The 56,493-nt window shown below is 62.4% G+C and carries 55 protein-coding genes, 4 tRNA genes and 1 pseudogene (1 of these 60 only partly in view); 20 read left to right on the forward strand and 40 right to left on the reverse strand.

Annotated elements, in window-relative coordinates; genetic code table 11:
* The 4 genes from tuf (CK226_RS07145) to rpsL all read right to left on the reverse strand — a co-directional run.
* Positions 1-1,169 (reverse strand): elongation factor Tu (gene tuf / locus CK226_RS07145; RefSeq protein WP_095791823.1); only part of this gene is annotated, 1,169 nt, incomplete at its 3' end.
* A 67-nt stretch (positions 1,170-1,236) separates the two neighbouring features.
* Complete coding sequence (gene fusA / locus CK226_RS07150; protein WP_095770222.1) at positions 1,237-3,327, reverse strand: elongation factor G; 2,091 nt, start codon at positions 3,325-3,327, stop codon at positions 1,237-1,239.
* Between the two features lie 29 nt (positions 3,328-3,356).
* Positions 3,357-3,827, reverse strand: a complete 471-nt coding sequence (rpsG, locus tag CK226_RS07155) for a 30S ribosomal protein S7 (protein ID WP_006202127.1) — start codon at positions 3,825-3,827, stop codon at positions 3,357-3,359.
* 60 nt (positions 3,828-3,887) lie between these two features.
* Entirely contained in the window at positions 3,888-4,259 is a 372-nt protein-coding gene (rpsL, locus tag CK226_RS07160) for a 30S ribosomal protein S12 (RefSeq protein ID WP_006333356.1), read from the reverse strand.
* 475 nt (positions 4,260-4,734) lie between these two features.
* Between rpsL and CK226_RS07165 the strand changes: the two genes are divergently transcribed.
* From CK226_RS07165 to CK226_RS07175, 3 genes are all read left to right on the forward strand, one after another.
* Positions 4,735-5,016, forward strand: coding sequence for a transcriptional regulator (locus tag CK226_RS07165; protein WP_095770223.1), 282 nt, complete (start codon positions 4,735-4,737; stop codon positions 5,014-5,016).
* 13 nt (positions 5,017-5,029) lie between these two features.
* Positions 5,030-6,145 (forward strand): PLP-dependent cysteine synthase family protein, encoded by a 1,116-nt coding sequence (locus CK226_RS07170; RefSeq protein WP_095791463.1) that lies wholly within the window; start codon positions 5,030-5,032, stop codon positions 6,143-6,145.
* 75 nt (positions 6,146-6,220) lie between these two features.
* Positions 6,221-7,147 (forward strand): Gfo/Idh/MocA family oxidoreductase, encoded by a 927-nt coding sequence (locus CK226_RS07175; RefSeq protein WP_095791464.1) that lies wholly within the window; start codon positions 6,221-6,223, stop codon positions 7,145-7,147.
* Between the two features lie 42 nt (positions 7,148-7,189).
* Here the strand turns inward: CK226_RS07175 and CK226_RS07180 are convergent, their stop codons facing one another.
* From CK226_RS07180 to tuf (CK226_RS07250), 15 genes and pseudogenes are all read right to left on the reverse strand, one after another.
* Complete coding sequence (locus tag CK226_RS07180; RefSeq protein WP_210202227.1) at positions 7,190-7,555, reverse strand: hypothetical protein; 366 nt, start codon at positions 7,553-7,555, stop codon at positions 7,190-7,192.
* A gap of 91 nt (positions 7,556-7,646) precedes the next feature.
* The gene (locus CK226_RS07185; protein WP_095791465.1) at positions 7,647-8,312 is read right to left on the reverse strand and encodes an O-methyltransferase; all 666 of its coding nucleotides are present in this window, start codon (positions 8,310-8,312) and stop codon (positions 7,647-7,649) included.
* An 85-nt stretch (positions 8,313-8,397) separates the two neighbouring features.
* Positions 8,398-12,594 (reverse strand): DNA-directed RNA polymerase subunit beta', encoded by a 4,197-nt coding sequence (gene rpoC, locus CK226_RS07190; RefSeq protein WP_095770854.1) that lies wholly within the window; start codon positions 12,592-12,594, stop codon positions 8,398-8,400.
* Between the two features lie 131 nt (positions 12,595-12,725).
* Complete coding sequence (rpoB, locus tag CK226_RS07195; RefSeq protein WP_095791466.1) at positions 12,726-16,862, reverse strand: DNA-directed RNA polymerase subunit beta; 4,137 nt, start codon at positions 16,860-16,862, stop codon at positions 12,726-12,728.
* Positions 16,863-17,113: 251 nt separating this feature from the next.
* Complete coding sequence (rplL, locus tag CK226_RS07200; protein ID WP_010909265.1) at positions 17,114-17,491, reverse strand: 50S ribosomal protein L7/L12; 378 nt, start codon at positions 17,489-17,491, stop codon at positions 17,114-17,116.
* A 54-nt stretch (positions 17,492-17,545) separates the two neighbouring features.
* Positions 17,546-18,064, reverse strand: a complete 519-nt coding sequence (rplJ, locus tag CK226_RS07205; RefSeq protein WP_019857958.1) for a 50S ribosomal protein L10 — start codon at positions 18,062-18,064, stop codon at positions 17,546-17,548.
* Between the two features lie 392 nt (positions 18,065-18,456).
* Positions 18,457-19,155, reverse strand: coding sequence for a 50S ribosomal protein L1 (gene rplA, locus CK226_RS07210; protein ID WP_010909263.1), 699 nt, complete (start codon positions 19,153-19,155; stop codon positions 18,457-18,459).
* 4 nt (positions 19,156-19,159) lie between these two features.
* Entirely contained in the window at positions 19,160-19,588 is a 429-nt protein-coding gene (rplK, locus tag CK226_RS07215; RefSeq protein ID WP_010909262.1) for a 50S ribosomal protein L11, read from the reverse strand.
* Between the two features lie 172 nt (positions 19,589-19,760).
* Positions 19,761-20,288: a transcription termination/antitermination protein NusG gene (gene nusG, locus CK226_RS07220; RefSeq protein WP_010909261.1), complete on the reverse strand. Its 528-nt coding sequence runs from the start codon at positions 20,286-20,288 to the stop codon at positions 19,761-19,763.
* A gap of 29 nt (positions 20,289-20,317) precedes the next feature.
* Entirely contained in the window at positions 20,318-20,521 is a 204-nt protein-coding gene (gene secE, locus CK226_RS07225) for a preprotein translocase subunit SecE (protein WP_010909260.1), read from the reverse strand.
* A 361-nt stretch (positions 20,522-20,882) separates the two neighbouring features.
* Positions 20,883-20,958: transfer RNA gene (locus tag CK226_RS07230), tRNA-Trp, on the reverse strand.
* 82 nt (positions 20,959-21,040) lie between these two features.
* Positions 21,041-21,112, reverse strand: a pseudogene (locus CK226_RS35465) (hypothetical protein); the annotation flags it as partial.
* Between the two features lie 192 nt (positions 21,113-21,304).
* A complete protein-coding gene (locus CK226_RS07240) occupies positions 21,305-21,787 on the reverse strand; it encodes a group II truncated hemoglobin (protein ID WP_095788279.1) in 483 nt (160 codons plus the stop codon).
* Positions 21,788-21,887: 100 nt separating this feature from the next.
* On the reverse strand, positions 21,888-23,483 hold the full coding sequence (locus tag CK226_RS07245; protein ID WP_245437686.1) for a hypothetical protein: 1,596 nt from the start codon (positions 23,481-23,483) through the stop codon (positions 21,888-21,890).
* A 216-nt stretch (positions 23,484-23,699) separates the two neighbouring features.
* A complete protein-coding gene (tuf, locus tag CK226_RS07250) occupies positions 23,700-24,875 on the reverse strand; it encodes an elongation factor Tu (protein WP_010909256.1) in 1,176 nt (391 codons plus the stop codon).
* A gap of 294 nt (positions 24,876-25,169) precedes the next feature.
* Here tuf (CK226_RS07250) and CK226_RS07260 point away from each other — a divergent pair, with 294 nt between their 5' ends.
* Entirely contained in the window at positions 25,170-26,057 is an 888-nt protein-coding gene (locus tag CK226_RS07260) for a DMT family transporter (protein ID WP_095791469.1), read from the forward strand.
* A gap of 192 nt (positions 26,058-26,249) precedes the next feature.
* Here the strand turns inward: CK226_RS07260 and CK226_RS07265 are convergent, their stop codons facing one another.
* Positions 26,250-26,507 carry a GlsB/YeaQ/YmgE family stress response membrane protein gene (locus CK226_RS07265; protein WP_064982869.1) on the reverse strand — a complete coding sequence of 86 codons (258 nt, stop codon included), beginning with the start codon at positions 26,505-26,507 and terminating at the stop codon, positions 26,250-26,252.
* Positions 26,508-26,635: 128 nt separating this feature from the next.
* Between CK226_RS07265 and CK226_RS07270 the strand changes: the two genes are divergently transcribed.
* On the forward strand, positions 26,636-27,085 hold the full coding sequence (locus tag CK226_RS07270; protein ID WP_095770233.1) for a YidB family protein: 450 nt from the start codon (positions 26,636-26,638) through the stop codon (positions 27,083-27,085).
* A gap of 80 nt (positions 27,086-27,165) precedes the next feature.
* On the opposite strand, the gene CK226_RS07275 is transcribed toward CK226_RS07270, so the two are convergent.
* Positions 27,166-27,239: transfer RNA gene (locus CK226_RS07275), tRNA-Gly, on the reverse strand.
* A gap of 90 nt (positions 27,240-27,329) precedes the next feature.
* A tRNA-Tyr gene (locus CK226_RS07280) sits at positions 27,330-27,414 on the reverse strand.
* A 201-nt stretch (positions 27,415-27,615) separates the two neighbouring features.
* On the opposite strand from CK226_RS07280, the gene CK226_RS07285 reads away from it, so the two are divergent.
* Together CK226_RS07285 and CK226_RS07290 are read left to right on the forward strand one after the other, a co-directional pair.
* The gene (locus CK226_RS07285; RefSeq protein ID WP_095788246.1) at positions 27,616-28,464 is read left to right on the forward strand and encodes an RNA methyltransferase; all 849 of its coding nucleotides are present in this window, start codon (positions 27,616-27,618) and stop codon (positions 28,462-28,464) included.
* 13 nt (positions 28,465-28,477) lie between these two features.
* Complete coding sequence (locus tag CK226_RS07290; protein WP_095791470.1) at positions 28,478-28,891, forward strand: hypothetical protein; 414 nt, start codon at positions 28,478-28,480, stop codon at positions 28,889-28,891.
* 167 nt (positions 28,892-29,058) lie between these two features.
* On the opposite strand, the gene CK226_RS07295 is transcribed toward CK226_RS07290, so the two are convergent.
* The 3 genes from CK226_RS07295 to gcl all read right to left on the reverse strand — a co-directional run bounded on the left by CK226_RS07295 (position 29,059) and on the right by gcl (position 32,676).
* Positions 29,059-29,976, reverse strand: coding sequence for a 2-hydroxy-3-oxopropionate reductase (locus CK226_RS07295; RefSeq protein ID WP_095770235.1), 918 nt, complete (start codon positions 29,974-29,976; stop codon positions 29,059-29,061).
* A 104-nt stretch (positions 29,977-30,080) separates the two neighbouring features.
* Entirely contained in the window at positions 30,081-30,878 is a 798-nt protein-coding gene (otnI, locus tag CK226_RS07300; RefSeq protein WP_095791471.1) for a 2-oxo-tetronate isomerase, read from the reverse strand.
* Between the two features lie 16 nt (positions 30,879-30,894).
* Positions 30,895-32,676 (reverse strand): glyoxylate carboligase, encoded by a 1,782-nt coding sequence (gene gcl / locus CK226_RS07305; protein ID WP_095791472.1) that lies wholly within the window; start codon positions 32,674-32,676, stop codon positions 30,895-30,897.
* A gap of 212 nt (positions 32,677-32,888) precedes the next feature.
* Here gcl and bhcR point away from each other — a divergent pair, with 212 nt between their 5' ends.
* Together bhcR and CK226_RS07315 are read left to right on the forward strand one after the other, a co-directional pair.
* Positions 32,889-33,710, forward strand: a complete 822-nt coding sequence (gene bhcR, locus CK226_RS07310) for an HTH-type transcriptional regulator BhcR (protein ID WP_095770238.1) — start codon at positions 32,889-32,891, stop codon at positions 33,708-33,710.
* 135 nt (positions 33,711-33,845) lie between these two features.
* Positions 33,846-34,262: a hypothetical protein gene (locus CK226_RS07315; RefSeq protein WP_095770239.1), complete on the forward strand. Its 417-nt coding sequence runs from the start codon at positions 33,846-33,848 to the stop codon at positions 34,260-34,262.
* 79 nt (positions 34,263-34,341) lie between these two features.
* Here the strand turns inward: CK226_RS07315 and CK226_RS07320 are convergent, their stop codons facing one another.
* Positions 34,342-34,647: a BA14K family protein gene (locus CK226_RS07320; protein WP_095770856.1), complete on the reverse strand. Its 306-nt coding sequence runs from the start codon at positions 34,645-34,647 to the stop codon at positions 34,342-34,344.
* An 18-nt stretch (positions 34,648-34,665) separates the two neighbouring features.
* Between CK226_RS07320 and CK226_RS34780 the strand changes: the two genes are divergently transcribed.
* Positions 34,666-35,025, forward strand: a complete 360-nt coding sequence (locus tag CK226_RS34780) for a hypothetical protein (protein WP_179300994.1) — start codon at positions 34,666-34,668, stop codon at positions 35,023-35,025.
* A 297-nt stretch (positions 35,026-35,322) separates the two neighbouring features.
* Here CK226_RS34780 and CK226_RS07335 read toward each other — a convergent pair whose 3' ends face one another.
* Positions 35,323-35,490, reverse strand: coding sequence for a hypothetical protein (locus CK226_RS07335; RefSeq protein ID WP_095770241.1), 168 nt, complete (start codon positions 35,488-35,490; stop codon positions 35,323-35,325).
* A gap of 162 nt (positions 35,491-35,652) precedes the next feature.
* Here CK226_RS07335 and CK226_RS07340 point away from each other — a divergent pair.
* A tRNA-Thr gene (locus CK226_RS07340) sits at positions 35,653-35,728 on the forward strand.
* Positions 35,729-35,901: 173 nt separating this feature from the next.
* Here the strand turns inward: CK226_RS07340 and CK226_RS07345 are convergent.
* Complete coding sequence (locus CK226_RS07345) at positions 35,902-36,828, reverse strand: LysR family transcriptional regulator (RefSeq protein ID WP_095791474.1); 927 nt, start codon at positions 36,826-36,828, stop codon at positions 35,902-35,904.
* 113 nt (positions 36,829-36,941) lie between these two features.
* Here CK226_RS07345 and CK226_RS07350 point away from each other — a divergent pair, with 113 nt between their 5' ends.
* A complete protein-coding gene (locus CK226_RS07350; RefSeq protein WP_095791475.1) occupies positions 36,942-37,637 on the forward strand; it encodes an NADPH-dependent F420 reductase in 696 nt (231 codons plus the stop codon).
* A gap of 65 nt (positions 37,638-37,702) precedes the next feature.
* Here CK226_RS07350 and CK226_RS07355 read toward each other — a convergent pair whose 3' ends face one another.
* From CK226_RS07355 to CK226_RS07370, 4 genes are all read right to left on the reverse strand, one after another.
* The gene (locus CK226_RS07355) at positions 37,703-38,086 is read right to left on the reverse strand and encodes a hypothetical protein (RefSeq protein ID WP_095791476.1); all 384 of its coding nucleotides are present in this window, start codon (positions 38,084-38,086) and stop codon (positions 37,703-37,705) included.
* Between the two features lie 122 nt (positions 38,087-38,208).
* Positions 38,209-38,838 carry an SDR family oxidoreductase gene (locus CK226_RS07360; RefSeq protein ID WP_095791477.1) on the reverse strand — a complete coding sequence of 210 codons (630 nt, stop codon included), beginning with the start codon at positions 38,836-38,838 and terminating at the stop codon, positions 38,209-38,211.
* Between the two features lies 1 nt (position 38,839).
* On the reverse strand, positions 38,840-39,790 hold the full coding sequence (locus CK226_RS07365; protein ID WP_095791478.1) for an alpha/beta hydrolase: 951 nt from the start codon (positions 39,788-39,790) through the stop codon (positions 38,840-38,842).
* A gap of 34 nt (positions 39,791-39,824) precedes the next feature.
* Positions 39,825-40,703: an NmrA/HSCARG family protein gene (locus tag CK226_RS07370; RefSeq protein WP_095791479.1), complete on the reverse strand. Its 879-nt coding sequence runs from the start codon at positions 40,701-40,703 to the stop codon at positions 39,825-39,827.
* Positions 40,704-40,806: 103 nt separating this feature from the next.
* Between CK226_RS07370 and CK226_RS07375 the strand changes: the two genes are divergently transcribed.
* Entirely contained in the window at positions 40,807-41,703 is an 897-nt protein-coding gene (locus CK226_RS07375) for a LysR family transcriptional regulator (protein WP_095791480.1), read from the forward strand.
* Positions 41,704-41,964: 261 nt separating this feature from the next.
* Here CK226_RS07375 and CK226_RS07380 read toward each other — a convergent pair whose 3' ends face one another.
* Positions 41,965-42,528 (reverse strand): DUF2569 family protein, encoded by a 564-nt coding sequence (locus tag CK226_RS07380; RefSeq protein WP_095791481.1) that lies wholly within the window; start codon positions 42,526-42,528, stop codon positions 41,965-41,967.
* A gap of 112 nt (positions 42,529-42,640) precedes the next feature.
* Entirely contained in the window at positions 42,641-43,255 is a 615-nt protein-coding gene (locus tag CK226_RS07385; RefSeq protein WP_095770250.1) for a TetR/AcrR family transcriptional regulator, read from the reverse strand.
* Positions 43,256-43,346: 91 nt separating this feature from the next.
* On the opposite strand from CK226_RS07385, the gene CK226_RS07390 reads away from it, so the two are divergent.
* From CK226_RS07390 to CK226_RS07410, 5 genes are all read left to right on the forward strand, one after another.
* Positions 43,347-44,438, forward strand: coding sequence for a spermidine/putrescine ABC transporter substrate-binding protein (locus CK226_RS07390; RefSeq protein ID WP_095791482.1), 1,092 nt, complete (start codon positions 43,347-43,349; stop codon positions 44,436-44,438).
* Between the two features lie 121 nt (positions 44,439-44,559).
* Complete coding sequence (locus CK226_RS07395; RefSeq protein ID WP_210202234.1) at positions 44,560-45,360, forward strand: ABC transporter permease; 801 nt, start codon at positions 44,560-44,562, stop codon at positions 45,358-45,360.
* 1 nt (position 45,361) lies between these two features.
* Positions 45,362-46,144, forward strand: coding sequence for an ABC transporter permease (locus CK226_RS07400; RefSeq protein WP_095791483.1), 783 nt, complete (start codon positions 45,362-45,364; stop codon positions 46,142-46,144).
* A complete protein-coding gene (locus CK226_RS07405) occupies positions 46,141-47,205 on the forward strand; it encodes an ABC transporter ATP-binding protein (protein WP_095791484.1) in 1,065 nt (354 codons plus the stop codon). The genes CK226_RS07400 and CK226_RS07405 overlap by 4 nt, the downstream gene beginning before the upstream one ends.
* A gap of 1 nt (position 47,206) precedes the next feature.
* Positions 47,207-47,962, forward strand: a complete 756-nt coding sequence (locus tag CK226_RS07410; protein ID WP_095791485.1) for an MBL fold metallo-hydrolase — start codon at positions 47,207-47,209, stop codon at positions 47,960-47,962.
* 6 nt (positions 47,963-47,968) lie between these two features.
* Here CK226_RS07410 and CK226_RS07415 read toward each other — a convergent pair whose 3' ends face one another.
* The 5 genes from CK226_RS07415 to CK226_RS07435 all read right to left on the reverse strand — a co-directional run bounded on the left by CK226_RS07415 (position 47,969) and on the right by CK226_RS07435 (position 53,016).
* Positions 47,969-48,694, reverse strand: a complete 726-nt coding sequence (locus CK226_RS07415) for a TetR/AcrR family transcriptional regulator (protein WP_245437688.1) — start codon at positions 48,692-48,694, stop codon at positions 47,969-47,971.
* A gap of 64 nt (positions 48,695-48,758) precedes the next feature.
* Complete coding sequence (locus CK226_RS07420; protein WP_095791486.1) at positions 48,759-50,186, reverse strand: amidase; 1,428 nt, start codon at positions 50,184-50,186, stop codon at positions 48,759-48,761.
* A gap of 96 nt (positions 50,187-50,282) precedes the next feature.
* A complete protein-coding gene (locus tag CK226_RS07425) occupies positions 50,283-51,317 on the reverse strand; it encodes an extracellular solute-binding protein (RefSeq protein WP_095791487.1) in 1,035 nt (344 codons plus the stop codon).
* A gap of 331 nt (positions 51,318-51,648) precedes the next feature.
* Complete coding sequence (locus CK226_RS07430) at positions 51,649-52,620, reverse strand: NAD-dependent epimerase/dehydratase family protein (RefSeq protein WP_095791488.1); 972 nt, start codon at positions 52,618-52,620, stop codon at positions 51,649-51,651.
* A 231-nt stretch (positions 52,621-52,851) separates the two neighbouring features.
* Positions 52,852-53,016, reverse strand: coding sequence for a hypothetical protein (locus tag CK226_RS07435; RefSeq protein ID WP_245317932.1), 165 nt, complete (start codon positions 53,014-53,016; stop codon positions 52,852-52,854).
* Positions 53,017-53,368: 352 nt separating this feature from the next.
* Here CK226_RS07435 and CK226_RS07440 point away from each other — a divergent pair, with 352 nt between their 5' ends.
* Both CK226_RS07440 and CK226_RS07445 read left to right on the forward strand, forming a co-directional pair.
* Positions 53,369-54,142: an NAD kinase gene (locus CK226_RS07440; RefSeq protein WP_095770259.1), complete on the forward strand. Its 774-nt coding sequence runs from the start codon at positions 53,369-53,371 to the stop codon at positions 54,140-54,142.
* A 192-nt stretch (positions 54,143-54,334) separates the two neighbouring features.
* Positions 54,335-55,927 (forward strand): DEAD/DEAH box helicase, encoded by a 1,593-nt coding sequence (locus CK226_RS07445; RefSeq protein WP_179296303.1) that lies wholly within the window; start codon positions 54,335-54,337, stop codon positions 55,925-55,927.
* 42 nt (positions 55,928-55,969) lie between these two features.
* Here the strand turns inward: CK226_RS07445 and CK226_RS07450 are convergent, their stop codons facing one another.
* Positions 55,970-56,493: the 3' portion of a WbqC family protein gene (locus CK226_RS07450; RefSeq protein ID WP_095791489.1), read on the reverse strand. Its footprint extends 148 nt past the window's final position; 524 of the gene's 672 nt are visible here — the last part of the coding sequence; its start codon lies beyond the right edge, outside the window; it ends in the stop codon at positions 55,970-55,972.

The following is a 56,493-nucleotide window of genomic DNA, read 5'->3' on the forward strand; positions in this document are numbered from 1 at the left end:
TTGATGGTGACGACGATGCCGGCACCGACGGTGCGGCCGCCTTCACGGATGGCGAAGCGCAGCTTCTCTTCCATGGCGATCGGCACGATCAGCTCGACATCGACCGTGATGTTGTCGCCAGGCATCACCATCTCGGTGCCGGCCGGCAGCGACACGATGCCGGTCACGTCCGTCGTGCGGAAGTAGAACTGCGGACGGTAGTTGGTGAAGAACGGCGTGTGACGGCCACCTTCGTTCTTGGTCAGGCTGTAGGCTTCGGCCACGAACTTCTCTTCCGGCTTCACCGTGCCGGGTTTGGCCAGAACCTGGCCGCGCTCGACGCCTTCACGATCAACGCCGCGCAGCAGCGCGCCGATGTTGTCGCCAGCCTGGCCCTGATCGAGCAGCTTGCGGAACATTTCCACGCCCGTGCAGGTCGTCTTGGTCGTCGGACGGATGCCGATGATCTCCAGCTCCTCGCCGACCTTGACCACGCCGCGCTCGACGCGGCCGGTCACGACCGTGCCACGGCCCGAGATCGAGAACACGTCTTCGATCGGCATCAGGAACGGCTTGTCGAGTGGACGAACCGGGGTCGGGATGTAGGCGTCGACCTGAGCCATCAGCTCGCGGATCGCGTCCTCGCCGATCGTCTTGTTCGAATCCTCCAGCGCGGCCAGCGCCGAACCCTTGACGATCGGAATGTCGTCGCCGGGGAATTCGTTCTTCGACAGAAGCTCGCGAACCTCGAGCTCGACCAGTTCCAAAAGCTCGGCGTCGTCGACCTGGTCGACCTTGTTCAGGAACACCACGATCGACGGCACGCCGACCTGACGGGCAAGCAGGATGTGCTCGCGGGTCTGCGGCATCGGGCCGTCGGCGGCCGACACGACCAGGATCGCGCCGTCCATCTGCGCGGCACCGGTGATCATGTTCTTCACATAGTCGGCGTGGCCGGGGCAGTCGACGTGGGCGTAGTGACGGTTGGCCGTCTCGTATTCAACGTGAGCCGTCGAGATGGTGATGCCGCGCGCCTTCTCTTCCGGCGCCGCATCGATCTGGTCGTAGCGCTTGTACTCGCCAAAATACTTCGTGATCGCCGCCGTCAGCGACGTCTTGCCATGGTCAACGTGACCAATCGTGCCGATGTTCACATGAGGCTTAGTGCGCTCGAATTTACCTTTTGCCATGTGATGTCTCCATTTCCTGCTCGCCCATGCGGGCTTTGAATTGCGTTACCGCGACGGCTCTTTCGAGTTACGCGTATTTTTTCTGGACTTCCTGGGCCACCGCGGTCGGGACCGGTTCGTAGTGGTCGAACTGCATCGTGTAGGCCGCGCGGCCCTGGCTCATCGAGCGCAGGTTGTCGACATACTTGAACATGTTGGCGAGCGGCACCATCGCGTTGATGACGACGGCCACGCCGCGCGCTTCCTGGCCCTGGATCTGGCCACGACGGCCGTTCAGGTCGCCGATGACGCTGCCGACATAGTCTTCCGGCGTCACGACTTCGACCTTCATGATCGGCTCGAGCAGCTGCACGCCAAGCTTGGGCGCGGCTTCACGGAAGCAGGCGCGGGACGCGATTTCAAAGGCCAGGACCGAGGAGTCGACGTCGTGGTAGGCGCCGTCGATCAGCGTCGCCCGGACGCCGATCATCGGGAAGCCCGCGAACGGACCAGCGCCCATGACGCTCTGGATGCCCTTTTCGACACCCGGAATGTATTCCTTCGGCACCGCGCCGCCGACGATCTTGGACTCGAAGACGAACTCTTCGCTCTCCGTGTTCGGCTCGAAGATAACCTTGACGCGGGCGAACTGGCCGGTACCGCCGGTCTGCTTCTTGTGGGTGTAGTCCTGCTCGTGCTTGCGGGTGATCGTCTCGCGATAAGCCACCTGCGGAGCGCCGACATTGGCTTCGACCTTGAACTCGCGACGCATGCGGTCGACGATGATGTCGAGGTGCAGTTCGCCCATGCCAGAGATGATGGTCTGGCCGCTTTCCTCGTCGGTCTTGACGCGGAAGGACGGATCCTCGGCAGCCAGGCGGTGAAGGGCGAGGCCCATCTTTTCCTGGTCGTTCTTGGTCTTCGGCTCGATGGCGATCTGGATGACCGGATCGGGGAATTCCATGCGCTCGAGGATGACCGGATGCAGCGGATCGCACAGCGTGTCGCCGGTGGTCGTGTCCTTGAGGCCAGCCAGAGCGACGATGTCGCCGGCGAAGGCTTCTTCGACGTCGGCGCGCGAGTTCGCATGCATCTGCAGCATGCGGCCGATGCGCTCCTTCTTGCCCTTGACGGTGTTGTCGACCGAGATGCCCTTGGTGAGCTTACCCGAATAGATGCGGGCGAAGGTCAGCGAACCGACGAAAGGGTCGTTCATGATCTTGAAGGCGAGCATCGAGAGCGGCTCGTCATCGACCGCATGACGCTCGATCTCGGCGTCGGTCTTGGCATCGACACCCTTGATGGCGGGAACGTCGGCCGGCGACGGCAGGTATTCGACGACGGCGTCGAGCAGCGGCTGCACGCCCTTGTTCTTGAAGGCCGAGCCACAGAACATCGGGAAGAACTTGACCGCGATCGTGCCCTTGCGGATCAGCGAACGGATCTCGTCATTCGACGGCATCTTGCCTTCGAGGTAGTTCTCGAGGGCCGTCTCGTCCATTTCGACGGCGGCCTCGATCATCTTCTCGCGGTATTCCACCGCACGTGCCTGAAGGTCGGCCGGTATCTCGACGACGTCCCAGGCAGCGCCCAGCGTCTCGTCACGCCAGACAAGCGCGTTCATCTCGACGAGGTCGACGACGCCCTTGAATTCGGTCTCGGCGCCGATCGGCAGCTGCATGACGACAGCCTGCGCACCAAGGCGCGAGCCGATCATCTCGACCGAGCGGTAGAAGTCGGCGCCGATCTTGTCCATCTTGTTGCAGAAGATCATGCGCGGCACGCGGTACTTGTCGGCCTGGCGCCAGACGGTTTCCGTCTGCGGCTCGACACCGGCGTTGGCGTCGAGCAGCGCGATGGCGCCGTCGAGCACGCGCAGCGAACGCTCGACTTCGATGGTGAAGTCGACGTGTCCGGGAGTGTCGATGATGTTGAAGCGGCGCATCTTGCCGTCACGGCCCTTCCAGAAGGTCGTGGTGGCGGCGGACGTGATGGTGATGCCGCGTTCCTGCTCCTGCTCCATCCAGTCCATGGTCGCAGCGCCGTCGTGCACTTCGCCGATCTTGTGCGACTTGCCCGTGTAATAGAGGACGCGCTCGGTGGTCGTCGTCTTGCCGGCGTCAATATGCGCCATGATACCGAAATTGCGGTAGTCTTCGATTTTGTATTCGCGGGCCATCGTAGCTGCCTCTCAGTCCTGTTCGCGCTTTACCAGCGGTAGTGTGCGAAAGCGCGGTTGGCTTCAGCCATCTTGTGGGTGTCTTCGCGCTTCTTGACGGCCGTGCCGCGGTTGTTGGCCGCGTCCATCAGCTCGCCGGAGAGGCGATCGATCATGGTGGTCTCGTTGCGGTTGCGGGCAGCCGCGATCAGCCAACGAATGGCCAATGCCTGACGGCGCTCGGGACGCACGTCGACCGGAACCTGGTAGGTGGCGCCGCCGACGCGACGCGAACGCACTTCCACATGCGGCGCGACATTGTCGAGCGCCTGATGGAAGACGGTGACCGGCTCCTGCTTGGTCTTCGACTGGACCTGGTCGAGCGCGCCATAGACGATGGTCTCGGCGACCGACTTCTTGCCGTCATACATGACGGCGTTCATGAACTTGGTGACGATCAGATCGCCGAACTTCGGATCCGGGTTGATCTCACGCTTTTCTGCACTGTGACGACGCGACATGGCTTTTGTCTCTCAATCTCATAGCCCGACGCTTTCAAGCAGCGCCAGGGCCGGAAAATCTTACTTCGGACGCTTGGCGCCGTACTTCGAACGGCGCTGCTTGCGGTTCTTCACGCCCTGCGTGTCGAGCACGCCGCGGATGATGTGGTAGCGGACGCCCGGAAGATCCTTGACGCGGCCGCCGCGGATCATGACCACGGAGTGTTCCTGAAGGTTGTGACCTTCGCCGGGGATGTAACCGATCACTTCAAAACCATTGGTCAGGCGGATCTTGGCCACCTTGCGCAGCGCCGAGTTCGGCTTCTTCGGCGTCGTCGTGTAGACGCGCGTGCAGACGCCCCGCTTCTGCGGGTTCTGCTGCATGGCCGGGACCTTGTTGCGCTTCACCGGCGCAATGCGCGGCTTGCGGATCAGCTGGTTGACGGTAGGCATTAAACCCTCTTGTCTCTCAATTCCGTGTCTCGTGCCGGTCAAGGCTCGCTCAAAGCGTCATTTCCATACGCAAATTCGGGCCACAAACCGCGCCTCGCGGTCTTGCCCGAACAAATCGCAGAGGAAGCGGAAGCCGCTTCGTGCACGCCGGAAATGTCTTTTCGCTCGTAAAACGAACCCTGTTTGAGGCAAACTCCAAAGCGTGTCGCTTCGGAAGGGAGAGCCTCACATCGGTTCTGACTGGGCGGCTTCTACTCGTAAGCCCGCGAACCGTCAACCCCGGCGCGGCAAATATTGCATCGAAGGCGGGGCTTGGCAGCCATGCGAAAACCGCAGGTAATTTTCTTTCGCCATTTTGCAAGGACGGAGAAGAAAGTAACCGGTTTTTGGCTGTCGCGCGGCCCCGCTTCATGCGAAAAGGCCGCCTGAGCACTCAAAATCCCCTCGCCCGCGCTTTGCCAGGAGGAATCAGCCCGTGAACGACAATGAAGAACGCCCGGTCACCATCATCACCGGCCGGGTGTGGAAGCGCAAAGGCGGCAAGCCGGAAGGCGTCCACGTCATGCTGGTGGCGCCCGACGACGATTCGGCGGTGCGTCGCGCCCTCGAATCGCTTGCGGCGGAAGGTTACGCCGAGGCCGAGCTCGACCAGATCGGCGATATGGACGGCGTGCCGGACGACGAGCCGCATCTGTCGGCCTATCAGGGCGCGCTCGAAGGCGAAGTGTCGATCGTCACCTTCGACGCACCGATCTGAAACCAGGGCACCGATGATGGCCGGATCAAAGCCGATTGAACCTGCATCCCGAGCCTGGACCGACCAGGCGGTCGCCGCGATCGAGGCCGACCAACACCGTTCGGCCGATACCCACCTCTGGAAATTCGATCTGCCGGCGCTGATTGGAATCGACTTCTATCTTAAGGATGAGTCCACCCATCCGACCGGCAGCCTCAAGCACAGACTTGCGCGTTCGCTGTTTCTCTATGCGCTGTGCAATGGCCTTGTCCGTGAAGACACCCCGGTGGTCGAAGCCTCATCAGGCTCGACAGCTGTGTCGGAAGCCTATTTCGCGCGCATGATCGGCGTGCCCTTCTATGCGGTGATGCCTCGGTCGACGTCGCGCGAAAAGATCGCCGCGATCGAGCACTATGGGGGCAACTGCCATTTCATCGATGACGGCAGGCGCATCTATGCCGAGTCGTCCGAACTCAGCGAACGGCTCGGCGGCCATTTCATGGACCAGTTTACCTATGCCGAACGTGCCACCGACTGGCGCGGCAACAACAACATCGCTGATTCCATCTTCGGACAGATGCGCGAGGAGCGGCACCCCATCCCAAGCTGGATCGTGATGAGTGGCGGGACGGGCGGCACCACCGCCACGATCGGCCGATACCTGCGCTACAAGCGGCACGCCACGCGGCTGTCGGTGGCGGATGTAGAACGCTCGGCCTTCTTCGAAGGCTTTGCCACGCATGATCGCGAATGTCGCTGCGAGCAGCCGTCGCGCATCGAAGGCATTGGCCGACCGCGCATGGAGCCCTCCTTCGTCCTAGGTGTCATTGATCACATGTTGCAGGTGCCGGATGCCGTGTCGCTGGCGGCAATGCGGGTGTTGTCGCGCCGGCTCGGCCGTCGTGTCGGCGGTTCGACTGGCACCAACTTCATCGCCATGTGCTTTCAGGCGGCGCGCATGATCGAGCACGGTAAGACCGGTTCGCTGGTGACGCTGATCTGCGATTCCGGCGACCGTTACGCCAACACCTACTATTCTGATGAGTGGCTGGCGGCCAACGGCCTCGACCCCTCGCCCTTCGAACCTGCGATCGAAGCCTTTTTGGGAGGCGGAAAACTGACACTGCAATTCGAGGAAAGCTGGGGCTGACTTTTCGGCTTCCGGCTTGCCCGGGGCAAGTGTTCTGATAGAAACGCTCACCATCATCAAACAGACGGAGCGGCCGTGTCCCAGCCCATCAACATCGGCATCGTCGGCGTCGGCAAGATCGTTCGCGACCAGCATCTGCCGGCGCTGGCGAAAGACCAGAACTATCGCCTCATCGCCGCCGCCAGCCGGCATGGCAAGGTCGACGGCATCCCGAACTTTCCGACCATCGAGGCGATGCTGGACGCGGTGGCGGAACTCGAGGCTGTCTCGCTCTGTATGCCACCGCAATTCCGCTACGATGCCGCGCGCACCGCGCTCGAGGCAAAGAAGCACGTCTTCCTGGAAAAGCCGCCGGGCGCCACGGTCAGCGAGGTCGAGGACCTGAAGGTGCTGGCCGCGAAAAACGGCGTCTCGCTGTTTGCCAGCTGGCACTCGCGCTATGCGCCGGCGGTGGAGGCCGCGCGCGGCTTTCTCGCATCGACCCGGCTCCGCTCCGCGGCGATCGTCTGGAAGGAAGATGTGCGCCGCTGGCATCCGAACCAGGACTGGATCTGGGCACCTGGCGGCTTCGGGGTCTTCGATCCCGGCATCAATGCGCTGTCGATCGCGACCCACATCCTGCCGGCAATGTTCATCACCTCGGCCGTGCTCGACTTTCCTGAAAACCGCGCCGCCCCGGTCGCGGCGCAAGTCACCTTCCGCACCTCGAACGGATTGCCGGTGACGATGGATCTCGACTGGCTGCAGACCGGCCCGCAAAGCTGGGACATCCTGGCCGACACAGATGCGGGCAAGATGGTGCTTTCCGGCGGCGGCTCGAAGCTCGCCATCGACGGCCGCGTGGTGCATGAGGAGCCTGAGGCGGAATACCCGATGCTCTACAAGCGTTTTGCCGAGATCCTGCGCGCCGGCAGCTCGGACGTCGACCTGGCGCCGCTCCAGCATGTCGCCGATGCCTTCATGCTCGGCAAGCGCAACGTGGTCGAGGCGTTTTTCGACTAAGCCTGCGGCAGATGAATTGTCAGCACGGCGGACCCATCTGCATCATCGCTTTTCGTCTGGAAACTCTCCCGGCTGAGGCCGGGAGATGCCGGGCGCCGTCCGATATCCGAGCTCCAGTTCGTTCAACACGTGCTGAACGGCCCCCTCAAGTTCGTCCTGTCCCCAGCCGAGCTCGACGATCTCGCCGTATTGGACGAAACTTGAGCGGTCGAAACCGTTCTCAGCGTCGTTGTAGGAAATGACGCCGCGACCGATCAGAGCCACGACCCAAATGCTGACATTTCCAGTCGGTGAACGATGAATCCACTGTTCTGGATCGATTCTGATCAGATCCCAGAGCCTTCTCTGCGCTAAACTCATGCGGTTCCGGCTCTCGTTGATCAATTCCCAGAGCGCGACTTCGTTCAATTGCCAATTCCCCAAGCACCTTCAGGATAAATCCATACACCATAGCTGGATCGTCTTCGCGGCAGTCAACCAGAAACCACCGCCAGCAACCTCATTTTACAATCGCAATGGCAAAGCCGTCATATCCCTTGGCGCCGACGGTCTGGATGGCTGTGCCGTCCAGTCGTTTGTCGCCACCGATGAATGAAAAGGCCGCGCGTGCGCCTTCGACATTGGCATCGCGGCCATCTTCGTTCACGACATAGCCGTCGCGGATGACGTTGTCGCAGACGATGACCGTTCCCGGCCGCGAAAGCCGCATGGCCCAGGAGAGATAGTTCGGGTTGTTCGGCTTGTCGGCATCGATGAAGATGAGATCGAACGGCCCGGCATTTTCAGCACTTAGCGCGGCCAGCGATTCAAGGGCCGGCCCGACCCGCAGTTCCACTTGGTCCGACACGCCTGCCCGCTCGAAATTCGACCGCGCGACCTTGGCGTGATGCGGGTCCAGTTCAAGCGTGACGATCTTGCCGTCCATGGGCAAGGCGCGAGCCATCCAGATCGTCGAATAGCCGCCCAACGTGCCGATTTCGAGAACCTTTTTCGCGCCCTGGATGCGCGCCAGAAGCGAGAGCAGCTTGCCCTGCGCCGCCGAGACGTCGATCGCTGGCAGGCCATTGTCGCGGTTGGCCGCCAGAACCGCATCGAGAACGGGATCCGCCTCGAAGAGCGAGGAAACGATGTAGTTGTCGACAGCCGTCCAGGTCTTCGTGCTCATCTGCCTTCCTCGATCGTTCGCTGAAAGGAAAAAGCCGCCGGGTTGCCCCGACGGCTTCTGTTGCCTGAGATTTTTGCCGCCGCGCCTACTGCGCGGCGGTTGTCATATCGGCCAGCATCGGCTCGGCCACTTCCACCCCGGAGGCCTTGCGGCGCTCGTCGATGATGAGTTCGTCGCGCGAGGTGGCGATGCGCCGGATCTGGCTCATCGTGCCGCCCGTACCGGCCGGGATCAACCGGCCGACGATGACGTTTTCCTTCAAGCCCTGCAGCATGTCGGTCTTGCCGGCAACGGCTGCTTCCGTCAGCACCCTGGTCGTCTCCTGGAAGGAGGCGGCCGAGATGAAGGACGGCGTCTGCAGCGAGGCCTTGGTGATGCCGAGCAGCACCGGCTGGCCTTCGGCCGGCTTCTTGCCGTCCTCGATCAGCCGCTCGTTGACCTCTTCCAGTTCGATCACGTCGACGTGGTCGCCCGGGATGTAGGTCGAGTCGCCCTGCGTGGTGATCTCGACCTTCTGCAGCATCTGGCGAACGATCACCTCGATGTGCTTGTCGTTGATCGACACGCCCTGCAGGCGGTAGACTTCCTGGATCTCGTTGACGAGGTAGGAAGCAAGAGCCTCCACGCCCTTGATCGCCAGGATGTCGTGCGGCGCCGGATTGCCGTCGAGGATGTAGTCGCCCTTCTCGATGACGTCGCCGTCCTGGAGATGGAACGGCTTGCCCTTCGGGATCAGGTATTCGACCGGCTCGAGCGTCGAGTCATGCGGCTCGATGATGATGCGGCGCTTGTTCTTGTAGTCGCGGCCGAAGCGGATCGTGCCATCGATCTCGGCGATGATGGCGTGATCCTTCGGACGACGTGCCTCGAACAGTTCGGCAACACGCGGCAGACCGCCGGTGATGTCCTTGGTCTTGGCGCTTTCCATCGGGATACGCGCCAGCACGTCGCCGGGACGAACCTGCGCACCCGGCTCGACCGAGAGAATGGCCTCGACCGAGAGCAGGAAGCGGGCATCGCCACCCTTCGACAGCTTGCCGACCTTGCCCTTGCCGTCCTGAACGACGATCGCCGGCTTCAGATCGTTGCCGCGCGGCGTCGAACGCCAGTCGATGACCTCACGCTTGGTGATGCCTGTCGACTCGTCGGCCGTTTCCTGGACGGAGATGCCGTCGACCAGATCCTCGAACGCCACCTTGCCCTCGATTTCGGTGAGGATCGGGCGGGTGTAGGGATCCCACTCGGCAATACGCTGGCCGCGCTTCACCTTGTCGCCATCGTCCACGAAGATACGCGAACCATAGGTGACACGGTGCGTGGCGCGCTCCTTGCCGGCTTCGTCGAGGATCAGCACCGCCATGTTGCGGCCCATGACCATCTGCTGGCCGTCGGAGTTGCGCACCACGTTGCGGTTGCGGATTTCGACCTTGCCCTCATAGGAGGCTTCAAGGAACGAGCTATCCACCACCTGCGCGGTACCGCCCATGTGGAAGGTACGCATGGTGAGCTGGGTGCCCGGCTCGCCGATCGACTGCGCCGCGATGACGCCGACGGCTTCACCCTGGTTGACCGGGGTGCCGCGCGCCAGATCGCGTCCGTAGCAGACCGCGCACACACCGACCCTGACCTCGCAGGTCAGTGCCGAGCGGATGCGGACCGACTGGACGCCGGCCTTTTCGATCTGCTCCACGTCGCGCTCGTCCATCAGCGTTCCGGCCTTGACCAGAAGGTCGCCGGTCACCGGATGGTTGATGTCGTCGAGCGCGGTGCGGCCCAGCACGCGCTGGCCGACCGAAGCGACGACCTGGCCGGCATCGACGATCGGCTGCATGGTGAGGCCCTTGTCGGTGCCGCAATCCACGGAGTTGACGATGCAGTCCTGCGCCACGTCGACCAGACGGCGGGTGAGGTAACCCGAGTTCGCCGTCTTCAAGGCGGTGTCGGCCAGACCCTTGCGGGCGCCGTGGGTCGAGTTGAAGTACTCGAGCACGGTCAGGCCTTCCTTGAAGTTCGAGATGATCGGCGTCTCGATGATTTCACCCGACGGCTTGGCCATCAGGCCGCGCATGCCGGCGAGCTGGCGCATCTGCGTGGGCGAGCCACGCGCACCGGAGTGCGACATCATGTAGATCGAGTTCATCGGCTTCTGACGGCCGTTGTCCTCGAACTCCACCGCCTTGATGCGGGCCATCATCTCGTCGGCGACCTTTTCCGAGCACTTGGCCCAGGCGTCGACGACCTTGTTGTACTTCTCGCCCTGCGTGATCAGGCCGTCATTGTACTGCTGCTCGTATTCCTTGGCCAAAGCCTCGGTGTCGGAGACCAGCTTGATCTTGCTGTCCGGGATCAGCATGTCGTCCTTGCCGAACGAAATGCCGGCACGGCAGGCGTGAGCGAAGCCGAGCGCCATGATACGGTCGCAGAAAATGACCGTCTCCTTCTGACCGCAATGGCGGTAGACGGTATCGATCATCTTGGAGATGTTCTTCTTGGTCATCTCCTGGTTGGCGGTCTCGTAAGGCACATTGACGTTTTTCGGCAGAAGCTCGCCGATGATCATGCGGCCAGGCGTGGTGTCATGGATCTTCGACACGACCTTGCCTTCGGCGTCGACCGTGCGGAAGCGACCCTTGATCTTGGCGTGCAGGGTCACCGCCTTGGTCTCGAGCGCGTGCTGGAGTTCGCCCATATCGGCAAACACCATGCCCTCGCCCGGCTCGTTCTGGTTGACGATCGAGAGATAGTAGAGACCCAGAACCATGTCCTGCGACGGCACGATGATCGGCGCGCCGGAAGCCGGGTGCAGGATGTTGTTGGTCGACATCATCAGCACGCGGGCTTCAAGCTGCGCTTCCAGGGACAGCGGCACGTGGACCGCCATCTGGTCGCCGTCGAAGTCGGCGTTGAAGGCCGTGCAGACCAGCGGGTGCAGCTGGATCGCCTTGCCTTCGATCAGGATCGGCTCGAACGCCTGGATGCCGAGGCGGTGCAGCGTCGGCGCGCGGTTGAGCAGCACCGGATGCTCGCGGATGACCTCGTCGAGGATATCCCAGACTTCCGGACGCTCCTTCTCGACCAGCTTCTTGGCCTGCTTGACGGTCGAGGAGTAACCCTTGGCGTCGAGACGGGCGTAGATGAAGGGCTTGAACAGTTCGAGCGCCATCTTCTTCGGCAGGCCGCACTGGTGCAGCTTGAGCTCCGGACCGGTGACGATGACCGAGCGGCCGGAATAGTCGACGCGCTTGCCGAGCAGGTTCTGACGGAACCGGCCCTGCTTGCCCTTGAGCATATCGGAAAGCGACTTCAGCGGACGCTTGTTGGCGCCGGTGATGACGCGGCCGCGACGGCCGTTGTCGAACAGTGCGTCGACAGCTTCCTGCAGCATGCGCTTTTCATTGCGCACGATGATGCCGGGCGCACGCAACTCGATCAGCCGCTTCAGGCGGTTGTTGCGGTTGATGACGCGGCGATAGAGATCGTTCAGGTCGGACGTCGCGAAACGGCCGCCGTCCAGAGGAACCAGCGGACGCAGGTCCGGCGGGATCACCGGAACCACCTTCATGATCATCCATTCCGGACGGTTGCCGGATTCCATGAAGTTCTCGACGACCTTGAGCCGCTTCAGATACTTCTTCTGCTTGAGTTCGGAGGTGGTCGAAGCCAGTTCCGAACGCAGGTCGCCGGCGATCTTCTCCAGATCCATGCCGGCCAGAAGGTCATGAATGGCCTCGGCGCCGATCATGGCGGTGAACGAATCCTCGCCATACTCGTCGACGGCGATCATGTACTCTTCCTCGCTGAGCAGCTGGTGCTCCTTCAGCGCGGTGAGGCCGGGTTCGGTGACGATGTAGTTCTCGAAGTAAAGGACGCGCTCGATGTCCTTCAGGGTCATGTCGAGCAGCGTGCCGATGCGCGAGGGCAGCGACTTCAAGAACCAGATATGGGCGACGGGAGCGGCGAGCTCGATATGGCCCATGCGCTCGCGGCGGACGCGCGACAGCGTGACTTCGACGCCGCACTTTTCACAGATGACGCCCTTGTACTTCATGCGCTTGTACTTGCCGCACAGGCACTCATAGTCCTTGATCGGGCCAAAAATGCGCGCGCAGAACAGACCGTCACGCTCCGGCTTGAAGGTGCGGTAGTTGATGGTCTCCGGCTTCTTGATCTCGCCGAACGACCAGGACAGAATCTTCTCAGGGCTGGCCAGTGAGATCCGGATGGAATCGAACACCTGCGCAGGCGCCTGCGGATTGAAGAGATTCATGACCTCTTGGTTCATGCCGTTCTCCTTTTCGGGGTCCTCGAAAACCCCTTGCATCTAGTCGCGGGCCAAACGCCCGCCGTCTTTGTCGGCCACCGGCCGTCGAATTCCTTTGGCGCGCCGCAACTTCGTGCGGCGCGCTCTAGCCTTTACTCAGCCGCGTCGGGCAGCCGAACCGGGGCGTCGTCGAGCTTGGTGTTCTCCAGCTCGACATTGAGGCCGAGAGACCGCATTTCCTTGACGAGCACGTTGAAGCTCTCCGGAATGCCGGCCTCGAACGTGTCGTCGCCGCGCACGATCGCCTCGTAGACCTTGGTGCGGCCGGCGACGTCGTCCGACTTCACCGTCAGCATTTCCTGCAGCGTGTAGGCGGCGCCATAGGCTTCCAGCGCCCAGACCTCCATTTCACCGAAGCGCTGGCCACCGAACTGCGCCTTGCCGCCCAGCGGCTGCTGGGTGACGAGCGAGTACGGACCGATCGAACGCGCGTGGATCTTGTCGTCCACCAGGTGGTGAAGCTTGAGCATGTAGATATAGCCCATCGTCACCTTGCGATCGAACGGCTCGCCCGTGCGTCCGTCATAGAGCTGCGACTGACCGCTGGTGTGCAGGCCCGCCTGCTCCAGCATGATGTTGATGTCAGCCTCGTGCGCACCGTCGAACACCGGGGTCGCGATCGAGACGCCGCGGCGCATCTGCTCGCTGAGGCGAACAATGCTCTCGTCGTCATACTCGCGGATCGGCTCGTTGCGGTCATTGGCCGGCATGAAGCTCTCGAGCGTCTTGCGCAGCGGCTTGATGTCGCCGGCCGCCTTGTACGTGTCGATCAGTTCGCCGATCTTCCTGCCCATGCCCGCGCAGGCCCAGCCGAGATGCGTTTCCAGGATCTGGCCGACATTCATGCGGCTCGGCACACCCAGCGGGTTGAGCACGATATCGGCATGCGTGCCGTCCTCGAGGAAAGGCATGTCCTCGACCGGAACGATGCGCGACACGACACCCTTGTTGCCGTGACGGCCGGCCATCTTGTCGCCCGGCTGCATCTTGCGCTTCACCGCGACGAAGGCCTTGACCATCTTCATGACGCCGGGAGGCATTTCGTCGCCGCGCTGGACCTTCTCGACCTTATCCATGAAGCGCTGCTCGAGCGCCTTCTTGGAGTCATCGTACTGGCCACGCAGGGCTTCCAGTTCGCTCTGGAGCTTTTCGTTCTCCACGGCAAACTGCCACCACTGCGAACGCGGATACTCGTCGAGCGTATCCTTCGACAGCGTCGAGCCCTTCTTGAAGCCCTTCGGTCCAGCGATCGCTTCCTTGCCGACGAGCACGTCGGAAAGACGCGCGTAGACGTTGCGGTCCAGGATGGCCTGCTCGTCGTCACGGTCCTTGGCGAGGCGTTCGATCTCCTCGCGCTCGATTGCCATGGCGCGCTCGTCCTTCTCCACACCGTGGCGATTGAACACGCGCACCTCGACGACGGTGCCGAAAGTGCCCGGAGGCATGCGCATCGAAGTGTCGCGCACGTCGGAAGCCTTTTCGCCGAAGATGGCGCGCAGAAGCTTCTCTTCGGGCGTCATCGGGCTTTCGCCCTTCGGCGTGATCTTGCCGACGAGGATGTCGCCCGGCTGCACTTCCGCGCCGATATAGACGATGCCAGCTTCGTCGAGGTTCTTCAGCGCTTCTTCCGAAACGTTGGGAATGTCACGCGTGATTTCCTCCGGACCAAGCTTGGTATCGCGCGCCATGACCTCGAACTCCTCGATGTGGATCGAGGTGAAGACGTCGTCGGCGACGATGCGCTCGGAGAGCAGGATGGAGTCCTCGTAGTTGTAGCCGTTCCACGGCATGAACGCGACCAGCACGTTGCGGCCGAGCGCCAGATCACCGAGCTCGGTCGACGGACCGTCGGCGATGATGTCGCCCTTGTTGACCCGGTCACCCATGCGCACCAGCGGACGCTGGTTGATGCAGGTGTTCTGGTTCGAACGCTGGAACTTCATCAGCCGGTAGATGTCGACGCCGGACTTGCCCGGATCGAGATCTTCCGTTGCGCGGATGACGATACGCGTCGCGTCCACCTGGTCGACAATGCCACCGCGGCGGGCACCGATGGCGGCGCCTGAGTCACGGGCAACGACCGGCTCCATGCCGGTGCCGACGAACGGCGCCTCGGCGCGCACCAGCGGCACGGCCTGACGCTGCATGTTCGAGCCCATCAGAGCGCGATTGGCGTCGTCGTTTTCCAGGAACGGAATCAGGGCCGCGGCCACCGACACCATCTGCTTGGGCGACACGTCCATCAGGTCGACGTTTTCGCGCGGCGCCATCATCACTTCGCCGGCGCTGCGGCAAATGACGAACTCGTCGACGAAGCCGCCATTCTTGTCGAGCTCGGCGTTGGCCTGCGCGACATGGTGCTTGGCTTCTTCCATCGCCGAGAGATAGACGACGTCATTGGTGAGCTTGCCGTCGACGATCTTGCGGTACGGGCTTTCGATGAAGCCGTACTTGTTGACGCGCGCGAAGGTAGCCAGCGAGTTGATCAGACCGATATTCGGGCCTTCCGGCGTCTCGATCGGGCAGATACGGCCGTAATGCGTCGGGTGCACGTCGCGCACTTCGAAGCCGGCGCGCTCGCGGGTCAGACCGCCCGGTCCAAGCGCCGAAAGACGACGCTTGTGGGTGATCTCCGACAGCGGGTTGGTCTGATCCATGAACTGCGACAGCTGCGAGGAACCGAAGAACTCGCGCACGGCGGCGGCCGCCGGCTTGGCGTTGATCAGATCCTGCGGCATCACCGTGTCGATCTCGATCGAGGACATACGCTCCTTGATCGCGCGCTCCATGCGCAGCAGGCCGACGCGGTACTGGTTCTCCATCAACTCGCCGACGGAACGCACGCGGCGGTTGCCGAGATTGTCGATGTCGTCGATCTCGCCCTTGCCGTCGCGCAGTTCGACCAGCGTCTTGACCACGGCCAGGATGTCCTCCTTGCGCAGCACGCGCACGGTGTCCTCGGCCTTGAGTTCGAGGCGCATGTTCATCTTGACGCGGCCGACAGCCGACAAATCGTAGCGCTCGCTATCGAAGAACAGCGAGTTGAACATGGCTTCGGCGGTCTCGAGCGTCGGCGGCTCGCCCGGGCGCATGACACGATAGATGTCGAACAGCGCGTCCTGGCGGCTCTCGTTCTTGTCGACGTTGAGCGTGTTGCGGATATAGGCGCCGACATTGACGTGGTCGATGTCGAGAACCTTGATCTCCTGCTCGCCGGTGCCAAGCAGCACCTTGAGCGTCTTTTCATCGATCTCGTCGCCGGCTTCGAGGAAGATCTCGCCGGTGGCGTAATTGACGATGTCCTCGGCCAGGTAGTTGCCGAGCAAATCCTCATCGGTCGCCTTGATCGCCTTCAGGCCCTTTTCGCCGAGCTGGCGCGCCTGGCGGGCGGTGATCTTCTTGCCGGCCTCGACAACGATCTCGCCCGTATCGGCGTCGACCAGATCGCCGACGGCCTTGAGGCCGCGGAAACGCTCGACGTTGAACGGAATGCGCCAGTGGTCGCCGGCGCGCACATAGCTGATCTTGTTGTAGAAGGTCGACAGGATCTCTTCGCCATCCATGCCGAGCGCCATCAACAGCGACGTCACCGGAATCTTGCGGCGGCGGTCGATGCGGGCGTGCACCACGTCCTTGGAATCGAACTCGATGTCGAGCCACGAGCCGCGATAGGGAATGACGCGCGCGGCAAACAGAAGCTTGCCCGACGAGTGCGACTTGCCCTTGTCGTGGTCGAAGAAGACGCCCGGCGAACGGTGCATCTGCGAGACGATGACGCGCTCGGTGCCGTTGACGATGAAGGTGCCGTTCAAGGTCATGAGCGGCATGTCGCCCATGTAGACGTCCTGCTCCTTGATGTCCTTGATCGACTTGGCGCCGGTATCCTCGTCGATATCGAACACGATGAGGCGCAGCGTCACCTTCAGCGGCGCGGCATAAGTCAGGTCGCGCTGACGGCATTCGTCAACGTCGAATTTCGGTCCTTCGAACTCGTACTTCACGAACTCCAGCATCGAGGAGCCGGAAAAATCGGAGATCGGGAAGACCGACTTGAAAACAGCCTGCAGCCCCTCGTCCGGACGGCCGCCCTTGGGCTCGTCCACCATCAGGAACTGGTCATAGGATGCCTTCTGAACCTCGATCAGGTTCGGCATCTCCGCAACTTCCGGAATCTTTCCGAAGAACTTGCGTACGCGTCTGCGGCCATTGAAAGTCTGGGTCTGGGCCATCGTCGCTCCTTAGCTCTAAACTCGGGACGAACCTCGCCGCGGTCCGCCTTGCATACCGAACCGCCTGGGCGGCGGCTCTCTGTCTGTTCTCCGTCCGCCTTTCGGCGGACGGCTAAAACGGGAGAAAACCCGTTTCCTGAAGGCCGGTTCGCGGCCCTCAGGAAAGAGGTTCTCGTACATCTCGCGCTACGCGTCCTCCCTCCAGGCGAAGGGAGTGGCGGACGGCGCGAGGCCGCCCGCCGCTTTTACGCTTACTTCAGGTCGACCTTGGCGCCGGCTGCTTCCAGCTGGGCCTTGAACTTGTCAGCGTCGGCCTTGGAAACGCCTTCCTTGACCGGCTTCGGAGCCGCTTCGACCAGGTCCTTGGCTTCCTTGAGGCCAAGACCGGTGATGGCGCGGACTTCCTTGATGACGTTGATCTTCTGAGCGCCAGCGTCGGTGAGGACGACGTCGAATTCCGTCTTTTCCTCGGCCGGAGCAGCAGCAGCGGCAGCGCCGCCAGCAGCGGCAACCGCCACCGGAGCAGCAGCCGAAACGCCCCACTTTTCTTCCAGAAGCTTCGACAGCTCGGCCGCCTCGAGGACGGTCAGCTTCGAAAGGTCGTCTACGATCTTTGCGAGATCAGCCATTGTTGTATTCCTTCGTTAGGTTCGAACGTGTGTTTTTGATAGCGAGGAACGGCCTCATGCCGCCTCGTCCTTCCGGGCGTAAGCGCCGATGACGCGCGCGACCGAGGCCGCTGGCGCATTGACGATCTGGGCGATCCGGGTTGCCGGCGTGGCGATCATGCCAACCAGCCTGGCGCGCAGCTCATCGAGCGACGGAAGTGTGGCGAGTGCCTTCACACCGTCGGCATTGAGCGAGGTGGTGCCCATTGCGCCGCCGAGAATGACGAGCTTGTCATTTCCCTTGGCGAAATCGGACGCGACCTTCGGCGCCGCAATCGGATCCTCCGAATAAGCAATCAGCGTCTGTCCCTTGAACAGGTCGATGATTGATGCGGAGTCCGTGCCCTGAAGAGCGATTTTGGCGAGACGGTTCTTCGCGACTTTAACGGTGCCACCGGCGGCGCGCATTTTCGACCGAAGGTCGTTCATTTGCGCGACGGTGATACCGGCATAGTGGGCCACGACGACTGAACCTGCGTTTCCGAACGCTTCGTTCAGGCCCGTGACGAGTTCGCGTTTTTCCGCTCTGTCCACTGCCTATCTCCAGTTGACCCCAATCCCGTCAATGAGAACATCTCATTTCGAGGACAGGCGTCGGGTTGCCTTTTGCCGGCCGGGCCATCCAGTAACGGATCTCCCGAACGACGCTCGAGGATCCTGCCCCCTTTCGCCACACCGACGGCAAGGCCGGCGATGCGCAGACAAAAGGCAAACACGGTTCGAACCTTTCATTGGAGCATTCGCTCCGTTGTCGGGTCTTCACCCGTCTCATGCAGGCCCACATGAATTAAGGCTTTTGGGCCGCCTGCAATCTCGGACAGGATGTCCGGAAGCCTTTCGACTTCCGGCACCGGGCCCAGGATAAATCCAAGGCCCGGAATTCAGTCACGGATCGGCCTTCCGGCGGCCGATCCAAATGGTCTTAATCAGGACGCAGCGAGCGTCGAGACGTCGAGCTTGAGGCCCGGGCCCATCGTCGAGGTGACCGACACCTTCTTGACGTAGTTGCCCTTGGCGCCAGCCGGCTTTGCCTTGGTCACCGCATCGGCGAAGGCGCGGATGTTCTCTTCCAGCGCCTTGACGTCGAACGAGACCTTGCCGACGCCGGCATGAACGATGCCGGCCTTCTCGACGCGGAACTCGACCGCGCCGCCCTTCGATGCCTTGACGGCGGCGGCGACGTCGGTGGTGACGGTGCCGACCTTCGGGTTCGGCATCATGCCGCGCGGGCCGAGCACCTTACCGAGACGGCCGACCAGCGGCATCATGTCCGGCGTGGCGATGCAGCGATCGAAATCGATCGTGCCCTTCTGGACGATGTCGACCAGGTCTTCCGCGCCGACGATGTCGGCGCCGGCGGCCTTGGCTTCCTCGGCCTTGTCGCCACGGGCGAACACGGCGACGCGAACCGAGCGGCCGGTGCCGTTCGGCAGGTTGACCACGCCGCGGACCATCTGGTCGGCATGGCGCGGGTCGACGCCGAGGTTCATGGCGACTTCGACGGTCTCGTCGAACTTGACCGAGGAACGGTCCTTGAGCAGCTTCAGCGCTTCACCCAGGGCATAAGCCTTGTTGGGATCGATGCCTTCGCGGGTCTTCGATACACGCTTTGCAATCTTTGCCATGATCTCAGCCCACCACTTCCAGACCCATCGAGCGGGCGGAGCCCTCGACCATGCGCATGGCCGCCTCGACGTCGTTTGCGTTCAGATCCTTCATCTTGGCGGTCGCGATTTCGCGCACCTTGTCGCGCGAAACGGTGCCAGCCTTGACCTTGCCCGGCTCCTTCGAGCCCGACTTCAGGTTCGCGGCCTTCTTCAGGAAATAGCTCACCGGCGGCGTCTTCATGACGAAGGTGAACGACTTGTCCTGATAGTAGGTGATGACGACCGGAACCGGCGATCCCTTTTCCATTTCCTGGGTCTGCGCGTTGAACGCCTTGCAGAACTCCATGATGTTGATGCCGCGCTGACCAAGCGCCGGGCCGATCGGGGGCGACGGCGTGGCCGAACCCGCGGAGACCTGAAGCTTGAGCTGGCCTGCAATTTTCTTAGCCATCTCTTTTCCTGCCTTTGTCTATGCCGGCCCCATCAGGGAAAACACCGGCGGTTGCAGTCTGGTGGTGCGGTTCGCGCGGCCGGCTAAAGCCACGTTCGCCTCCCACCGTTCTCAGGCCATGCGTTTCCGCACCGCCTCCCCTGATCGCCAGACCGGCATCAGGGATTTCGGATCAGCCCTTTTCGACCTGTCCGAATTCCAGATCGACAGGCACGGCGCGCCCGAAGATCGAAACTTCCACCTTGAGCCGCGCCCGCTCCTCGTCCACTTCCTGGACGAAGCCGTTGAACGACGCGAAAGGACCATCCGAGACGCGGATCGCCTCGCCGATCTCGAAAGTGACCGAGGGCTTCGGCCGCTCGACGCCTTCCTGCACCTGGTTCAGGATGCGCTGCGCTTCCGCCTCGGTGATCGGCACCGGCTTGGAGTCACCGAGAAAACCGGTGACCTTCGGCGTGTTCTTCACGAGCGAGAACACGGCGTCGGTCAAATTGGCCTTCAGGAGCACATAGCCCGGGAAGAACTTGCGCTCGGCATCGACCTTGCGGCCACGACGAACCTCGACCACCTTCTCGGTCGGCACCACGATCTGCTCGATATCGGCGGACAGGCCCTTCTGCTTGGCCTTGTTCTCGATGTCCTCGGCGACCTTCTTTTCAAAGTTCGAATAAGCGTGGACGATGTACCAGCGCGCAGCCATTTTTTTAGACTTCTCCGTAGTCGCCGGACTTAGCGTCCAATGCCCAGAATCTGTTCGATCGCGAGGCCCATCAACTGATCGGCGCTAAAGAAAAAGATCATCGCAATCACAGCGAAGGCCAGAACCATCACCGTCGAGATCATCGTTTCGCGCCGCGACGGCCAAGTCACCTTGGCGGTCTCCGAGCGAACCTGCTGGAGAAAGACGAAAGGATTTGTGGTTTTCGAAGCCATATGCCGCTCTGTCTTCAAGACCCGTTGGCCGGGTCCCCTGGATGATCCCGCTGGCCGGGACGTGCCGCCTGGGCCCAGTCTCGCGCCGAATCAGCGCAATCATTTCGCCCATGCAAATCAGACGCGTAAAGCCGGCTTCCCAGCTCCACGCGTCGCGTGTCTGTTCTGTCTACATAAAACCGATTCTTGATCCACGCAAGTGGCAAGTGTCCGCTTTATGACCAAACGCCGCCTCGGAACCATCCAGTCGTTCCGTCCCGGCTATGGCGTCCTTATGCCCCAATCGCCCTAATATGGCAAGCGTGTCGCCGATTTTCAAAGGGCGGTCCGCGGAAATATCATTTCTGACGGCCATTTTGAATGGCACGGGCAGCAGGGCTCGAACCTACGACCTGCGGTTTTGGAGACCGCCGCTCTACCAACTGAGCTATGCCCGTATCGTGCGCGCTTCGGCGCAGCAGGGGCTTCCTAAAAGCTTCCGCGCTGTCTGTAAAGAGTGGTTTGCACGCAAACGCGCCTTCATCCCCTTTGCCAGAAATCGGGATAGGTGACGACCAGCCCGTCGTGGTCGATCTCGAGTTCGCGCCTGAAGTCACTGACGCGCGATTCATAGAGATATCGTCTGCCCTCCTTTGGCCGGAGCTCATGACGACGGAGTCGGCAAAAACCTCCCCTGCGCGCTCACGCAGTTCAAGATGCTCGATACCGGGGCCGTCCCACTCGCGCCAGCGCACGGTCTTGAAATGGGCCGACATCAGCCCCGCACTCCGAGGCGGATGGAAGCTACTTTGTTACCGGCGGCGTGTACGGCCCGCCAGGCACGCCCCAGCCCCAGGCAGGCATCGGCTCGGTTTCCGGATCGCAGGTCTCGCCGAGATTGGAGTTCATCTTGGCCAATCGCGATCCCCATTCGATATAGCCCATGAAGGCCGAACGGAATTCGGGATCGTCCGGCAAGCCGACCTCGTCGGCTGCGTCGGCGAGCAGGTTGATCCAGCGGCGGCGCTGTTCTTCCGTCAGATGCTTGCCCAGATGATGCATGACCATCTCGCGGTGGCCGCCGAATTTCTCGCTATAGGTCTTCGGTCCGCCAAAGACCTCGCCGATGAAGGCCGCGACATGGGCGGGATGGTCCGGCGACATCGCCTTGAATACCGGCCCGACGACCGGGTCCTTTGCCACCTTGTCATAGAAGGTCTGCGTGAGCCGGTTCAGGGCATCGCTGCCACCGGCCCATTCGTAGAGTGTCGGAACATCCCGGCTCATCATCGATCCTCCGCCAGCCCCGGCGCCACCGGCGGCGACGATAGCGGAAAGATCGAAGGCAGCTCAACCTGCCTCTATGGCCAGTTTCCGAAGCCGCGCGCTACAGCTTTGCGGGCGCATCGGCCGCCGCATTGGCGGGCGGCAGGCCGCGGCAATTGTCGGGCCTGGGAACAGCTTTGCAAATCGTGGCGCCGGTCAGTGCGTCGACCGATTGCGGCCCCGTTATCAATCCCGCCTTCAGCATGATGTCCGGTTCAAGCCGGCGCTCGGCCGCGCGCCCCGCGATCGCTTTGAACAGAGCGGGACCGATCGCCATCTCCTCGAGATACGCCTTGACCATCTGCTTCTGTCCCATCGGATACAGGCTGAGCCGCGCCTCGGGACCGACAAGCCTTCTCGCGCCGCTGGCAAGCATCAGCGCGCACGCCGTATCGCATTCGACGCCCGCATCGATGCTCAAACCGGCATAGGCGCCCTCCTTGGCCAGGCAATTCCATGCCCCTGGGTCGCAATCGACGAAATCGGTCCGGCCGACGGCGACGTCGAGCTTCCTTTCGTGGATAAGCCGGCCCGCCGCAAGGGCGCCGGACAGGTCACCTCCCCGTGAGCTGATCACGACAGGCAGGCGCCGCTCGCCAAGCGTGGCGAGCAACTGGCGCAGCTTCTGCGGTGTCTGGCTCGTAATCACGCCTTCCGCCGAGATCCATTCCGGACAGTCGGGATTACACAGCGGATTGCTGCCGCGAACCACGACAAAGCGCATGTCCGCGCCGGCCTTCGCGGTTTCCATTCCAACCGGTGCGACATCCCGGGGCTTGCCCGTCGGAGCGGCCGATGGCGTCGCATCGTTTGCAGGGCTCGGTATCTCCCGGCAGTTCGCAGCCGGCTGCTGCAGTGCGCACAGGCTCGCGGAGGTCAACAGATCCGCCGCGTCTCGGCTGGTCACCAAATTCATCGTCAGCATGTCGTCGAGCGCGATCTGGCGGATGTCGCTGGCTGGCGTGGCCTTCATCATTTCCAGCACGCCGTCGCCTATCCCCATTTCCCTGAGATAGGCCGATAGCGTCTTCTCGACCGCCTTGCTCATCTCGTAGGTCTTGTAGCTGCCGGCACTTTTCCGGCTGACCACCTTGGTGTTGATGACCTTCCTCTTGCCGTTCACGATCCGGTAGGTGGTCCGGTAGAGCAGCTTCTCGCGCTTGTAGGTGGTGGTGATCTGGTGGACGCCGAGATAGGCAAGATCTCCGACCACGCGGCGGACACCGCCGGAAAACATCAGCGGACAGGCCGAATTGCACATGGCCCCGTCGTCAAAGGCCATGCCGAAATAGTCGGCACCCTTGCCCTTGTTGTCGCTGCAATTCTTCGCCTCCGGCTGGCAGCCGGAAAACACCGTCACGCCGACGGCGATATCGAGCTTGGCCTTGCGGATCATCCTGCCAAGTGCGAGCGCGGCATCGACACTGCCGCCGGGCGAGCTGACGACGACGGGCAGTTGCCGTCCCTTCAACGTTTTGAGCGTGCGTTTGAAGAGTGACGGCGTGCCCGCCGCGATCGTGCCTTCAGCCGATATCCATTCCGGACAATTGGGCTCGCAGCCCGGCGCATTGCTGCGCACGACGGCGAAGCGCATCGGCGGGATGTCCAGAGACTGCTCCTGGGCCTGGGCCGGCAGGACCGCAGGGACCAACAGCATGAGACGGACCAGTGCCCGCAACTGCCACCCCTTCTCGCCGAAACAGCGCCCTGGAACCACTCTTTCGCAAAGCTCCCGCAATGCAACCTATACTAGTTGCCGTGATGGCGCTTGCAACAGGGCAGGCGCTGTTCCGATGTCACGCAGCGACGTTAACGAAAAAGGGCGGCCCGAAGACCGCCCTTTCCTTGTCGATCCGGCCGATGCCGGTCTCGATTATTCCTTGATGGTGACGACGATGCCGGCACCGACGGTGCGGCCGCCTTCACGGATGGCGAAGCGCAGCTTCTCTTCCATGGCGATCGGCACGATCAGCTCGACATCGACCGTGATGTTGTCGCCAGGCATCACCATCTCGGTGCCGGCCGGCAGCGACACGATGCCGGTCACGTCCGTCGTGCGGAAGTAGAACTGCGGACGGTAGTTGGTGAAGAACGGCGTGTGACGGCCACCTTCGTCCTTGGTCAGGATGTAGGCTTCGGCCACGAACTTCTTGTGCGGCTTCACCGTGCCGGGCTTGGCCAGAACCTGGCCGCGCTCGACGCCTTCACGATCAACGCCGCGCAGCAGCGCGCCGATGTTGTCGCCAGCCTGGCCCTGATCGAGCAGCTTGCGGAACATTTCCACGCCCGTGCAGGTCGTCTTGGTCGTCGGACGGATGCCGATGATCTCCAGTTCCTCGCCGACCTTGACCACGCCGCGCTCGACGCGGCCGGTCACCACCGTGCCACGGCCCGAGATCGAGAACACGTCCTCGATCGGCATCAGGAACGGCTTGTCGAGCGGACGAACCGGGGTCGGGATGTAGGCGTCGACCTGAGCCATCAGCTCGCGGATCGCGTCCTCGCCGATCGTCTTGTTCGAATCCTCCAGCGCGGCCAGCGCCGAACCCTTGACGATCGGAATGTCGTCGCCGGGGAATTCGTTCTTCGACAGAAGCTCGCGAACCTCGAGCTCGACCAGTTCCAAAAGCTCGGCGTCGTCGACCTGGTCGACCTTGTTCAGGAACACCACGATCGACGGCACGCCGACCTGACGGGCAAGCAGGATGTGCTCGCGGGTCTGCGGCATCGGGCCGTCGGCGGCCGACACGACCAGGATCGCGCCGTCCATCTGCGCGGCGCCGGTGATCATGTTCTTCACATAGTCGGCGTGGCCGGGGCAGTCGACGTGGGCGTAGTGGCGGTTGGCCGTCTCGTATTCAACGTGAGCCGTCGAGATGGTGATGCCGCGCGCCTTCTCTTCCGGCGCCGCATCGATCTGGTCGTAGCGCTTGTACTCGCCAAAATACTTCGTGATCGCCGCCGTCAGCGACGTCTTGCCATGGTCAACGTGACCAATCGTGCCGATGTTCACATGAGGCTTAGTGCGCTCGAATTTACCTTTTGCCATAGTCTCTTTCCTTGGACGGCCTTGACCTTCAGTTCAGTCGAATGCGGGGCGATTAGCGACAAAGGCCAAAAAACACAAGCGTCTTTTGGCCGGGTGCCGTCTCACTCTGTCCGAACCTGAGATCCGATTGCGGGGATATGGCGCCGATATAGGAAGGCGATGGGGGAAATGGAATGGGTGACATGCCGATCGATCGAGGCCTGCATCCCATGTTCTTGCCGGCCAATTCCTGTCTCGATCACGGCCAGACGATGGCCCATTGCGGCGGCCATCGAGGTCTGATCTCCTGACTCCATGCAATTCATCCCTGCCTCAATCCGCGGCCCGCTGTTCATGATCATCTCGACCGGGTCGTACCTGGTCAACGATACGATGATGAAACTCGCGACCGCGGGGTTGCCGTCCTATGAGGTGCTGTTCCTGCGTGGTGCCGCCGCGACGCTCTGGGGCTTCCCGCTGTTGTTCGTGCTGGGCTACGGCAAACAGATCCCGTTGATCTTCGACAGGCGCGTTCTGTGCAGGAACCTGCTCGAGCTGGCGGCGATCCTTTGCTACGTCGTGGCCCTCGCCAACATGCAGATCGCGGATTCCACGGCGCTGGGACAAATCACGCCGCTCTTGATGCTGGTCGGCTCGTCGATCCTGTTTGGCGAGCGCATCGGCGGCCAGCGCATGGCGCTGATCGGGCTCGGCTTCATCGGCGCGCTGATGGTGGCGCAGCCGACCATGCAAGGCATTTCGGTCTATGCGCTGCTCGCGCTCGGCAACGCCGCGCTGGCGGCCGCGCGCGATCTTGCCGGCAGGCATGTGCCGACGGAGGTGCCGGGAATGATCGTGGCGATTTCCGCCGTGGTGGTGGTGCTGATCGGTGCCGGCGCGGCGCATCTGGCGTCCGAGCGCTGGGTGATGCCCGAAGCTCGCCATTTGCTGCTGCTGGCCGGGGCCGGTCTTTTCCTGATCTTCGGCCACTTCTTCATCTTCATGGCCTATCGCGTCGGGCCGACCAGCGCGGTGGCGCCGTTCTATTACTGCTTCACCGTCTGGGCCGTCATTTCGGGCCTGCTGGTGTTCGGCCAGTTCCCCAACGCGCTGGCGGTCTGCGGCATCCTGCTGGTGGTGGCCAGCGGCCTGACCATCGTCTCGCTGGACCAGCGCAAGCGCCGGCTGACTGTCGTCGCCTAGCATCGGCAGCCGAGCGCCTGTCCGACGCCGAGCACAAGGCCGCTATTCGCAAGTCGCTGATCGGCTGGGCGGTGTTCATCGCCGGAACGCTGATCTTCTTCGCCGCGGCCGATGCAGTGTTGATGCCATAGGCAAGCCGACGCTGGTCTTGCCTCGGCAGAAATTCCAAACTTCAGATCATCCAGCTGGCGCTTAGAGCGTCCGCCGTCCGCTGAACTGGTGATAGGCCCAGAGCACAACCACCGCGCCAACCACCGCGACGATCAGGCTGGAGATGTTGAGACCGGTGACACCCACGCCGAAGAGCTGGCTGCAGATCACGCCGCCGACAATGGCGCCGACAATGCCGAGCACGACATCCATGATCAGGCCTTGGCCGGTCTTGTTGACGATCTTGCTGCCGAGGAAGCCGGCGATGGCGCCGAGAATGATCCAGCTGATGATACCCATTTTTCCTCTCCATCCCCTGCCATCGCGACATTTTCATATGATTGTCAAAAGCTCAAGCCAGCTTGAAATTCCGCCCGGATGCGCCATTGTTGAGATGGGCCGGGCTTGGTCGAGATGGAGGATCCACTATGGGACTTTTTGACAACGCCGTTCCCGGCGGCAACATCACCAAACCGCTGATGATCGCGCTCGGCGCGTTGCTGGTCGGAAAAATGCTGAGCGGCAGAAGTGCCGAACAGCCGGATCAGCCTCAAACGCCAGTGCCGGCCGACCCAGCCGCCAGTGACGGCGGCCTGCTCGGCGGACTGGGCGGCCTGCTCGACAAGCTCAAGAACGCTGGCCACGGCAATGTCGCCGACTCCTGGGTCGGCACCGGGCAGAACCAGTCAATCAACGCCAACGATCTCGGCTCGGCACTTGGGCCGCAGGTGATCCGCGAGATCGCGCAGCGCACCGGAATGGATGAGGGCGAACTGCTCAAGCAACTGTCGACGGCCCTGCCCGGCATCGTCGACAAGCTGACGCCGAACGGCCAGGTGCCGCAACAGCACCAGGTGGCTTCCGCGTTCAACAGCTGACGTGGCAAACACCGATGCCCTGAAGCGCTGCGCGCGTTGTCGCGCAGTGTGCAGGTTTGCCGATTGCGGGGATGACGGTCTGGAGCGGGTAGCGGGAATCGAACCCGCATATTCAGCTTGGAAGGCTGCTGCTCTACCACTGAGCTATACCCGCGCCTTGCACTGAAGTATCGGATTCACCCGAAAAGCGCCATGCCCTTTTCGGCCCGATGCTTTTCTCGTTTCAGGGCTTCCGGGCCGGCAGTGGTGGAGAGGGTTGGATTCGAACCAACGTAGGCTAAGCCAACGGATTTACAGTCCGTCCCCTTTAACCACTCGGGCACCTCTCCAGTCTGCCGCCGGAGCCATGCAACGAGGCATTCTTGCCGATCCCGGAGCCCGAGTTGGATATCTTCTCCGAAATCAGCGAAGCGCCTTATGGCGGCAAGGCCAGTGGGTGTCAACCGCGCAGGAAGGTTTTTCGATGTTGTTCGCCGGCTGCGGCGACGGGCCATATCCTTGGCCGGTGGAGACAGCTATAGAAGCCGGCCATGAGCAACAAGACCAATACCCCCAAAGACACCCATTACGCCAAGCTGCGCCGCGCGCACCGCGACGAGAAGAGCGGCGGCGCGCCGGCATTCCGGCCGCGCCAGCCCGTGCCGCCCGGCGAAAACGCCGCCGATGGCCTGGTGCGACTTTATGGCCTGCACACGGTGCGCGCCGCGCTCGACAATCCGCGGCGCCGGATCAGAAAAATGCTGGTGACCCGCAACGCGGCCGAGCGCCTGGAGATAGAAGATCTCGCCGTCCTGCCCTTCAAGGCGGAGTTGGTCGAGCCCAGGGACATCGACAAGATCACCGGGTCGGACGCCGTGCACCAGGGTGTGCTGATCGAGGCGGAGCCGCTGAAGCCGAAGCGCCTCGACGCGCTCGGCGACACGAGACTGGTGCTGGTGCTCGACCAGGTCACCGATCCGCACAATGTCGGCGCCATCCTGCGCTCGGCGGTCGCCTTCGGCGCCGGCGCGCTGATCACCACCGCGCGCCACAGCCCGCAGGAATCCGGCGTGTTGGCAAAATCCGCCTCCGGCGCGCTGGAACACATCGACCAGATCGAGGTGAAGAACCTGGCCGACGCGCTCGGGCAACTGCACGAGGCCGGCTTCCAGACCATCGGGCTTGATTCCGACGGGCCGGCGGAACTCGAGACGAGCTTTGCCGGCGACAGGATCGCGCTGGTGCTCGGCGCCGAAGGCAAGGGCCTGCGCCAGAAGACGCGCGAGACGGTGACGACGCTGGCGCGGCTCGACATGCCCGGCGCCATCCGCTCGCTCAACGTGTCGAATGCAGCGGCGATCAGCCTTTATGCCGCGCGAAAATTCCTTTCGGCGGACTGAACGAGCTACAAGTATGTTTGAAGCATTCTCAGATGCGGATGAATGGCTCGCGCTTTACGCGAGCACAGTCGGCACGTTGAGAACACTCACTCCATCGGAGTTCTACGACGAGACGAACAACCGCTATCATACCGCGAGAGATGACATAATGCGGCTGGTTCACGGCCTTGAAAATCCCCCCGACTTTCGAGAATTCCTCGACGTTAACGCCGGTCGGAAGACTTGGCTGCCGGACAGCTCCGAAGCCTTGACTGCCATGGACGGTACTGAAATTCACTATCGGGTTGTCAGCAACCTAGCGGATGAAAGGTGGGTTGACGGGGCTCTCAACGAAGCTTTCGAGAACGGCACGCTTATTCCAGCCCTTGAACGGATCGCTGCCGAGATCGGCAAGTTCAAATTGAACAGCAGTCAGCAAACTCCCTGACCACTCTCGCCATTCGTGGCTCGGTCAATCTTAGCGCCATACGGGCTTTCTAAACCACGGCTGAGCGCACAAAGGTAAGAAACGGGTTCCGGCGACAGACGCAGGAACCCGTTCTCTGACAGGACAAGAGGAGGCGGCTTGGGAACGTTGCGCCGCCCTCTCCGGGCCTATGCCGCTTTGCCTTTCACTTCGGTCACTTCGCCACCGACCTCGAAATTGGCCATCCGCTCCAGCGCCCTGACCAGCGCCGAGTGATCCTCCTTTGCGCCGCCATTGGCGGCGCACGAGTTGAACAGCTGCTGCGTGGTCGACGTGTTGGGCAGCGCCACGCCGAGCGCCTTGGCGCCCTCCAGTGCCAGGTTGAGATCCTTCTGGTGCAATTCGATGCGAAAGCCCGGCGCGAAGGTGCGTTTGACCATGCGCTCGCCATGCACTTCGAGGATGCGCGAGGCCGCCAATCCGCCCATCAAAGCCTGCCTGACCTTGGCGGGATCAGCGCCGGCTTTCGAAGCAAAAACAAGCGCTTCGGCGACGGCTTCAATGGTCAGTGCGACGACGATCTGATTTGCCACTTTGGTGGTCTGGCCGACGCCGTTAGGGCCGACCAGAGTGATGTTCTTGCCCATCTTCTCGAAGACGGGTTTAGCGCGCTCGAAGGGCTTTTCCTCGCCGCCGACCATGATGGTGAGCGACGCTGCTTTGGCGCCGACCTCGCCGCCCGAAACCGGCGCGTCGAGATAGTCGCAGCCGAGTTCGTTGATCTTGCCGGCGAACACCTTGGTCTCGATCGGCGAGATCGAGCTCATGTCGATGACCAGCTTGCCTTTGGTCAGGCCGGACGCGACGCCATTGTCGCCGAACAGCACGTCGGCGACCTGCGGGGTATCAGGCACCATGGTGATGACGATCTCTGCCGCCTTGGCGACGGCGGCGTGGCCGGAGACTGTTTTCAGGCCCTTGGCGACGAGATCAGCCGGCGGCTTCGAGCGATGGTCGCTGGCGATGACCTTGTAGCCAGCATCGAGCAGATGCCCCGCCATCGGCGCGCCCATGATGCCGAGGCCGATGAAGCCTATGGTTTCCATTGTGGTTCTCCGTCTTTTGCTGGGCCGCGTTCCTTCGCGCCCCCCTCTGGCCTGCCGGCCATCTCCCCCACGAGGGGGGAGATTGGCAGCGTCAGCGCCGGCTCTTAAGCCGCCGCGCTGCCCTGCCCGGCCAGGTCCCGAAACCAACCCAGCCCTGCCTCGGTGCCAGCCTTCGGCTTGTATTCCGCACCGATCCAGCCGGAATAGCCGATGCGGTCGATGTGGTCGTAGAGGAAGGGATAGTTGATCTCGCCCGTCCCCGGCTCGTGACGGCCGGGATTGTCCGCAAGCTGGATATGCGCGATGCGGCCGAGGTTGGCCTCGATTTTACGGGCGAGATCCCCCTCCATGATCTGCATGTGATAGATGTCGTATTGCAGGAACAGGTTTTTCGAGCCGACGCGGTCGATCAGCGCCAGCGCCTGGTCGGAGTAATTGAGGAAGAAGCCTGGAATGTCGCGGGTGTTGATCGGCTCGATGAGCAGCCGGATGCCGGCCTGTTCCAGCTTCTCCGCCGCGAAGGCGAGGTTTTCGGCGAAGACATCCTCGAGCACCTTGCGGTCGACGCCCGCTGGCGTGATGCCGGCCAGGCAATTGACCTGCACGCAGCCGAGCGCCTGTGCGTAGGTGATTGCCTTGGCGATGCCCTGGCGGAATTCCGGCACGCGGTCCGGCAGCACGGCGATGCCGCGTTCGCCCTTGCCCCAGTCGCCGGCCGGCAGGTTGAACAGCACCTGTGTCAGGCCATTCTTCTTCAGCCTGGCGGCCACCACCTCCGGCGCATGGTCATAAGGACCAATATATTCGACGCCCTTGAAGCCGGCGCGGGCGGCTGCGTCAAAACGGTCGAGGAAATCGTGCTCGCCAAAGAGCATCGACAGATTGGCGGAAAAACGCGGCATTCTTTTTGTCCTCTTATCAGTCGAGCATCACGATCGCGGTCGGCGCGTCTTCCTGATGTTCGGCAAGTTCCTCGAATTCGGTGATCTTGTCGATCTCGGTGCCCATCGAGATGTTGGTGACGCGCTCCAGGATAAATTCGAGCACGACCGGAACCCGGTGCTCCTTCATCAGCCGTTGCGCCTGCTTGAAGGCGCCGGCGAATTCTTCCGGCTTGCGCACCCGGACCGCCTTGCAGCCCATCGCTTCGGCAACGGCGACATGGTCGACGCCATAGCCGGCCTCGGGATCGCCCGATCGGTTGATGTTCTCGAAGGCGAGGCTGACCTCATAATCCATCGAGAAGCCACGTTGCGCCTGGCGGATCAGGCCGAGATAGGCGTTGTTCACGACGACATGGATGTAGGGCAGCTTGTGCTGCGCGCCGACCGCCAGTTCCTCGATCATGAACTGGAAATCATAGTCGCCCGACAGCGCCACGATGGTGCGGTCGGGATCGGCGGCGCGCACGCCAAGGGCTGCCGGCAGCGTCCAGCCGAGCGGGCCGGCCTGGCCGCAATTGATCCAGTTGCGCGGCTTGTAGACGTGCAGGAACTGCGCGCCGGCGATCTGCGACAGGCCGATCGTGGTGACATAGGTGACGTCGCGGCCGAACGCCTTGTTCATCTCCTCATAGACGCGCTGCGGCTTCAGCGGCACCTGGTCGAAATGCGTCTTGCGCTTCATCGTCTTCTTGCGGGCCTGGCATTCCTTGGCCCAGCCTGACCAGTCACGCAGCTTGCCCGCCGTCTTCCACTCGGTGGCGACGTCGAGCAGCATCTTCAGCGCCGCACCCGCATCCGAAACCACGCCGAGGTCCGGCGCGAAGACACGGCCGATCTGCGTGGGCTCGATGTCGACATGGATGAATTTCTTGCCCCTGGTGTAGACGTCCACAGAACCGGTGTGACGGTTGGCCCAGCGATTGCCGATGCCGAAGACGAAATCGGCTTCCAGCATCGTCGCATTGCCGTAGCGATGCGACGTCTGCAGCCCGCACATGCCGGCCATCAGCCGGTGGTCGTCGGGGATCGCGCCCCAGCCCATCAGCGTCGGGATGACCGGCACGCCTGATATTTCCGCGAATTCAATCAGCAGGTCGGATGCGTCGGCATTGATGATGCCGCCGCCGGCGACGATCAGCGGCTTTTCCGCCGCATTGAGCATCGCCAGTGCCTTTTCGGCCTGGGCACGCGTCATCGCCGGCTTGAACGGCGCCAGCGGCTCATAGGCATCGATGTCGAACTCGATCTCGGCCAGTTGCACGTCGACCGGCAGGTCGATCAGCACCGGACCGGGCCGCGACGAGCGCATGAGATGAAACGCCTTCTGCAGCGCCATCGGCACGAGATAGGGCTCCATGACGGTGACCGCCCATTTGGCGACCGGTGCGGCGATGGCGGCGATGTCGACGGCCTGGAAATCCTCTTTGTTGAGCCGCGCACGCGGCGCCTGGCCGGTGATGCACAAGATCGGGATGGAATCGGCAGCGGCCGAGTAAAGACCGGTGATCATGTCGGTGCCGGCCGGCCCGGAGGTGCCGATGCAGAGCCCGATATTGCCCGCCTTGGCGCGGGTGAAGCCTTCCGCCATGTGGGAGGCGCCCTCGACGTGGCGGGCAAGGACATGGCGAATGCTGCCCCTCGCCTTCAGTGCCGAATAGAGCGGATTGATCGCCGCGCCCGGCACGCCGAAGGCGCAGGAGATACCTTCCTTTTCGAGAACGAGAACCGCCGCATCGACAGCGCGCATCCTGGCCATTTTCCGGCCCTCCACTTGGTTGTCATTGTTGGATGACCGAGAATGTCAGCAAGCCGGTTATTTTTCAATTTTTTCAGAATATTTTTTCATTTCTAAAAAACGGCGACTATTTGCTGATTTTATTGGGTTTTCCGTTTTCCAGTAATTTGCGGCCTCACAGCAGTGAAAAACTTTTTCATTGTATGTTTGGAGAAATCGGCGAAACTGGCGCGATGGAAACCATCGAAAAACGCCAGCGCGGCCGGCCGCGCGCTTTCAACGGACCTGCCGAAACCAGTTCCGTGCAGTCGCTGGACCGGGCCTTGCGCATACTGGCTATTGTTGCCGAGGGCAGCGGCCTGTCGCTGAGCGAGATATCGGCACAAAGCGGCCTTGCCGCCTCCACCGCCTACCGCATGCTGACGACACTTGAAAACCACGGCATGGTCGAGTTCGACACATCAGACCAGTTGTGGTCGATCGGCGTCGAGACCTACCGCATGGGCGCCGCCTTCCTGCGCCGCCGCAAGCTGGTCGACCGCGCCCGCATTGTCATGCAGGAGCTGATGGAAAGAACCGGCGAGACCGCCAATCTCGGCGTCGCCGAGGATGATTGCGTGGTGTTCGTCAGCCAGGTCGAGACACACCAGGCGATCCGCGCCTTCTTCCGCCCGGGCACGCGCAGCCCCTTTCACGCCTCCGGCATCGGCAAGGCGGTGCTGGCGCATCTCGAGCCGGAGCGCGTCGGCACCATTCTGCGCAAGGCCGGCCTGCAGCGCTTCACTGACAAGACGCTGTCGGAGATCCCTGCCCTCGCCCACGATCTGGCCGTCATCAAGCAGCGCGGCTGGTCGGTCGACGACGAAGAGCGGCACCCCGGCATGCGCTGCGTGGCGGCCGCCATCTTCAACGAGTTCGGCGAGCCGATCGGCGGCGTTTCCGTATCGGGGCCGACCGTGCGGGTGACGCCGGAGCGGCTGGCCGAGATCGGGCCGATGGTGCGCAGTGCCGCGGCCGAGGTGACCCGGATGATCGGCGGCGCGCAAGCCGGCTGATCAGCCTGCCCCGGGCAGCGCGCTCCTGGTCGCAATATCGAAGAATTCGAGCCGTATGGCCGTGCCGACACCGCAAGCGCCGGCGGCATGGACCCTGTCTTGCCGTGGCGTTCGAATGCATGCGAAAGGGCGCGGATGAGGAAAACGGTTCAGCTTCTGCTTGTCGCTTCGCTTTGCGGATGCGTTGCGACGACACCTCGACCCGATGCAGGCGACCAGCGCGTCGATCCCATTCCGTTCTCGCTCGCGCTCGAGGAGGTCGTCATCACCGGCATTCGACAGCGCTTGCCGGATCCTGCTTCCGTCAGGCTCGGAAGGACGCTTGCCGGCGAGCGGACAGTGAACGGCCGCAAGGAGATCGTGGTCTGCGGCTTCGCCAGCGGCAAGACTGCGGCCGGCGGCGCTGGCGGCGACCAAGCCTTCATCGCCAGGATCTACCCGGATTCGGCAAGCAGCCTCGAGCTTGTCGCCATGGGCGGCGCTTCGGAAACAAGGCGCCTCGTCGACAGCACCTGCAGCGCGGCCGGATTGCCGATTTCTGATTCCGCCTGAACACGCAACTGTAAGTATTTATGAGAGAAAGAAAAAGGGCCTCGCGCGAGCCCCTTTCTCTGTTGACGATCCTCCTCTCTCAGAGCCGGCAGTAGTGGCTGTAGCCGTCGTAGCCGATGTAGGTGTCGGAGTCCGGATCGTAGCTCGAGTAGCGATCGAGGCAGCGACGCACATGCCAGGAACCGCCGTCTTCGTCGACATAGACGGTGCGCGGGGGCTGCTGGGCAAGCAGGCTGCCAAGGACGAACCCGCCCACGCCGGCGGCGATGCCGATTCCGAGGTCGTGGTGATGCGAATGAGCCGCCGAAGGCTGAACGGTGCCGACCAGCGTGGTGGCTGCGACGGTGGTGGCGATGACGCCGGAAACGAGTGTGCGCTTGAACATGATGATCTCCTTGCTTCGTTGACCGAGGCGATCCATCCGCCTCTTGATCATCTGTCGCTGCCGCACAGGAAAAGGTTCGAGGCTTTTTTGACTTTTTTTGCGCAGATGCTGCCGGGTCCCGGCCCTTGGGCCCACGGAACATGCAAAAGGGCGGCCGAGGCCGCCCTTCGAACGCAACAGGCCTTGGTATCAAAGGATGATAACCACCCTGCCGTGGTGATGATGCCGGTGATGGTGGTGGTGATGGTACCACCAGTAGTCGCCATAGTAGTCGTCGTCGTAGTAGTAATGATGGTGATGATGCATGCCGTGAGCCGACGACGTCTGAACGGTGGCGGCCAGTGCGCCTGTGGCAAGAAAAACGACTACGACAGCTGAAGTGAGCATGCGCTTGAACATGATGATCTCCTGGATCCTTGACCGAGGCGACCATTCGCCTCTGGAGATCAGTCGGCGCGGCCTGTCAAAAGGTTCGAAAGATCGAGGAGATTTCTTCGGCGAGGCGGAAGGAAGAGTGAGGAGTGAGGAATGAGTAGTGAGTAGTGAGTAGTGAGTAGTGAGTAGTGAGTAGCGAGTAGTGAGTAGCGAGTAGTGAGTAGCGAGTAGCGAGTAGCGAGGGCAGGATCACGGGGATCCCGGCCCCACTACCCACTACTCACTAGTCGCTCCGCACGCTCATCCCATGCCGGTTATGTGGCGAAGCCAGAAGGCGAGCGCGATGAATCCGATGATCGTGGTCACGCCGGTCCAGTCGACATTGGCTTTCCTGACGTCGCTGATGAGCTTGACCAGCAGCATCCAGGCGATGACGACGAGGGGGAGAATGATGACAAGCCTGATCATGCGACACTCCAGTCCGAAGCGATTGCACCTTCATGATATGTAGGAAGTGCGCTCGTGGATTTCAGCATGGGCCGGCCCGGCGGCGGCGTCATCCACCGCCGGGGTAACCGAAAACGGAGTTTTGTCTTTACTGGCGCACGAAATATGCTACCGGAGCGCCGTGCCCTTGTAGCTCAGCTGGTAGAGCAGCGGTTTTGTAAACCGAAGGTCGGCGGTTCGATCCCGTCCGGGGGCACCAGTTCTCAAGCCGTAAGCGGTTCTTTTGCCTGCGCAATTTGGCACCCGTTGGAATCCCGCCTTCTGCCACTGACCGGGCTACCGAGCGTTTGTGTAAGATTTTGTGTAACGGAGACCGGCCTTTTCGTACGAATCTTCGGCACCGATATCTGGCCGCAGAATATCCAAACTGGGTCATTCTCCCTGTTGGCGTCTGCGGCCGTCCTGACCATTCCGGCCCAGCTGGTCCACCGCCATTTCGATGAAGGTCTTCAGCTTCGGCGTTTGTCGCCGATCAGGGTGAAACACCAGATGAATGGGACGCGGAGGCGTTTCGTAGTTCGGCAACACTCTGACGAGCTGCCCGGTCGCGAGGTGCGTGCGCACCGCCTCTTCTCCGATCAACGCCAAGCCGAAACCTGCGAGCGCCGCCTCCAGCAACGAAGCGGGGTTGTTGACCTTGAGACGGCCGTGGACCAGGGCCTTTGAGATGAGACCGTCCCGTACAAACAGCCAATCGCTGAACGTTGGTTCGGGCCAGTTGCCGAAGAGCAGGCATTCATGATTGACCAGATCCGATACGATCGAGGGCATCCCTCGTTCTTTTAGGTATGCAGGCGACCCGCAGGCAATCGTCTGAAAGGGTGCGAGCTCTATCGCCCCTAGGTTAGACTCCCCGAGAGGACCGATCCGGAACACCGCCTCAAACCCGTCGTCGATAAGGTCGACAAAGCGGTCGTTGAGAACCAGGTCGACATCGACACTGGGGTGGCTGCTCAAATATCGTGCGACCACAGGTGTCACGCAGTGAGCTCCGAATGAAACCGGCGCATTGACGCGCAAGAGCCCTCGCGGTTTACCCCTGGCCTCATCAGCAATTGCATCCGCCCAGTCGACCTCGGCCAGCGCCACTTTGCACCGATCGTAGTAGGACTTGCCGATCACCGTCAGGCTTTGCTTTCGGGTTGTGCGGTTGAGCAGGCGTGCGCCTAAACGTGCCTCCAGATAGGTGACGTGCTTGGCCACCATCTGCGGTGAGATGCCGAGCGCCGATGCCGTCGCTGCAAAGGAGCCGCTTTCTGCCGCCTTTACGAATGCGGCCATGCTGGCGAGACGATCCATTCCACACTCCTGGTTGGGAGAGCCGGTTTCATGGCGCCATTTATCGATCTAATGCAAGGGGTCATATAGCTTCACAAGCAATCTCATCCCCCACACCTTCGAAAGGCATAAACATGAAAATCGGCATTGTTGGCGCTGGCAATATCGGCAGCGCACTCACCCATCTCTTCCAGGCCGCAGGGCACGAGGTCACGATCTCCAATTCGCGCGGACCAGGGTCTCTGGCGGGCCTGTCGGCGGAAACCGGCGCGCGGGCCGCTGCGATCGAAGAGGCTGTCCGCGGCCAGGACGTCGTGGTCGTCGCCGTTCCTACAATCAAAATCCCTAGTCTGCCCCGCGAACTGTTCGCGTCCACGCCAGCCGACGTCGTCGTCATCGACACGACCAACTACTATCCACGACAGCGCGACGGTCATCTGGACGGAATTGAGGACGCTAACACCGAAAGCGAATGGGTCGAGCGGCACCTTGGGCGTCCGGTGGTCAAAGCGTTCAACACGATAGAAGCGACCCATCTCCTACCGGGCGCCAAGCCGGCGGGCTCCGCGGACCGCATCGCGCTGGCGGTGGCGGGTGATGACGCTCGGGCCAAGTCCAAAGCCATGGCGCTGATCGACGGGATCGGCTTCGACGCAGTGGACGCCGGCACTATCGCGGAATCCTGGCGTCAGCAGCCGGGCTCGCCGGGCTATCTCAAGGACTATGACGTCAAGGGCGTCCGTAGCGCGCTCGCCAAGGCGAACCCTGAACGTCAGCCCGACTGGCGCGCCACGCCCAACAGCCCCGGCACCTACGACTTGCCGGCTTAGACGCCTTGGTCCGGCACCATCTGCCCCGCTCACAGGCCATCAAGGATTAGCCGATGCGCTGCCCGTCAACCCATTGGGAGCTGACGGGCGGCGGCATCTGCGGTGTCCTCGGGTCTCGTGTTGAAGGCTATCGCGGCGTTCGGCGCCGCCTTGTGGATGATGTTCACCACGGTTTCGAACAACAGTAGGCTCTTAGGCGGCAGCCTGAGGCCGCCTCCAATCACCACGCAATCATACGCACCATCGCCCAGAGCTCTTTTGAGGTCAGCAAATCCGGCGGCATCGGGCGTAATCATGCAGGTATCGCCCTGCCACCCCCGTTCCTCAATCTTCGCCACGCCCAAAGCGATCCCGGCGTTGATCTTTTCGGCATTAAAGCCGGGCGGCAATGACGGGTCCGAGAAGTCAACTGTTTCAGGTTTCTGGCCGACAAATAGTATTCGCGTCATTGGAATTCTCCATAAAGTTTCGGGGTTCGGAAAGTGGGATATCGTTCGGGGGCAAGGCTTGCCGCCTCAATGCGCCGACCGTCAAGGATATCCATCCAGTCAGGGGCACGCCCTTGTGACCTTCACCAAGTGATCAGGGGCGATTTGCGCAGCCACGTATCCGCAGTGAGTTGCTGAACAACGAAATCCGCGACATCGGCTCGGGCGATCGTCCCGCCATGTACGCCTGACAGATCGATCAACGCCTTGATGCGACCGCGCGAAGGCTTGTCGTTGAGCACCATCGGCCGGACGATGGTCCAGTCGAGCGTGCTGCCCCTGATCGCATCTTCCTGCCGATCCTTGTCTTCATAGACCTTCCGCAGCATCAGGGGCAGGAACAACCGGTCGAAGAAGAAACCGCCATGGCCGCGGCTGTCGCCGGCGCCGAGGCCAGTGATGCACACCAGCCGACGGATGTTCTGCTGCTCCATAGCGCCGACCAGCGCGCGCGTCGCCGTTGAGAGCAAGGTCACCTCCCGGAACGGGCTCATGGCGGTGCCCAATGAACTGACGACGGCGTCACAACCAGCGATGGCGCGAGTTAGCGCGGCGGTATCGCGGGCGTCGCCTTCGACGAGCTCGGCACCGGTGAGGTCCTTGGCCTTTGCCTTGGAACGAACGAGGGCTACGACGTTGTGTCCCTCCGCGATGGCCTTAGCGACGATCAGCCGGCCGGTTGCGCCAGTGGCGCCCAATACCAGAATTTTCATTTCAAGCCTCCGAAGCTGTGCTGTTGGACGGGGAAGTATCGACGAGCCGCTGGCGGAGGAAGTCAACGATGGCGTCCACCGAGCGCTCGGCCGCGAGAAAGTGGCCGAGGGAAGACTGGAAGACATGTGGCATGCCCTGCCAGACCGACAGCGTGACCTCCACCCCTGCCGCTCTCGCCCGGTCGGCGTAGCGCACGGAATCCGCGAGCAGCAATTCGTCATCTCCGACATCGATCCGGATCGGCGGCAGGCCGTTCAGCCGAGCATAGAGCGGTGATGCCTTCGGGTTCTTCGCATCCTGGCCCTGAAGATACATGTCCGCGAAGCCCTGGAGCACGCCGCCCGTGAAGATCGGGTCCGCCTCCGCCCTGGTCTCGAGGCTGTCACCGGTGAGCGCAAGGTCAGTCCAGGGCGACATCACCGCTGCCCCGACTGGTTGCACCGTGCCGTTCATTTTGTCGGCAGCGAGGACCGACAGCAGCGACAGCGTCAAACCGCCGCCGGCAGAGTCACCTACAACCACGATCCGTTCGGCGCCGTCCGCAACGAGACCGCGATAGACGGCGACCGCATCGTCGATGGCTGCCGGGAATGGGTATTCGGGTGCGAGCCGATAGTCAGGGACAAAGGTATCGGCGCCGACACGTGATGCGATCTGACCCGCGAAGTTGGTGAGCGCCTCGGCTGAGCCGAGCACATAGCCACCACCATGAAGATAGAGGATGTGCGCGCCCGATCGTGCACTCACCGGCCGAAGCCAGAAGCCGGCAATGCCTCCGACCGTCGCAGCCTCGACCTGGACATCCGCCGCAGCGGGTGTTGCGGCAAACATGGCGTCGAACATCGGTCGCGCCTCGGGACCGAGTTTCTCACCCTTATGGGCCGAGGCCGCCTGTCGCATCGCGGCTACCGCAGGAGCATCTTCAGGCGAGAGGGGATGGATCGTCATCATGGCAGGTCTCCTTGGTTGGGGGTAAAGTGCGGGCTCAGCCCTTCGCCCACTGGGAGGCGGCATCCCTGGCAAAAGCGGCATAGGAGCGGGGGGCGTGGCCGAGCAGTTTGGTCAAGCGCTCGATGTCGTCAGAGGTCGCCACCGCGCCTTCCGTCTGATACCGGCTGAACATCAGGCGCAGGTCGAGCGCATGCCAGGCCGGCAGCATGGTCTTCGTACGCTGCTCCATGACGACGAGATCGTCGCCGCCATGGCGGATCGCGCGGCCGAGGGCTTCGCTCCAGATGGTGGCGATGCCGTCGCCGGTCAGACTGTCCGGACCAACCAGGGCGTAGGTCTCGCGGCCGAGCGGCGTGGCGGACTGTTCACGGCGGACCAACTCGATCGCTGCGGCCTCGCCGATGTCGCGGATATCGACCATCGAGACGCCTTTCTTGCCGATCGGCGAGCCATAAATGCCGGTCTTCAGCAGTCCGTCCTTCTGGCGAAGATCGTTCTGGATGAAGTAGGCGGGACGCAGGATCGTCGCGGGCAGGTCGAGCGCATCGATCATGTGTTCGACCGTGTACTTGCCCGCAAAATGCGGCACGTCAGCATAGCCGTCGCCGCCGAAGACCGAGAGATAGACGATGCCCTTGACGCCGGCCTCGCGGGCGACCGTCAGGGTCAGCATGGCCTGGGTCAATTCGTCGGCGACGTTCGGGGCGAGCAGGAACAGAGTGCTGACGCCTTGCAGCGCCGCGCGGATCGAATCCGGATCAGCGAGGTCACCGCGGACCGCGGTCACGCCCGAGGGCAGTTGCGCTGTTTCAGGAGAGCGCGTCAGCGCGCGGACCTCGACGTTTCGCCCCTGTAGGTGAGCCAGGACTTGGGACCCGATGGTCCCGGTGCTTCCGGTTACCAAAATAGCCATTGTGAAAACTCCTGTTTGTGCGTGTCGAGGGAAAGATAAACGTTCCAATCTTGAGTGGGAGATGGCATGATCGGAACAGGTCGTCTCAATATTGGAACACGTCATGGATCTAGAAGCCTTGGCCGATTTCAATCTCGTTGCCGCCCACGGCGGTTTCGGCCGGGCCGGTCGTATCTCCGGCCGATCCAAGGCGACATTGTCGCGCCATGTGAGCGAACTCGAACATAGCCTTGGCGTGAGGCTGATCGAGCGTGGATCCCAAAGTCTGCGACTGACGGACGAAGGGCGAGCGCTTTACGAGCGCACGGACGGATTGATGGCGGAAATCGCGGAGGCGGGAGAGGCGATTGTCTTGGGTGCGTCGACCCCGAGAGGCAGGCTGCGGATAAGCGCTCCCGTGGTTTTCGCGCATGTGGCGCTTCCCATGATCGGCACTCGTTTCGCTCTCGCCTATCCGGACGTCAAGCTTGAGATTGTTGCCGAGGATCGCAAGGTCGATCCGGTCGAGGATGGCTACGACCTTGTAATCCGGATCGATCCTTCACCGGATGAACGGCTCATCGGTCGCCGTTTTCTCAATGACGAGCGGCTGATTGTTGCCTTGCCGGACATGCCGCGCCCTCAGCCGGTGCCGGGCGGCAGACCGAGTCCGGTAAAGGCCGTTTTGCTGAGCGCAACGTCGCTGAACGTGGTTTGGCGCATCAAATCCGATTTTGAGGACGAAATCCTTTTGAAGCCCGAGCCAATCCTGCGCTTCTCGTCTCTGCTGATGGTGCGCGATGCCGTTCTGGCTGGTGCGGGCGCGGCATTGCTTCCGAAGCTTCTTGTCGCAGGCGATATCGAGGCGGGCCGCCTTGTTTGTTGGGGAACTGATGCCGGTCCGCCTGTCGAGATCTGGGCGCTCCAAAGTTCGCGACGGCTTATCGGTGCGAAGGTTCGCGCTTTCCTGGATGTGATGGAGAGGGCATTTCCCACCAAGACTTTCGTTCCTGCAACCTGAACAAGAACCTGTCCCGCCGGCCAGGCGCCTCCCCGTTTTAGGATGAAGACGGTTTCCCGGCACGGCCATACTGTCGTGGTGTACAGTCCATAACCTCTTAAAGGCTGTGCTGAACGCGCTTTTGGTTTGTAAACCGAAGGTCGGCGGTTCGATCCCGTCCGGGGCACCAGCAGCGCAACGCTTATGTCGGCTATAGTCGCTTCGACAGGCGGCCCCACCAAGCCTTGTTGAACGCGCTCTCGCAGCATTGCGCGCCTTCTACTAAGCGTTCGCGACCTGGGCGGATGCCCTGACCCTGGTGAACGTGTTGCGTACCCTGACGGATCTGTAGACGTAAGCGACCCAGAGTCCGGCCATGGCAAACGAGGCTATAGACGTCGCAATCGCGTTTCCGGTGACCACTTGCCCGACCCGAACCCCGAAAACCGTGGAAACCAAGGCTGCGTCCAGGATGAAGACCACCGGGATTGCAAGCCATTGGGCGAGGAACAACTGCTTGAACCAAGGGCTCCGCCTCAGCATGGCAACGACCACCACCAGTTGCAGCACCAGAAACGCCAGCAGCAGGGCACTCTCGCCATAGACCACCATGGGTCCGTTCGGCACCAGCATGAGCTGGTTGTAGCCATCGCTCGAGGACCCTATTGCGGCAAGCGTGCGCAATGGCGACAAGGCTTGACCGATCGCGAGAAGCATTAGCCATCCTCCGAACCCGACGGGATCCGCCGGATTCTGCGAGGGCTTGATGGCGGATCGAACCGCAAAGAAGACGGGGACGCCGATCAGCAACAGAAGGATTGCCCAATGCCAGATGGAAAACTGCATTCACCCCTCCCCTAAAAATGCACCCAGGGGTTGTATCAGATTTCGGATTCGACTCAAGAGGGTTGAGCCGCGACTTGGTCCCAAAATCGATTCTGCTGCCTGTTCCTGACAATCACACCCCGATCGCCGCCACCAGAATCCGGTTTTGCCGGCGTACCGCCGCGCGCAGTTCCGCGATCTTCGCCTCGTCGCGCTTCACGAATTCGATGAACATCATGTTCATGTTGTTGAAGATCAGTTCGCCGAGTGCCGCGCCGTCTATGTCCTGGCGCGCCAGCCCGATCTCCTGAAGCCGGGCGATCAGCGCGCGGATCTGTTCGGTGAGCGAGCGGTCAAGCGCGGTGTAGGCCTGGCCGAACGGGCTGTCGGGAAGCTGCGTCGAGATCGCCATGGCCTGCCGCCACATCTCCTTGCTGAGATAGTGCAGCGAATGCTCGATATAGATGCCGATCAGCGTGTCCAGCGCATCGCCGACATTGGCCGGCGGCCTGGCGACGACACCGCGCCCGGCATTGAGCACCTCGTTGACCTCCAGCGAGACGATGGCGCCTAGGATGTCGCCCTTGTTCTCATAGTAATTGTAGATCGTCCCGATCGACACTTCCGCCTGCGCGGCGATCGCCTCGATCTTGGCGCCCTCGTAGCCGGCCTCGCGGAAAAGCGCCGCCGCCGCCTCGATGATGCGCCTGTGCCGGTCTGCCTTTTGCCTTGCCCGCAATCCGCTCATAGCAGCCTCTTGCCACAAAAACAGAATTGACTCAATTTTAGAATTGGTTCAACTTTTTGCAAGAGGCCACAAAGGCAAGGGAGAACACTCGATGTCCGTCAAATCCGCATCCGGGAATCCGCTTTCCATCTTGAAGCGCCATCTGCACGCCGCCTGCGCCGCCACGGCCCTGCTGCTTGGCGCGGGCAGCCTCGCCGAGGCCGCCGATCTCAACGCCCTGATCTGGTGCGACCATTCCGATCCGGCCCTGCTGCAGCCCTTCGAAGAGGCCAACAACGTCAAGGTCAACGTCAAGGAGTTTGAAGGCACCGGCGCCGGCCTCGCCATCGTCGAGCAGTCGCAGCCCGGCGACTGGGACGTGATGGTGATCGACTCGATCGACGTGCCGCGCGGCGTCGAAAAGGGTCTGTTCGAGCCACTGCCCGAGGACAAGCTGCCCTTCGCCGACCTCTTCCCGCAAGTGAAAATGGACGGCTCCACCGTGGTCGGCGGCAAGCGCTACGGCATCACCGAAAAGTTCGGCTACAACACGATCGGCTTCAACAAGACCAAGGTCGATCCGGCCGACATGCAGTCCATGGCATCGCTGACAAGCGACAAATACAAGGGCAAGGTCGCCATCTACGACTATTACCTGCCGGTCATCGGCATGGCGGCACTCGCCATCGGCAAGAAGACGGCCGAGCTGACCGAAGCCGACCTGCCCGCCCTCAAGGACGAGCTTCTCAAGATGAAGGCCAACGCCAAGCTGGTCGGCGAAGTGACCGCCAGCCAGACGGCGCTTGCCACCGGCGAGGTCGACATATTGGTCGGCGGCGGCGAATGGGTGACGGCGGGGCTGGCCAAGGAGAACCCGGCGCTTGACTTCTCCATCCCCAAGGAGGGTGCGGTGCTGTGGTCGCAGTCTCTGGCCATGTTCAAGGATTCCAAGAACAAGGACATGGCGCTCAAATTCATCCAGTACATTATGAGCCCGGAAGGCCAGGCGCGCCTTGCGACCTCGTCCTGCTATTGGGGCATGCCCGCCAACGCCAAGGCGGCGCTGACCGACGATCAGAAGAAGGTGCTGCGTTTCGACGAGCAGCCGGGCTTCCTCGCCCGCGCCCAGGCCTATCCGGCGCCGAACGCCGATCTCGACAAGAAGATGCAGGACATGTGGACCGAAATGCTGCAGGCGAAGTGATCGGTTGCCGCTCGTGAGTTCAAGCGGGAACAGCAGACGTGCCCTGCCCCGGGCGGGCCGTGCCCTGCCCCGGGCGGGCCGTACCCTGCCCCGGGCGGGCCGCGCCTTGCCCTGGGCGCTGGTGACACCGGCGCTCGGCTGGACGCTGTTGTTCTTCGTGCTGCCCTTCATCGCCATGGGGTTTTCGAGCCTCACGGCGCATGAAGGCGGCGGTTTCACGCTTTCCAACTACAGCCAGTTCTTCACCAACCCCTCCTATTGGCAGGCAATGGTGAACTCGCTGGAGGTGACGGCAATCGTCACCGTGGTTTCGGTGCTGCTCGCCTATCCCTTCGCCTGGATCCTCGCCGAACAGGTGCCGGAACGCTGGCAACGGCTGGCGCTGATGCTGGCCGTGCTGCCATTCTGGACGTCCTATGTCGTGCGTTCCTATTCCTGGCTGCTGGTGCTGGCGCAGAACGGCGTCATCAACCGCGCGCTCACCGGTTCCGGCCTCATCACCGAGCCGCTGCAGCTCGCCAACACGCGGCTGGCCACCGTCACCGGCTTCGCGCACTTCTTCGTCATGCTGCTGACGCTGACCATTTTCGCCAACCTCAAGCAGCTCAGCCCGAGCTACCGCAAGGCCGCCGCCGATCTCGGCGCTGGGCCGGTGCGCACCTTCATGCATGTCATCCTGCCGCTGACCTTGCCGGGCATCATGGTCGGCGCCTTCCTCACCTTCGTGCTGTGCATTGGCGATTACATCACGCCGCAGATCCTGGGCGGCAACAACGAGCTTTTGATGCCGCAGCTGGTGATGATGCAGATCGGCCGGCGCGGCGACTTTCCGCTGGCCTCGGCGCTGTCGATCATCCTGATGGCGGTGGTCACCTTCGCCTACCTCGCCTGCGCGCGCTGGCTGAAGATCGAGCGGGCCTGAGATGCGCCAGCTGGTCCGCGTCGTTTCCTGGGTCTACGCGCTTGCCGTCTACGGCTTCATCTTCCTCCCGGTGGTGGTGCTGGTGCTGTTCTCGCTGCAGGCGACGTCCTTCCCCATTCCGCCCTTCACCGGCCCGTCGCTGCGCTGGTATGAGGCGGTGCTCTCGGATGTCAGGCTGACCTCGGCGCTGGTCAATTCGCTGCTGGTGGCGTCGATTTCCTCGGCCACCGCCGTCACGCTCGGCTTCCTCTGCGCCTGGGGTTTCGCACGCTTCGTGCTGCCGGGCTCCGGCCTGCTGCGCGGGCTGATCACGCTGCCGCTGACCGTCAGCTATCTCATCATCGGCATGGGGCTTTTGGTGCTGTTCAACTGGGCCGGCGTACCGAAATCGCTGCTTGCCGCCGGCATCGGCCATGTCGTGATCAACCTGCCGCTGTGCTTTGCCATCATCTACAGCCAGATGGGCGACCACCAGATCAACATCGAGCGCGCCGCACGCGATCTCGGCGCGCCGGAATGGAAGGTACTGCTGCTCATTACCGTGCCGGTGATGGCCCCGGCCATCTTCGCCGGCTTCTTCCTGTCGATGACCTTCTCCTGGGACGAATTCGTGATCTCCTTCCTGCTGACCCGCTTCGACACCACGCTGCCGGTGGAAATCTGGAACCTGTTGCGCTCGGGCCTCAACCCGAAAACCAACGCCGTCGGTTCGCTGGTCTTCGCCGTTTCCATCGTGCTGGTCGTGCTGTTCGAACTGACATTGCTGCGCCGGAGAAAAGCATGACCGCGCCTCTGGTCGACATCCGCGCCGTCTCGCACCGTTTCGGGCAGCTGGCCGTGCTGAAGAACGTGTCGCTGCGGATCGAGCCCGGCAGCTACACCATCCTGCTTGGGCCATCGGGCTCGGGCAAGACGACGCTGTTGTCCATTCTGGGCGGCTTCGTCATGCCCAGCGAAGGCAAGGTGTTCATTCGCGGCGAGGATTGCACCGCGGTGCCGCCGGCCAGGCGCCCGACAACGACCGTGTTCCAGGACTATGCGCTGTTCCCGCATATGAGCGTCGGCGGCAATGTCGGCTTTGGGCTGCGCATGCAGGGCGTCGACGGCACGACGCGGGCCGCAAAGGCGCGCGAGGCGCTGGCGCTGGTTGGGCTGGCCTCCGCCTTCGACAAGAAGCCGCACCAGCTCTCCGGCGGCCAGCGGCAGCGCGTGGCGCTGGCGCGGGCGCTGGTCATCGAGCCGGCGGTGCTGCTGCTCGACGAGCCGCTCGGCGCGCTTGATCTGAAATTGCGCCGGCAGATGCAGGACGAGTTGAAGGCGATCCAGAAGCGCGTCGGCACCGCCTTCATCCATGTCACGCACGACCAGGAAGAAGCGATGGCGCTGGCCGACCATTGCGTGGTGATGAATGACGGCCGCATCGAGGACGAAGGGCCGCCCGAGCGCGTCTATGCCAGGCCGGCGACGCGTTTTTCGGCGACCTTCATGGGCGAAAGCACGATCCTTGCCGGCAAGGTCACGGAAGCCGGGGACAGGACAAGCACCGTCTCGACGCCGGCCGGCCCGGTTTTGGTGCGCAGCGCCTTGCCCGTGGGCTCAGCCGTTGCACTGGCCATCCGGCCGGAGCATCTCATGCTCGGCGGAGCCGCCGGCACCGCAAGCCTCGGCATGGCGAAAGTGAGCGATGTCGTCTTCCAGGGCAGTTTCAAGCGCGTGCTTGCCGCCTCCGTCGAAGACCCCTCGCTGCAGTTCATCGCCAAGCTGCCGGCGACCGCCACCCTCCAATCCGGCGACACGGTTGCCGTTTCGTGCGATACCGACCAGATCATCGTCTTGGCGGACTGAAATGGGATCTCTTCCGGTCATCGACGCACCAGACTGGTACGAGACCATCCGCATGGCCGACGGCGTCACGCTGATCCATGAGCCATGGATCAAACCGTTCTTCCGCTGCAACATCTGGCATGTGCGCGGCCGCGACCGTGACCTTCTGTTCGACACCGGCCTCGGCCATTTCAGCCTGCGCACACATGTGCGGCTGGTCACGGAACGCAAGCTGACCTGCGTCGCCAGCCATACGCATTTCGACCATATTGGCTGCCATCACGAATTTCCCGACCGCTGCGTGCACCGGGCCGAAGCAAAAATCCTCGCCGATCCACGCAACGAATGGACGGTGGCTGACCGCTATGCGACCGACGATATGTTCGATGGATTGCCGCAGGGCTGGGAGTCGTCCCGCTACCGGATCCAGCCTGCCCCGGCCGATCGTCTGCTCGAACATGGCGACATCGTCGATCTCGGCGACCGCGCCTTCGAGGTGATCCACACACCGGGCCATTCACCCGGAGGCATCGCGCTCTACGAGAAGAAGACCGGCGTCCTCCTGTCTGGCGACATCATCTATGACGGCCCGCTGATCGACGACGTCTATCACTCGGATATTCCAGACTACATGGCGACGCTGCTCGCCATGCGCGAGCTCGACGTCTCGGTCGTGCATGGCGGCCATTTCCCGAGCTTCGGCAAGGTGCGCTACCGCCAGCTGATCGACGAGTATCTGGCGCAGAAACGCCAAGCCGGCTGCCATCTGCGGCCCTGAGAACAGCTACGGCATCAATTCGAAATGCCGCGGAAATGCCTGATGCAACAGGAGCAGCATGGTCTTGCGCAGCACATTGGTGTCGCGGCTCGAAGGGTTCAGATGATCCCAGTACCATGCGCCGTGAACCAGATAATTCAGGCTCTCCGACAAGGTGTCGATGTCGACGCCGGTGTAGCCGCCGCTGCGCGAAATCTCGATGAGCAGTTCGCGCGCTTCGGCGGTGTAGGCGAGATCGCTCGGCAGGCCGATCTCATTGTAGATCTGCATGCTCTTGCGGTCGCTTGAGAACACGACAAAGACCGACACCCATTTGGGATGCTGCCGGGCGAAACGCTGCGCACAATCGACGGCGCCCAGCAGCCTTTCGACCGGCGACAGGCCGGGCGCCCGCACCAGGCTGATCCACAGCGCATCATACTGGTCGCTGAGATACTGAAGCACGGCCCGGAACAGGTTTTCCTTGCTGCGAAAATGAAAGACGACCAGCGCGTTGGACGAGCCGACATGTTCGGCGATGCGCTGCATGGTGAGGCTCGCAAGGCCCTCCTCCGCGATGAGCTCGATGGTGGCGTCGATGATGCGCTGCACGCTGGCTTCGCCGCGCTCGCGCCGGCGGTCCTTGGGCGGCGCGGCATCGTTTGCCGCGCCCTTGGTCGTCGCGAGCTTGCGTTTCTCCGGCTTTGCGGTTGCCTTGCGTTGCGCCATTTTCGTCAGGCCTTTCGGACCCATGGCGGAGATATCCCGCCACATAGATTGCCTTGCCATATGGCACGCCGGCTCATCGCGAAATCGCTCAGAGCGATGGGCGCGTCCCGGTGCTCCCATACCATTGCCCCCGGGCCGTTTCATAGGCCAATCCGGCCCGGAAGACATCGGCATCGCTATAGGTGCGGCCGACGATCTGGATGCCTGTCGGCACGCCGCTTGCGGCGTGGCCCGACGGTATGGACAGAACAGGGCAACGGCTCAGCATGTTGAACGGCGTCGTCATCACCCAGCCCAGCGAAGGGTTCACCTCCCTGCCGTTGATTTCGACCGTGTCCCTGGTCTGGTCGAACTCCGCCGGCACCGCGGGCAGCGCGTTTGTCGGGCAGATCAGCACATCGTGGGTCTCCAGCAGCGGGCCGAGCGTCTGGTACATCCTGGCCGCCACGTCCAGCGTCGCGACGAAGTCGGTGGCCTTGGACTTTTGCCCGTCCTCGGCAAACCGCCGGGCATAGCTGGTCATGTCGCTGGCGTGCTCGGCAAGCAGTTGCGACAGCGACGCGCCGAACAGGTGCTCGAGATAGGCCATCCCGGCCTTGAGCACCCCGTCGTCCCAGCCAAGATCGACTTCCTCGACCGTCGCGCCGAGCGAACGGAACACATCGCAGGCGGCGAGCGTATTCTTGCGCACGTCGGGGTCGACCTCGAAGGAACCGAGATCCATGGAAAAGGCTATTCTCCAGCCTTTGATCGGCTTGTAGTCGAGCGGTAGGCGCAGCTTGGGGCGCAGCGTGGCGATGTCGAGCGGGCTCGGTCCGGCCATGACGTTCTGCAGCAGGATGGCATCCCTGACATTTCGCGCCAGCGGCCCGGTGTGGCAGTAGAAATCGAGGTTGAAGGGCGGCTCGTCGGGATTGCGACCGTAAGGCGGCTTGTAGCCGACGAGACCGCAGGCCGAGGCCGGAATGCGGATCGATCCGGCAATGTCCGAACCGGTGGCGATCGATGATGTTCCGGAAGCGAGCGTTGCCGCAGCGCCGCCCGAAGAGCCGCCCGGCGTGAAATCGCGATTCCACGGATTGCGCGTCACCCCCCACCGCTTCGACCAGGTGTATCCGGCACAACTGAATTCTGGCGTCGCCGTGCGCGCATGCACGATGCCGCCGGCCCTCATGATGCGCTCGTTCATCGTCGAGGTGTGGCCGCCTATGGCGTCCCTGGACAGCAGCGAGCCATGCGAGGTCGGCTTGCCCTTGATGTAGCTCTCATCCTTGATGCCGATCGGCAGGCCTTCCAGCGCGCCGGTCCTGGCGCCCCTGGCGTATTTCGCCTCGGCCCGGGCGGCCAGCTTCATCGCTTCCTCGAAATGCGTGAAGGTGAAGCAGTTGATCGCCGATCTGGTGGCTTCGGCGCGGCGAATGGTAGCCTGCATCAGTTCGACGGGCGAGAGGTTCTTTGCCTTGAACAGCCGCAGCGCCTCGTGGGCCGGCATGTAGCAGAGGTCGAGATCGGACATCGGAAATCTCCCGCGATCGCGAGACCGCTCCTGGCATGAAGGGTGCCGGACCGCGGGTCGCGGCCCGGTGACTGTGGTTGGGTTGGTCCGGCGACGCTATTTCTGGAGGTCGGTCCAGATCTTCGTGTAGAGCGCCTGCACATCCGATGGACAGGCCGGCATGAACTGACCCTTGGCGGCAAATTCAGCCGGAACGTCCACTTCCGGCGCCGTCTTCATGTCGTCCGGCATGAAAGCCTCGGAGCCCTTGATGGCGTTGGCGTAGCGGGCGAAAGCCGAGATCATCGCGGCGTTCTTCGGGTCCATGATGAAATTCTGGAACAGCTTGGCGTTCTCGACATTCTTGGCGTCCTTGAGGACGGCGACATTGTCCATCCAGATCGGAAAACCTTCCTTGGGATAGCCGTAAACGATCTTGTCGTTCTGCAGCCGCTCGCGCAGCGATATGCCGTTCCAGTTGACGCCGGCGGCGATGTCGCCCCGGCCCAGGCCGTCGACGGCCGCGTAGTCGAGCGAAAGCCATTTCGCCTTCGCCTCGACCAGCTTGTCGTGCACCTTCTTCAGCACCTGCATGTCGTTGGTGCAATATTTGCCGCCCTCATAGGCGATGGCGAGGAACATGATGTCCCCCATTTCGGGCACGACATTGATCTTGCCGACAAGCTCCGGCGGCGGGTCGAGGAAGATCGCCGAGGTGTTCGGATCGCCGGAATAGACCGACTTGTTCACCGAAATGCCTGTCGTGCCCCACTGCCACGGAACCGTGTATTTGCGGCCCGGATCGAAGGGAACATCGACCCATCGCGGATCGACATTCTTGAAATTCTCCATCTTGTTGGGGTCGGTCTCCAGGAGCAGACCTTCGCTGATCCAGACCGGCACGACGCTGGCCGACGGCACGACGATGTCATAGCCGGACGCGCCCTGGCGGACCTTGGCCAATGCGGTGTCGTTGGAATCATAGTCGGTGACGGTGACCTTGACCTTGTAGGTCTCCTCGAACTTCTTGATGAGGTCCGGGCTGGTGTAGTTGCCCCAATTGTAGATGTTGAGTTCGCCATCGGCGCGGGCAACGCCGGCTGCGGCGAGCAGCGAAAGCCCGACGGCCGCCGCGGTCAGTTTCCAGTTCATGCTAGTGCTCCCATTTTTGGGACCGGCTGCGTCGCCGCCTCGGTCCGTCTCCTGCTGATGAACAAGCGTGGCTGTGCCCTTCGGCCCCAGGCGGGCCGGCTGGCTGTCAAAATATTCCCCTTTTCGCGACCATTCACCGGCGGATGCCCAGCTGGCCAACTTTGGTGGTCTGCGCCAGGATTAATTATAACTAACTATACAGTCAATATCTTTTCGCAGAGATCGCCGCGGCTGGCCCAGTTGTCCTGATAACGTAGCAAGCTGCGAGCCGATGGCAGGCGGCATGGGTATCTCTTTCGCGCTCGGTACGGGCGCCCGGAGTTTCGGCTTTTCAGGCGCTTGCCGCCGATCTGTCCCTAGTCACAATCCGTCGCCGGTACCACTCGAAGGTGCGCCGGATCCCTTCCTCGTAGCTGGTCGTCGCCTCCCATCCAGGAAGAACCTGCCTTGCCAGGGTCAAGTCCGGGCAGCGGTTTGTCGGATCCTGCGGAATTGGCGCATGGTGTTCGATGCGGCTGCCCTGAACAAGCGAGCAGACGAATTTCGCGATACCGAGAACCGAGACCTCGCGATTGTTGCCGATGTTCAGGGGTCCCCGGTATGTGATGCTGTCGCGCCAAAAGAAACGCTCCAGGCCGTCGACGATATCGTCCACATACCCCCAACTGCGCGATTGGGAGCCGTCGCCATGGACAGTCAGGATTCCCGTGGTCAGGGCCTGGCAGACAAAATTCGAAACCGCGCGGCCGTCATCGATGCGCGTTCGCGGCCCATAGGTGTTGAACAGCCTGACGACGCGCACATCGAGCCCGCTGACACGTTGCTCCTCGAAAAGCAGCGCCTCCGTGCAGCGCTTGCTCTCGTCATAGGAGGACCTTGGCCCGGTGCAGTCCACGGATCCCCGGTAGCTCTCCGGTTGCGGCGACATCAGGGGATCGCCATAGACCTCCGAGGTCGAGGCGAAGCAGAAGCGACCGCCGGGCCTGAGCAGCGACAGGAGATTGAGCGCGCCGCCTATATTGGCTTTGATCGTGCGCGCCGGCTCGCGCATGTACCATACGGGCGAAGCCGGTGACGCCAGATGGATGATCTCATCGAAATGCTGGCTGGTCGTGAAGGTCTCGGCATCAGCAATCCGCAGGCTGAGCCGCGGGTCCGAGACATGGGCAATGTTGTCGCGCGATCCGGTCCACAGATTGTCGACGACGACCAGCGTTTCCAGATCGTCACGCCGCAGCAGACGATCGACAAGATGGGAGCCAAGAAAGCCGCAGCCACCAGAAACCAACACGCTGCGCGGCATGCGCGCTCCCCTTTAGAAACACGGCCGGTCAACCCGCCGCAACGCTTGTTTTCCAGAACGACACGGTCCTATCCGGATACGACACGTCTTCTACCAGTGCTTTCGTCGATGCCGCAATTGCAACGATCAAACTTGCGCCAGCCAGGGCTCCGGTCGCCCAGGCATGAAACTGTCGCTAGGGATGGGCCGAGCGTCGGCGGTATCTACGGACGAGTGGCGTATTCCGGCGACCTACAGTGCCCGTTGCGGGCAAGGCATTCCGGCGGCATCGCCGCAGCGCGACGCTGTCGGCAGCGGTCTCATGCTCATATTTTCCGACTGGCGCACAAGCTCGGCGAAGACCAGCGCGAAGCTACCCAGCATGAGAAAGACGATGATCAGGCGTGCTACCGGCAATATGTCGGCCTCGTCTGGCTGGTGCGTGTCCCCGGAGGAGGAATGCGCACAAATCAAAACTGCCGCAGCGTCCTTTTGGCATCCGAAGGATAGAGCGGTGCTGCGGGCGCCCCCACGCCATTCATGCCGGCTAACATGATCGTTCCGCCTTTACGAGACTTTAAGCCCCGCCTTAACCATCACAATCGCTCGCGCCCTGTCATGAAGCGCGATCCGCAGGTTCTGTCGATGCTCGCGCGGCATGCCTAGCGTGCCGGCGCAACGGCTCTCTTTGCAGACCTGCCCGCCCCGTGCTACCCCGGCCCGGGCGCGGCCAGACCTGCCGGCGCCAATCGGTCGCGATCGGGGAGCCATGAGCACAGCCGCCAACAGCATCGCCTTCGTCTCGTCCGACACAGCAGACGCCAAGGCGGCGCTGGAAAGTCTGTCGGCACGCTATGGCCAGTGTCCGGTCGCCGAGGCCGCGGTCGTGGTGGCCCTGGGCGGCGACGGCTTCCTGCTGCAGACCTTGCGCGACACGATGGGAACGGGAAAGAAGGTCTACGGCATGAACCGTGGCACCATCGGGTTCCTGATGAATGAGTACCGTTCCGGAGGGCTCACCGAGCGTATCGCGGCCGCGGTCGCCGAAACCATCCGGCCGCTGGAAATGCTGGCCGTCACCTCGGAAGGCGAAACCGTCTCGGCGCTGGCGATCAACGAGGTTGCGCTGTGGCGCCAATCCTACCAGACGGCCAAGATCCGCATCAGCGTCGATGACCAGATACGGCTCGAGGAACTCAGCTGCGATGGCGTCATGATCGCGACGCCGGCGGGATCCACCGCCTACAATCTTTCAGCGCATGGCCCGATCCTGCCGCTCGACGCACCGCTCCTGGCACTGACGCCGGTCAGCCCGTTTCGCCCGCGCCGCTGGCGGGGCGCATTGCTCTCCAACAAGGCGACCGTGCGCTTCGATATTCTGGAGCCGGAAAAGCGGCCGGTAAACGCCGCGGCGGACCACACGGAGGTCAAGGCGGTGACCTCGGTAACGGTGCGGGAGTCGCCGGCGGCGACCGCAACCTTGCTGTTCGACCCCAATCACTCCTGGAACGAGCGCATCCTTGCCGAGCAGTTCCGTTACTGAGCCGACACAGAGACAAGCGGCCGGATTAAGCATCGCGATTAAGGTTACAGCTTCACAATCGCGCCAATCCCGCCCGTTTCTGTTGACAAATCGCGGACTTGCGCCTAATCGCAATGCCAATCTTGCAAGCGCGTGGCGCTTGCCGCGACGAATAACGTTGCGCCTCCCCGAACCAGCCAAAGACAACAACACTTGTCCTCAGACACCACGATCGCTCAAGAAGCGTTGACCTTTTCAGACCTCGGCCTGTCGCCGAAGGTGCTTTCCGCAGTTACCGATGCCGGCTACACGCAGCCGACACCGATCCAGGCCGGGGCCATCCCGCACGCCTTGCTCGGCAAGGACGTGCTGGGCATAGCCCAGACCGGCACCGGCAAGACGGCCTCCTTCGTGCTGCCGATGCTGACCCGGCTGGAAAAGGGCCGCGCCCGCGCCCGTATGCCGCGCACGCTGATTCTCGAACCGACGCGCGAGCTTGCCGCGCAGGTCGAGGAAAACTTCGTCAAATACGGCAAGAATCACAAGCTCAACATCGCGCTTCTGATCGGCGGCGTGTCGTTCGACGAGCAGGACAAGAAGCTGGAGCGCGGCGCCGACGTGCTGATCGCGACGCCTGGCCGTCTGCTCGACCATCGCGAACGCGGCAAGCTTCTGCTCAACGGCGTCGAGATCCTCGTCATCGACGAGGCCGACCGGATGCTCGACATGGGCTTCATTCCCGATATCGAACGCATCTGCGAGATGATCCCGTTCACCCGGCAGACGCTGTTCTTCTCGGCGACCATGCCGCCGGAAATCACCAAGCTGACGGAAAAGTTTCTGCACGCGCCCGTGCGTGTCGAGGTTTCGAAGGCCGCGTCGGCCGCCACCAACATCACACAGCGGCTGGTCAAATCAGGCTCGAAGCCCTGGGACAAGCGCGAGACGTTGCGCAACCTCATCAAGGCCGAAGACGCTGAGTTGAAGAACGCCATCATCTTCTGCAACCGCAAGGTCGAAGTGTCGGAGCTGTTCCGCTCGCTGCTGAAGCATGATTTCGATGCCGGCGCCCTGCATGGCGACATGGACCAGCGCGCGCGCATGCAGATGCTGGCCAATTTCCGTGACGGCAAGCTGCGCTACCTCGTGGCATCGGACGTCGCCGCGCGCGGCCTCGACATCCCCGATGTCAGCCATGTCTTCAATTACGATGTGCCGATCCATGCCGAGGACTATGTCCACCGCATCGGCCGTACCGGCCGCGCCGGTCGCTCCGGCAAGTCCTTCACCATCGCGACGAAGTCCGACACCAAATATATCGACGCCATCGAACGGCTGATCGGCAACAAGATCGAATGGCATGACGGTGACCTGTCGACGGTCGTGGCCAGCGAAGGCGGCGAGGACGACGCTCCGCGCCGTGGCAAAGGCGCGCCGCGCCGCGCCGGCCGCAAGGACGACGATCGCAAGGACAGAGGCGAGCGCAAGAAGGGCGGCGAACGCCGTGCCAGACACAGCGAGGAAGACGCCTCGACCGTGGTCGCACAGCAAGAACAGCCCGATGTGACTGGGACGGGCGTCGCCGATATCAGCGAGCGGCGCGCACGCAAGGACGCGATCCGTTCGGAAAACACCGAACGCAAATCCTCCGATCGCAACGAACAGCGCGCACCGGAACGCGGTGACACCAGGCCGCAGCGAGACAACAGCCGTCCTGCCCGCCATCGCCACCAGGAAGACAACGACACCACCGTTGGCTTCGGCGACGACATGCCTGCCTTCATGCGCATCGTCGCCAAGGTCTGACTGGGCCAAGCCTGAAATAACCGCCAAGCGATCGGCAAACGATCACTTGGCAAATTGGCACGTCTTTCGGATATCATCGCGAAGGTCGGCAAGGCCGTTGCCTAGCAAGGCAGGCAAGATGTGCGGGAACCTTCCTGCATAGGGCACGAGAAATCGAAGATCTATACCTGCTTGCTGAAAGGCATCGCGTGAATAGAGGCTGCGTCCGCCCGGAGCATTGATGTAGCGCTGGCCGCCAAGTGCCTGAACGATGGCGATCACGCGGGCTTGTGCACGCAAGGCAGGATCGATGCCGAGGCGGGAGCTGCGTACGACGTCCGGTCTGAACTGAAGCGCATCGGCCGTTAGCCGAAGACCTTCCTCGAGAAAATCTGTCACGTCACCAAGGGACCCGGTCAGGTGGCCGTTGATCTGCTCTGCCGCTGGCGTCCGCGCTTGGCATGGCAGGCCGAAGAAAGCCAGCCGCTTGTCCAAGGTGGTTCGGGCATCGTTCGCCCAGCGCAGGTCCTTTATCAGCGCGTCGAAAGGCATCGGCGCAACCGGCAATGTCAGCCAGTGTCCCGGCG

Source organism: Mesorhizobium sp. WSM4311 (genome assembly GCF_002295115.1).
Lineage (GTDB): Bacteria > Pseudomonadota > Alphaproteobacteria > Rhizobiales > Rhizobiaceae > Mesorhizobium.

Coding starts and splice junctions, on each gene's coding strand:
- fusA (WP_095770222.1), bottom strand. CDS start 3,327: ATGGCCCGCGAATACAAAATCGAAGACTACCGCAATTTCGGTATCATG.
- rpsG (WP_006202127.1), bottom strand. CDS start 3,827: ATGTCGCGTCGTCACAGTGCAGAAAAGCGTGAGATCAACCCGGATCCG.
- rpsL (WP_006333356.1), bottom strand. CDS start 4,259: ATGCCTACCGTCAACCAGCTGATCCGCAAGCCGCGCATTGCGCCGGTG.
- CK226_RS07170 (WP_095791463.1), top strand. CDS start 5,030: ATGATGGCCGGATCAAAGCCGATTGAACCTGCATCCCGAGCCTGGACC.
- CK226_RS07185 (WP_095791465.1), bottom strand. CDS start 8,312: ATGAGCACGAAGACCTGGACGGCTGTCGACAACTACATCGTTTCCTCG.
- rpoC (WP_095770854.1), bottom strand. CDS start 12,594: ATGAACCAAGAGGTCATGAATCTCTTCAATCCGCAGGCGCCTGCGCAG.
- rpoB (WP_095791466.1), bottom strand. CDS start 16,862: ATGGCCCAGACCCAGACTTTCAATGGCCGCAGACGCGTACGCAAGTTC.
- rplL (WP_010909265.1), bottom strand. CDS start 17,491: ATGGCTGATCTCGCAAAGATCGTAGACGACCTTTCGAAGCTGACCGTC.
- rplA (WP_010909263.1), bottom strand. CDS start 19,155: ATGGCAAAGATTGCAAAGCGTGTATCGAAGACCCGCGAAGGCATCGAT.
- rplK (WP_010909262.1), bottom strand. CDS start 19,588: ATGGCTAAGAAAATTGCAGGCCAGCTCAAGCTTCAGGTCTCCGCGGGT.
- nusG (WP_010909261.1), bottom strand. CDS start 20,288: ATGGCTGCGCGCTGGTACATCGTCCACGCTTATTCGAACTTTGAAAAG.
- secE (WP_010909260.1), bottom strand. CDS start 20,521: ATGGCTTCGAAAACCACAAATCCTTTCGTCTTTCTCCAGCAGGTTCGC.
- CK226_RS07240 (WP_095788279.1), bottom strand. CDS start 21,787: ATGAGCCGGGATGTTCCGACACTCTACGAATGGGCCGGTGGCAGCGAT.
- CK226_RS07245 (WP_245437686.1), bottom strand. CDS start 23,483: ATGCTGTTGGTCCCTGCGGTCCTGCCGGCCCAGGCCCAGGAGCAGTCT.
- tuf (WP_010909256.1), bottom strand. CDS start 24,875: ATGGCAAAAGGTAAATTCGAGCGCACTAAGCCTCATGTGAACATCGGC.
- CK226_RS07260 (WP_095791469.1), top strand. CDS start 25,170: ATGCAATTCATCCCTGCCTCAATCCGCGGCCCGCTGTTCATGATCATC.
- CK226_RS07265 (WP_064982869.1), bottom strand. CDS start 26,507: ATGGGTATCATCAGCTGGATCATTCTCGGCGCCATCGCCGGCTTCCTC.
- CK226_RS07270 (WP_095770233.1), top strand. CDS start 26,636: ATGGGACTTTTTGACAACGCCGTTCCCGGCGGCAACATCACCAAACCG.
- CK226_RS07285 (WP_095788246.1), top strand. CDS start 27,616: ATGAGCAACAAGACCAATACCCCCAAAGACACCCATTACGCCAAGCTG.
- CK226_RS07290 (WP_095791470.1), top strand. CDS start 28,478: ATGTTTGAAGCATTCTCAGATGCGGATGAATGGCTCGCGCTTTACGCG.
- CK226_RS07295 (WP_095770235.1), bottom strand. CDS start 29,976: ATGGAAACCATAGGCTTCATCGGCCTCGGCATCATGGGCGCGCCGATG.
- otnI (WP_095791471.1), bottom strand. CDS start 30,878: ATGCCGCGTTTTTCCGCCAATCTGTCGATGCTCTTTGGCGAGCACGAT.
- gcl (WP_095791472.1), bottom strand. CDS start 32,676: ATGGCCAGGATGCGCGCTGTCGATGCGGCGGTTCTCGTTCTCGAAAAG.
- bhcR (WP_095770238.1), top strand. CDS start 32,889: ATGGAAACCATCGAAAAACGCCAGCGCGGCCGGCCGCGCGCTTTCAAC.
- CK226_RS07315 (WP_095770239.1), top strand. CDS start 33,846: ATGAGGAAAACGGTTCAGCTTCTGCTTGTCGCTTCGCTTTGCGGATGC.
- CK226_RS07320 (WP_095770856.1), bottom strand. CDS start 34,647: ATGTTCAAGCGCACACTCGTTTCCGGCGTCATCGCCACCACCGTCGCA.
- CK226_RS07335 (WP_095770241.1), bottom strand. CDS start 35,490: ATGATCAGGCTTGTCATCATTCTCCCCCTCGTCGTCATCGCCTGGATG.
- CK226_RS07345 (WP_095791474.1), bottom strand. CDS start 36,828: ATGGATCGTCTCGCCAGCATGGCCGCATTCGTAAAGGCGGCAGAAAGC.
- CK226_RS07350 (WP_095791475.1), top strand. CDS start 36,942: ATGAAAATCGGCATTGTTGGCGCTGGCAATATCGGCAGCGCACTCACC.
- CK226_RS07355 (WP_095791476.1), bottom strand. CDS start 38,086: ATGACGCGAATACTATTTGTCGGCCAGAAACCTGAAACAGTTGACTTC.
- CK226_RS07360 (WP_095791477.1), bottom strand. CDS start 38,838: ATGAAAATTCTGGTATTGGGCGCCACTGGCGCAACCGGCCGGCTGATC.
- CK226_RS07365 (WP_095791478.1), bottom strand. CDS start 39,790: ATGATGACGATCCATCCCCTCTCGCCTGAAGATGCTCCTGCGGTAGCC.
- CK226_RS07370 (WP_095791479.1), bottom strand. CDS start 40,703: ATGGCTATTTTGGTAACCGGAAGCACCGGGACCATCGGGTCCCAAGTC.
- CK226_RS07375 (WP_095791480.1), top strand. CDS start 40,807: ATGGATCTAGAAGCCTTGGCCGATTTCAATCTCGTTGCCGCCCACGGC.
- CK226_RS07380 (WP_095791481.1), bottom strand. CDS start 42,528: ATGCAGTTTTCCATCTGGCATTGGGCAATCCTTCTGTTGCTGATCGGC.
- CK226_RS07385 (WP_095770250.1), bottom strand. CDS start 43,255: ATGAGCGGATTGCGGGCAAGGCAAAAGGCAGACCGGCACAGGCGCATC.
- CK226_RS07390 (WP_095791482.1), top strand. CDS start 43,347: ATGTCCGTCAAATCCGCATCCGGGAATCCGCTTTCCATCTTGAAGCGC.
- CK226_RS07400 (WP_095791483.1), top strand. CDS start 45,362: ATGCGCCAGCTGGTCCGCGTCGTTTCCTGGGTCTACGCGCTTGCCGTC.
- CK226_RS07405 (WP_095791484.1), top strand. CDS start 46,141: ATGACCGCGCCTCTGGTCGACATCCGCGCCGTCTCGCACCGTTTCGGG.
- CK226_RS07410 (WP_095791485.1), top strand. CDS start 47,207: ATGGGATCTCTTCCGGTCATCGACGCACCAGACTGGTACGAGACCATC.
- CK226_RS07415 (WP_245437688.1), bottom strand. CDS start 48,694: ATGGGTCCGAAAGGCCTGACGAAAATGGCGCAACGCAAGGCAACCGCA.
- CK226_RS07420 (WP_095791486.1), bottom strand. CDS start 50,186: ATGTCCGATCTCGACCTCTGCTACATGCCGGCCCACGAGGCGCTGCGG.
- CK226_RS07425 (WP_095791487.1), bottom strand. CDS start 51,317: ATGAACTGGAAACTGACCGCGGCGGCCGTCGGGCTTTCGCTGCTCGCC.
- CK226_RS07430 (WP_095791488.1), bottom strand. CDS start 52,620: ATGCCGCGCAGCGTGTTGGTTTCTGGTGGCTGCGGCTTTCTTGGCTCC.
- CK226_RS07440 (WP_095770259.1), top strand. CDS start 53,369: ATGAGCACAGCCGCCAACAGCATCGCCTTCGTCTCGTCCGACACAGCA.